Below are 57,671 nucleotides of genomic sequence, written 5' to 3'. Positions count from 1 at the left end.
ACATGGTCGAGGGGCGGGGCGGTGACCATCGGGAGGCGCACAACGTGTACGCGCTGTGCATGGCACGGGCCGGCTACGAGGGTCTGCGCGAACTGCAGCCGCAGGAACGGCCCTTCTTGCTCTCCCGGTCCGGGTGGGTGGGTTTGCAGCGCTACGGAGGGACGTGGTCCGGTGGCATCGCCACCGGGTGGGCCGGCCTTCGTTCCTCGCTCTCGTTGGTGATGGGGCTCGGGTTGTGCGGGGTGCCCTATTCCGGCCCTGATGTGGGTGGGTTCAACGGGAAGCAGTCACCGGAACTGTTCTTGCGCTGGTGCCAGTTGGGCGCCTACATGCCGCTGTTTCGCACGCATTCGGCGCTGGGGGCGGGGCGGCGCGAGCCGTGGGGGTTCGGCGAGGAGGTGCTCGCGCACGCGCGCGTGGCACTGAAGGAGCGGCGTCGCCTCTTTCCGTACTTCATGACCCTCGCGCATCTCGCCCGGCGTACCGGTGCCCCGCTTGTGCGGCCATTGTGGTGGGGTGCTCCGGAGGACCGGGCCTTGCGTGACTGCGAGGACGCCTTCTTGTTGGGCGACTGCCTGTTGGTGGCCCCCGTCCTTGAGCCCGGAGCCGACCGGCGCACCGTTCATCTGCCGCCTGGGCGTTGGTACGACACGGTGACCGGCGAAGGCTTCGAAGGGCCCGGTCGGATCACGGTGGATGCTCCCCTGTCGCGTATTCCGGTGCTCGCGCGTGGCGGGTCGGTGCTTCCTGTGCGCGGTCCGGGCGGGGGCGTCGCCCTGGAGGCGTGGGCGCCTGCACCGGGACGTACGGGCCATGGCTACGTGGCGCGGGACGTCGGGGACGGCTGGGAGGAGCCGGAGATCGAGCGGTTCCGGGTGCGCTGGGGCAAGGGGCGCGTGGTCGTCGAAGCGGACAGGGAGGACGGCGAGGTCGAGTCGCCCTACCCGGTACGTGTGCGCGGCTTGTGAGCGCCTTTCGGCGCAGGGCGCCGCTGGACGCCCGCCGGGACCTGGCTCCTACAGGTAGCGGCCCTCGAACCAGGCCTTCACTGCCAACGTATGGAGGGGAAACGCCAGTTCGGTCGGGCGGCGCAGCAGGTGCCAGCCGTCCGTCTCGTCCGTGGCGACGCTGGTGGGCAGGGATCCCGCTGGGCGTTCGGGCAGGAGGCCGAAGAGCAGGAGGTGGCCGTCCGGGGCGCTCATGGCGTCCACGAGCCGTACCTCGCGTGCCGCAGCGACGATGCCCGTCTCCTCCTGGAGTTCACGGACGACGGCTCGCCGCCAGTCCTCCCGGTCGTCGATGAACCCGCCGGGCAGGGCGGGTTCCCCGCGCGCGGGGGCGATGGTGCGTGTGATCGTGACGAGGGCGGTGCCCACCGTGTCGTACACCGGTTGCAGGGCGATGGCGACAGGGAGTGGGTTGCGATAGGCGACGGAGTCACAGGCCCGGCAGGTGCGGGGCCAGCCGTGCACCTCGGTCCCGTAGGCGGCTCCGCAGCTCGAACAGTGGGAATCCGGAACGGGGTTGACCATGGCGTGGGTTGATTCGGGCACGGCGCGGACTGTATCCGATCACTCGACCGCGGTCTTCCCCGGTGGGCCCGGCTCCTGATAGACGCTGATCCATGACTCGAGCCTCCACCGCTCTGCGGAAACTCGCCGCCCTGACCGCCGCCGCGCTGCTCGGTGTGGCCGCGGCACCGTCGGCTGCCCAGGCGACGCCCGACCCCAAGGCGCCCAAGGATTTCGTGGCACTCCATGACGTGGATTCCACGATCATCCAGGAAATGCGCTACTACACGGAGCACGACTTCATGGGTGAGCCGGTCGACGGCTACAAGAAGCCGATGTGCCTCCTCACGAGACCTGCCGCGCAGGCGCTCCACAAGGCGCAGATCGGCCTCCTGAAGAAGGGCTACTCCCTGAAGGTGTACGACTGTTACCGCCCGCAGCGTGCGGTCGACCACTTCGTCCGCTGGGCGAAGGATCTCGACGACCAGAAGATGAAGGCGGAGTTCTATCCGCGCGTCGACAAGACGCGCCTGTTCGCGGACGGCTACATCGCGGAGAAGTCGGGCCACAGTCGTGGCTCCACCCTGGACCTGACGGTCGTGAAGTTGCCCGCCCGACCCACGCGCCCCTATGTGCCCGGGGAGCAGCTCACGCCCTGCTACGGGCCGAAGGCGGAGCGCTTCCCCGACAACTCGCTGGACATGGGGACCGGGTTCGACTGCTTCGACACGCTCGCGCACACGGACGATCCGCGCGTCCAAGGGGTGCAGCGGGCCAATCGGGACCTGCTGCGGAACGCGCTCGGCGCGCAAGGGTTCGTCAATCTTCCCGAGGAGTGGTGGCACTACACCTACGACCCCGAGCTCTACCCGGACACGTACTTCGACTTCCCGGTCTCCAGGCGTTCTCTGACGGGGCGGTGATGTGGGGGCGCGACCGGAAGCACCCCCGTCGATCCCGGTCGCGCCCTCACCAATCACGGACGCCGGTCGGGCGCGGACGGTTCTGCGGGACCCCTGACGTCATTCGGTTCCCCATGGCACACTTCTGACGTTCCGTCAGATTCATTGCCGGGGAGGAACTGTGGCGCGTACGCGTACACCTGTCGTGGCCGACTGGTTCAGCGGAGAGGGGGACGACTTCCGCCTGTTGGGCACGCGCTGTTCGGCGTGTGCGTCGGTGTTCTTTCCGCGCGAGGACGGGGCGTGCCGCAATCCCACCTGCGCCGGCGGCGAGCTGGTGGAACTGCCCCTGTCGCGGCGCGGGCGCGTCTGGTCGTACACGGACGCCAGGTACCGACCACCGGAACCGTATGTGTCGGACCGGGAACTTCCCTGGGAGCCCTACGCGTTGATCGCTGTGGAGCTGGAGACGGAGCGATTGGTCGTGCTCGGCCAGGGGGCTCCTGGCGTCTCCGTGGCCGATCTCGCGGTCGGCCTGGAGGTGGAGGTCGTGCCGGGCGTGCTCAACGAGGAGGGGGACGACGCGACCGGGACGACATGGACGACGTGGCACTGGCGGCCGACGGGGGTGACGGCATGACGGGGGACGTGGCGGTTCTCGGCGCGGGCATGCACCCCTGGGGGAAGTGGGGGCGCAGCTTCGTCGAGTACGGGGTGGCGGCGGCGCGGGTCGCGCTCGCCGACGCCGGGGTCGACTGGCGTGACGTGGGATCGATCGTCGGCGCGGACACGGTGCGCGGCGGTTACCCCGGCTACGTGGCGGGTGCGACGTTCGCGAAGGCCCTCGGGTGGCAGGGCGCGCGCGTGGCCAGCGTCTACGCGGCCTGCGCTTCGGGGGCCCAGGCGGTCAACACGGCGCGGGCACAGATCCTTTCGGGAATGGCGGACGTCGTGCTCGTGGTGGGCGCCGACGCCGCGCCCAAGGGGTTCTTCAAGCCCGCAGGCGGCGACCGGCCCGACGATCCCGACTGGTTGCGCTTCCGTGCGCTCGGGGCGACCAACCCGACGTACTTCGGCCTGTACGCGCGCCGGCGCATGGCCGTGCACGGGGACACGCTCGAGGACTTCGCCCAGGTCAAGGTGAAGAACGCCGCCTCCGGTGCGCTGAACCCGAACGCGCGCTACCGCAAGACGGTGACGGCCGAGGAGGTCGCCGCCTCCGCCGTGGTCGCCGATCCGCTGCGGCTGCTCGACATCTGCGCCACGTCGGACGGCGGTGCGGCGCTGCTGCTGTCCAGCATGGAGTTCGCGCGCCGGCACGGAGCGGCGGATCCAGTCCGCATACGGGCCGTGTCGACGGTGACGCCGACGTACCCGAACACCGTGCTCGACCTCCCGGACATCGCCACGGACTCGGCCGCAGGGGTCGCCCCCGAAGGTCCCGCGTTCCGCGCCTCGATCGCCCGCGCCGCCTACGAAGAGGCGGGGATCGGTCCCGAGGACCTGTCCCTGGCGGAGGTCTACGACCTGTCCACGGCCTTGGAGTTGCAGTGGTACGAGGACCTCGGGCTGTGCGGCGAGGGTGAGGGTGCCAAGCTTCTGAGGGACGGCGCGACCGCTCCCGGAGGCCGAATACCCGTGAACAGCAGCGGTGGACTCGCCTCCTTCGGAGAGGCGGTTCCGGCGCAGGCGATCGCCCAGGTCTGCGAGTTGACGTGGCAGTTGCGGGGTGCGGCAGGCGACCGTCAGGTGGCCGGGGCCAGGGCCGGGATCACCGCCAACCAGGGCCTGTTCGGCCACGGTTCGTCGGTCGTGGCGGTGCGCTGACCGCCGCGTGCGTACCCTGCGTGGCCGTGCGGGAATGCTGCGTGAACAGCGTGTGAACCGGCCCTGGGGGCGTCCGTGCGACGCCATCATGCTGGCGTGCACACCTGGCCGGACAGCCTCCGCTTCGCCTTCCAGCCCGTGGTCAATCTGGCCACGGGGTCGGCCGCGGCTCTGGAGATACTCGCCCGCCCCGAGTCGGGTGATGTGCTCTCACGAGCGCATCGCGAGCCCGAACTCGACGGCGACCTGGCCGCGTTGGCGATCCGTGATGCCGCACGCCGGGAGACGCTGCTGCCGCTGCACGTGAACGTGTTCGCGGGCACGCTCGCCGACCTCGGCGGTCTTGACGCGCTGCGGCGCGCGGTGCAGGACGCGGGCCGCCTGCCGTGGGAGGTGACCGTCGATGTGGGGCCGCCGTTCACGCACGTGCCGCACCGCGCCCTCCTGGAGGGTGTCGCGGTCCTGCGTAAGGAGGGCTTCCGGATCTGTGCCGACGGCGTGGGTGACGGCGACGTACCGCTGCGGCTGCTCGACGATCTCGCTCCCGACCTGATCAAGCTCGACGCCTCACTGCTGTCGCGCGGTGCGACGGTGCGGGCCATGCGGACGCTGTGCGAGGAGATCCGCGCGCTGCTCGCGGTCGAGGGCGTGGAGACCGAGACCCAGTGCCTGGCGGCCCGGGACGCCGGGGCGCAGCTCGCGCAGGGCAATCTGTTCGCCCCGGCGGCCCGGCTGCCGATCTCCGACGTGTACGTGCCCGAACTGCCCCCGACCGTCGGCTCGTCGCGGCCGGCCGGGCCGCTGGTGCGGGACTTCGTGCGGCCCGCGGCGCTGCTGCCCGATTCGGTGTCCGCGGAGCAGGTGCGGCGCCGGCTCACCGGAGCGGCCGAGGTGACCGGGGTGCTGCTCGTCGACGCCGCCGGGGCACCGGTGCGGTCGGTGCAGCGGGACCGTTTCCTGCTGTCGCTGTCCACGCGCTACGGGCACGCGCTGTACGCCGACCGGCCCGCCGCGCGGCTCGGCGACCGACCGCGCACGGTGGGCGTCACCGCGACCGCCTGGGAGGTGCTCGACGTGGTCGCGGACGGCGAGCACGCCCGCACCGCCGACGACGTCGCCGTGGTGGACGACGACGGGCGCTGCGTCGGCGTCGTACGCCTCACCGACCTCGTACGGGCGCTTGCCGAGAGCCGCGTCGAGGAGGCCGCCGGGCTCAACCCGCTGACGCGGTTGCCGGGTTCGGACACCGTGACGGGCGAGTTGGACCGCTGGGTGGCGCAGGGCCGCGGCTTCGCCCTGAGTTGGCTGGACATCGACGGGTTCAAGCAGGTCAACGACGGTGCGGGGTTCGCGGCGGGCGACGAGCTGATCCGTTCGGTGGGACGGGCCCTCGCGCGCACGGCGTCGGATTCCGTGCGGGTGGGGCACATCGGGGGTGACGACTTCCTGGTCCTGGCCGATCCCGAGCGGCTCGGCCCGCTCGCGGCCGCCGTGCTCGACGCTCCCTGGTCGGCGGGCGGCAGGGCGGTGACGCTGTCGCTGGCCACGGTCGTGTGCCCGCCCGGCAGCGTGCCCGACCACCGGCGGGCCGCGGCGCTGCTCGCCCCGCTCAAGAAGGCCGCGAAGGCGCTCTCCGGGGCGAGTTGGGTCTGCGGCCAGGCGGGGCGCGAAGGTATCGACGTGCGCCGCGGCGCACGAGCCACGACCGCCGCGCGCGACCTGAAGGGAGCGCCGGCCGCCGGTTAACCGTTGCCGTCCACGACCTTGACGCTCCACTACGGCCGGTGAACACTTCCGGATGTCAGTCGGCATCGCCGCAAATCGGCCCACCGCTGCTCGGGGTCCTGGCTGCCCCAGGTGCGCATTCCTGCCGGGTTGCGGCAGGTCAGAGCCGCTCCCCCACGTGTGGTTCCGACTGTGCAGGCACGCTCGTCACGGACGCCGGGCGGGGCGCGGGACTTCCCTGCTTACGGCAGCCGTGGTTCAGAACCAGCCATGGAAACGCACCCTGCACGGAGGACCGGGGAGCACTGCCCCCGGGCGAGGGCCTAGGAGCCGCCATGAGCAACGGAGACATCTTCATCGGTGAGGTCATCGGCACCGGTATTCTGATCCTTTTCGGCGCGGGCGTCTGCGCCGCCGTCACTCTGAAACACTCCAAGGCGAAGGCCTCCGGGTGGGTCGTCATCGCGTTCGGCTGGGGCTTCGGCGTGCTGGCCGGCGCCTATACGGCCGCCCCGCTGTCGGGCGGCCATCTCAACCCCGCGGTCACCATCGGCATCGCGGTCGACACCGGCAAGTGGGACAAGGTCTGGGTCTATCTGCTCGGCCAGATGGTCGGCGCGATGCTGGGCGCCGTCCTCGCCTACCTGGTGTATCTCGCGCAGTTCAACGCCAACGTCGATTCGGGCGAGGAGGCCGCGGAGGACGGTCCGACGCCGACGCTCGGCATCTTCTCGACGATCCCCGAGATCCGGAACGTGGTCGCGAACCTGCTCACCGAGGTCATCGCGACGATCAGCCTGGTTCTGCCCATCCTCGCGTTCGGGCTCACCAAGGGACTCGGCGAGTCCGGCACGCAGGTACTGATCGTCGCGCTCCTGGTCGTCGGCATCGGTCTGTCGCTCGGCGGGCCGACGGGTTACGCGATCAACCCCGCCCGTGACCTGGGCCCGCGCATCGTGCACCAGTTCCTGCCGATCCCCAACAAGGGGACATCCGACTGGGGTTACGCTCTCGTCCCGGTCGTCGGGCCGCTCATCGGCGGCGCGCTGGCGGGGGTCATCTACAACGCAGCGTTCTGAAGCAACGCAGCGTTCTGAAGCGCAGAAACACTCTCGAACGTCTTCTTACGAAGGGGTAGCCATGCCCGACACTTCCGTGAAGTACGTCGCCGCCATCGACCAGGGCACCACCTCGAGCCGCTGCATCATCTTCAATCAGGACGGCGAGATCGTCGCCGTCGACCAGCGCGAACATCGCCAGATCTTCCCGAAGCCAGGCTGGGTGGAGCACGACGCCACCGAGATCTGGTCCAAGGTCCAGGCCGTGGTCGCCGGGGCGATCGCCAAGGCGGGACTGCGCGCGGACCAGCTCAGCGCCCTCGGCATCACCAACCAGCGCGAGACGACGGTCCTTTGGGACCGGGCCACCGGCAAGCCCGTGCACAACGCGATCGTGTGGCAGGACACGCGAACCTCGGCGCTCTGCAACGAGTTGGGCGGCGCCGACGGACAGGACCGATTCCGCGAGACGACCGGCCTGCCCCTGGCGAGCTACTTCTCCGGGCCCAAGGCGGCCTGGCTGCTCGACAACGTGCCGGGCCTGCGGGCCAGGGCCGAGCGCGGGGACCTCGCCTTCGGCACGATCGACTCGTGGCTGATCTGGAACCTCACCGGGGGCACCGACGGCGGCGTGCACGTCACCGATGTCACCAACGCCGGGCGCACCATGCTGATGAGCCTGGAGACCCTCCAGTGGGACCAGTCGATCCTGTCGGCGATGAACGTTCCGGAGTCGCTGCTTCCGGAGATCCGTTCGTCCGCCGAGGTGTACGGCACTGCCGTCGGACAGCTGGCCGGCGTGCCGGTGGCCTCGGCGCTCGGCGACCAGCAGGCGGCCGTGTTCGGGCAGGCCTGCTACGACACCGGTACCGCCAAGAACACCTACGGGACCGGCAGCTTCCTGCTGCTCAACACCGGTAACCGGCCGGTCGCTTCGAAGAACGGCCTGCTCACCACCATGGGGTACAAGATCGGCTCCGAGGCGCCCGTGTACTGCCTCGAAGGGTCGATCGCGATCACGGGTGCCCTGGTGCAGTGGTTCCGCGACCAGCTCGGCATCATCAAGACCGCCGACGAAATCGAGACGCTCGCGGCAAGCGTGGACGACAATGGCGGCGCCTACATCGTGCCCGCCTTCTCCGGTCTGTTCGCGCCCTACTGGCGCTCCGACGCGCGCGGCGTCGTCACCGGCCTCACCAGGTACGTCACCAAGGGCCACCTGGCGCGTGCCGTCCTGGAGGCGACGAGCTGGCAGACCCGTGAGGTCGTCGACGCGATGTACCAGGACTCCGGGGTGCAGATCACGACCCTGAAGGTCGACGGCGGCATGACCAAGAACGACCTGCTGATGCAGCATCAGGCCGACGTCCTGGGCGTTCCGGTGATCCGGCCCAGGGTGTCCGAGACGACGTGCCTGGGCGCCGCGTACGCCGCGGGGCTCGCGACGGGCGTGTGGAACGACCTGGACGAGCTCAAGGCGCACTGGCAGCGCGACGCGGAGTGGACTCCCGCGATGGACGCGGGAGTCCGTGACCGCGAGTACCACAACTGGCGCAAGGCCGTGGAGAAGAGCTTCGGCTGGCACGAGGACTGAGACGGCTCGCAGGCCATGTCCCCGCGCGCGTGGTGACGTACAGCCATCCACGCGCGCGTACGCGGCGGTTCGGACCCCGGTCGGCGGGGGTGCGGGCCGCCGCCGTGCGTACTCAGGTCGCCGCGGGCTGCCTGCGCTCGGCGGCTTCCGCGGCGTGGCCGACGACGGCGATCAGCACGTCCTTCACCGACTCCTTGTCGCGCGCGTCGCACAGGACCACAGGGACGTCCGGGTCGAGGTCGAGCGCCTGTCGGACCGCGTCGGCCGGGTGGTGGGAGGCGCCGTCGAAGCAGTTGACGCCGACGATGAACGGTATGGAACGCCGCTCGAAGTAGTCGACCGCGGCGAAGCAGTCCTCCAGACGGCGGGTGTCCGCGAGGACGACTGCTCCCAGGGCGCCGGTCGCCAACTCGTCCCACAGGAACCAGAAGCGGTTCTGTCCCGGTGTGCCGAAGAGGTAGAGCACGAGGTCGTCGCGGAGCGTGATCCGGCCGAAGTCCATCGCCACCGTAGTGGTGTCCTTGCGCTCCACGCCCGCGGTGTCGTCCACGGGGCGGCCCGCCTCCGTGAGGAATTCCTCCGTGCGCAGCGGCCGGATCTCGCTGACCGCGCCGACCAGCGTCGTCTTGCCCACGCCGAAGCCGCCGGCCACCAGGATCTTGAGCGTCACGGGCTCGACGGGGGCCTTTCGGTGCTCAGAACGCCCGAAGATCATGGCTGTGTCTCTCCTGCCTCGCTGGTGTCGTTGTCTCGGGTACTGCTGCTCGCCCCGGGCGGCCCGTAGCCGCCACCTCCGGGCGTTTCGACGACCAGTACGTCGCCGGGGGCCACGTCGGCCGTATCGCTGCCGTCGAGGCGGGTGACGGTGCCGTCCACGCGCTCCACGGAGTTGGCGCCGAGCGCTCCGGGGACGCCACCCGCCATCCCGTAGGGCGGCACCCTGCGGTGCTGGGTCAGCGTGGAGACGGTCATCGGCTCGCGGAAGCGGATGCGCCGCACGGCGCCGTCACCGCCCGGCCAGCGGCCCGCTCCCCCGCTGCCTCGCCGGACCGCGAACTCCTCCAGGAGGACGGGCAGCCGCCACTCGAGGACCTCGGGGTCGGTGAGCCGCGAGTTGGTCATGTGGGTCTGTACGACGGGCGCCCCGGGGAAGCCGTCCCCGGCGCCGGAGCCGGAGGCCACCGTCTCGTAGTACTGGTGGCGCGCGTTCCCGAAGGTGATGTTGTTCATCGTGCCGGAGCCCTCGGCCTGCACGCCAAGGGCGCCGTAGAGGGCTCCGGTGATGGCTTGTGACGTCTCCACGTTGCCCGCGACGACCGCGGCGGGCGGCTGGGGCGAGAGGAAGGAGCCGGGCGGCACGACGATGTTCAGGGGGCGCAGGCAGCCGTCGTTGAGCGGGATGTCGTCGTCCACGAGCGTCCGGAAGACGTACAGGACGGCGGCGTTGACGACCGCGAACGGGGCGTTGAAGTTCGTGGTGAGCTGGTCGGAGGTGCCGGTGAAGTCGACGGTGGCGCAACGCTGTGCGCGGTCCACGCTCACGCGCACACGGATGACCGCGCCCGAGTCGGTCTCGTAGCTGAACTCGCCGCCTTCCAGGGCGTCGATGACGCGTCGTACGGAGTCCTCGGCGTTGTCCTGTACGTGCTTCATGTAGGCGAGCACGACGTCAAGGCCGAAGTTCTCGATCATGCGGGCGACTTCGTCGACGCCCTTCTGGTTGGCCGCGATCTGGGCGCGCAGATCGGCGAGGTTCGTCCGCGGGTTGCGGGAGGGATGGGGTGCCTCGGTCAACAGGCGCAGCGTCTCCTCCTCACGGAACCGGCCGGCCTCCACGAGCAGCCAGTTGTCGAAGAGCACGCCTTCTTCGTCGATGCTGCGGCTGTTCGCGGGCATGGAGCCGGGGGCGATGCCGCCGATCTCCGCATGGTGGCCGCGCGAGGCGACGTAGAACAGGATCCGGTCACCGTCCGTGTCGAAGACCGGAGTGATCACGGTGACATCGGGCAGGTGCGTGCCGCCGTGGTACGGGTCATTGACGGCGTAGGTGTCGCCGGGCCGCATCGTCGAGCCGCGGCGGTGAATGACCTCTTTGACGCTGGTGCCCATCGAGCCCAAGTGCACGGGAATGTGCGGGGCGTTGGCGACCAGGCTGCCGTCGGGGTCGAAGAGCGCGCAGGAGAAGTCCAGACGTTCCTTGATGTTGACGGACTGCGAGGTCGACTCGAGGCGGGCGCCCATCTGTTCGGCGATCGACATGAAGAGGTTGTTGAAGACCTCGAGCATGACCGGATCGGGTTCTTCCGCGAATTCTGTGCCCGGATCGGAACTCTCTGTAATCGCCGACCGTTCCATGATCAGGTGACCGTCGTCCGCGAGGGCCGCCTGCCATCCGTCGTCGACGACGGTCGTCGATCCGTCCTCGGCGATGATCGCCGGCCCCTCGACGGGGTCGCCGGGCGGAAGTTCAGCCCGGTGATGGAGGGGTACGTCCCGCCAGGTCCCCCCGGTGTGCAGGCGGACGGTGAAGGAGGCTGCGGGGGCGGTGGCGTGGAGAGCGAGATGCGAAAGATCGGGGGGATCGGTCAGGCCAGTGGCTTCTACGGAGAGTGATTCGACGACGAGCGGTCGGTCCAGGGTGAAGGAGTAGTGAGCGCGATGACGTTCTTCGAAGACGCGGGTCATGGCGTCGGGTTCGGCGAGTTCCACGGTGAGCGCGGTGTCCGTGCCGTCATAGCGGAGCTGGGCCCTGCGCACGACCCGCATGCGCTCCTCCGGGACGTCCTCGGCGCGCAGCTCGTCGCGTGCGGCACTCTCCAGATCGTCCGCCGTCTTGAGGATGTGCGGCATCGAGCAGGCGTCGACGGTGGCCTCGACGGACTGTTCCCGCATCGCCGTGGTGTCCGCCAGGCCGATACCGAGCGCGGAGAGGACGCCGGCCATGGGCGGCACGAGGACCGTCCGGATGCCGAGTTCGTCGGCGACCTTGCACGCGTGCTGGCCACCGGCGCCACCGAAGGTGGTGAGGGCGTAGCGGGTGACGTCGTGGCCCTTCTGCACCGAGATGCGCTTCACGGCGTTGGCGATGTTCGCCACGGCGACCTGGAGGTAGCCCTCGGCCACCTGCTCCGGGGTGCGCGCGTCCCCGGTCGTTGCGCGGATCTCGGCGGCGAGGGCCGCGAAGCGCTCGCGTACGAGGCCGTCGTCGAGCGGCTGGTCACCTTCGGGGCCGAACACGTGGGGGAAGTAGGCGGGTTGGACGCGGCCGAGGGCGACGTTGGCATCGGTGACGGTGAGCGGGCCGCCGCCCCGGTAGCAGGCCGGTCCCGGCACCGCGCCGGCCGAGTCGGGTCCGACCCGGTAGCGGCTGCCGTCGAAGTGCAGCACGGAGCCGCCGCCCGCCGCGACGGTGTGGATGTCGAGCATGGGCGCGCGCAGCCGCACTCCGGCGATCTGCGTGGTGAGCACCCGCTCGTATTCGCCGGCGAAGTGCGAGACGTCCGTGGAGGTGCCGCCCATGTCAAAGCCGATGACGCGGTCGAAGCCCGCGCGCCCGGACATCCGGGCCATGCCCACGATGCCGCCCGCGGGCCCGGACAGGATGGCGTCCTTGCCACGGAACTGCCCGGCCTCGGCAAGCCCTCCGTTGGACTGCATGAACATCAGCGGTACGTCGGGGAGTTGCTCGGCGACCTGGCGCACGTAGCGGCGCAGGACGGGCGACAGGTAGGCGTCGACGACGGCGGTGTCGCCCCGTGGCACCACCTTCATGAGCGGACTGACCTCGCTGGACAGCGAGATCTGCGGGAAGCCGATGCGCTCGGCGAGGGCGCCGATCTCTCGCTCGTGATCCGGGTGGAGGTGACTGTGCAGGCAGACGACGGCCACCGCTCGAATGCCTTCTTCGTAGGCCCGGCGCAGCGAGCCTTCGAGGGCGCCGAGGTCGAGCGGGGTGATCACCTCGCCCTGGGCGTCCACCCGTTCGTCCACCTCGATGACGCGCTCGTGGAGCAGTTCGGGCAGCTCGATGCGGCGGGCGAAGATGCGGGGCCGGTTCTGGTAGGCGATCCGCAGGGCATCGCGGAACCCGCGCGTGATGACGAGGGCGGTCGGCTCACCGCGGCGTTCCAGGAGGGCGTTGGTGGCGACGGTGGTGCCCATGCGGACGGAGTCGACGCGGTCGCCGGGCCTGTCCTCGGGCGCCGCCTCAGCGCCCGCGTTCTCGCCCTCGTCCTCGCCGAGGAGTTCGCGGATCGCGAAGACGGCCGGGTCGGCGTAGCGCGACGGATGGTCGGACAGCAGCTTGTGCGTGAGCAGGCGGCCGTCGGGCCGCCGGGCCACGACATCCGTGAAGGTGCCGCCTCGGTCGATCCAGAACTGCCAGCCTGCCACGTGTGTCTCCCGCCGTCCGCCCCGTTCCTGTGCCCCGCAGGCTCCGCTGTCGGATCAGAGCGCTCTGAGGCCGTCGATCACGTCGCGGAGAATACTCGCGTCGGGCAGCTCCGCCGGTGGCACCGGCCGTGTCACGTGGACCAGTTCGTCGTCGACGAGATCCCCTATGAGGACGCGCACCACCCCTATCGGGAGATCGAGCTCGGCGGCCAGTTCGGCCACGGACTGCGGGGCGTCCTGGCAGAGCTCGACGATGTCGACGTGTTCCGGCGACATCGTCTGGTCCGTCGCCGCGCCGCCTTCATGCTGTTCGGCGACGACGACCGCGATCAGGTCGAGCCGGTGGCGGCCCGCGCTGGTGGTGCGGCCGCGCGTCATGGCGTACGGGCGCACGACGGGGCCCGCGTCGTCGTCGAACCAGTGATGCGTCTCCTGACCGTCTGGTCTCATACCGACCCACTACCCTCCGGCGGGCAGGTCCGTGCGCCGGGCCGTCCCCAGGTGCACCCCGACGCGCTTGACCAGCAGGGTCATCTCGTAGGCGACGAGGCCGACGTCGGAGTCCGCGTCGGACAGCACCGCGAGGCAGCTGCCGTCCCCCGCCGCGGTGACGAACAGGAAGGCCTCGTCGAGCTCGACGACCGTCTGCCGCACCCCGCCCGCGTCGAAGTGCCGACCCACCCCCTTGGCGAGGCTGTGGAATCCGGAAGCAACGGCGGCGAGGTGTTCGCTGTCCTCGCGACTGAGCCCCTCGGAGACGCCCGTGGGCAGCCCGTCGCCGGAGAGCACCATCGCCTTCCGGATGCCGGCGACGCGCTCGACCAGGTCGTCCAGGAGCCAGTTCAGCTCGCCGACAACCCCATTGGTGGTCTGCGCATTGGCCTTCGGCGCGGTCATCGACCGTCCCCCTCAGAGTTCGTTCCTCGTGCTGTCCCGTCGGTGCGCTCATCGCCCGCGGTGTTCTCCGCGCGTCCACGCCGCCAGCCGCGCTGGAGCGAGGCCATACGGCTGCGCACCTCGTCGGCGTCCCGGTCGGCGGGCAGTTCGGAGGGAGTCCTGTCTTCGGCCAGTGCCGCGCTGTCGCCGCGCAGGTCCGGGCCGTCCTTCAACTGCGGGGCCAGGTTGGCTTGTCGCACGCGGCGGGGCAGGCCGCCAGTAGTGGTGCCGGACGTGCCGGGCCGCTGGGCGTCCGCCGCGGGCTCGGGGGCCTCGCGCGGGGCCGCGGCCTCCTCCACCGCACGGGTGCGACGTCTCGGGAAGCCGTCCGGGGTGTGACCCTGCCCGTCGCCGTTGCCCCGGTCGTGCCGCTCGCCCGGTTCGGGCCCGGCGCGGTCGTCCGCGCCGGGCCGGCTGTGGGTCACGGGCCTGCCGTGCGAGCTGACGAGCTTGGGCACGCGCCGTCGCGGGAGCGGCAGTGGCCCCTCAGGGCCGGCCGCCGGATCCTGCGCGTCACGGTCCCCGGAACGACGCGGGCCGCCCGTGTGGCGGGAGGTGTCCGTGTGGCGGGAGGTGTTCGTGCCGTCGCTCCCGGCGCGGTCGTCCTCGGCCTGCTGGTGCTGTTCACCGGGAGGCCCGGACACGGCACGGCGAGGGCGGAACAGGCCGCCGCGCTCGCTGTCCTCGTCGCCCAGGGCTCCGGGGAACCGGGTCATGTCGGAGGTCGTCAGCGGGGCCTCCAGCTCGACCGGCCCGTTGAGCACGGAGGCCGGCAGACCGGGCAGCCCGGCCACGGAGCCCGGCTTCGATCGGGTCGCCGACGGGGCCGTGCGGCGCAGCGCGTTGGGCCGGTCGAGACGGAAGCCGGCGCCCTCGGTGTCGGGGGCGTCCGTGAGCAGGGAGTCCGGAATGAAGACCACCGCGGTGGTGCCGCCGTAGGGCGACGGCTGGAGGGAGACGCGGATGTTCTGCCGCTGGGCGAGGCGGCTGACCACGAACAGGCCGAGCCGGTCGGTGTCGGAGAGTTCGAACTCCGGTGTCTCGGCGAGGCGCAGGTTGGCGTCGAGCAGCGCGTCGGGGGCCATTCCGAGGCCGCGGTCGTGGATCTCCAGGGTGAAGCCGTTCGCGACGCGCTCACCGACCACCTGCACGGCGGTGTGCGGCGGCGAGAACACCGTGGCGTTCTCCAGGAGTTCGGCCACGAGGTGGGTGAGGTCGGCGACGGCCGGCCCCGTCACGGCGATCCGCGGCAGCCGCCGTACCTCGACGCGTTCGTAGTCCTCCACCTCGGCGACGGCGGCGCGCACGATGTCCATGAGCTGGACGGGTCTGCGCCACTGCCGGGACGGGGCGGCGCCGGAAAGGATCACCAGGCCCTCCGCGTGGCGGCGCATCCGGGTGGTGAGGTGGTCGAGGCGGAACAGGTCGGCGAGTTCGTCGGTGTCCTCGGTCCTGCGCTCCATCGTGTCGAGCAAGGTCAGCTGCTTGTGCAGCAGGACCTGGCTGCGCCGGGCGAGGTTGACGAACACCTCGGAGACGCCTCGGCGCAGCTCGGACTGCTTGACGGCGGCTTCGACCGCGGATCGCTGCAGGGTGTTGAGCGCCTGGCCGACCTGTCCGATCTCGTCCCTGTCGTATTCGAGACGCGGCGCCTCGGTCTCCACATCGACCTCGTCCCCGGCGGCCAGCCGGCGCATCACACCGGGGAGCCGCACACCGGAGGCCTCGTGCGCTTCGAGACGGAGCCGGCGCAGATCGCGGATGAGCCCGCGGCCGATGCGTACGGAGAGGTACAGGGAGACGAGCAGGGCGAGCAGACCGAGCACTCCGGCGACCCCGGCCCGCACCAGGACGTCGATGGCCTCCGGGCGGGCGCGGTCCTGGTAGCGCTCGGTCGCGGCGGTGTCCCGGTCGACGAGTTCGTCGAGCACCGACTGCGAGGCCTTGTCCCAACTCCGCGCGGTGACGCCCCGGGGAGTCCCGGGAGAGCCGTTCACGACCGCTTCCTCGGCGGCGCGCAGCGGGTTGGTTTCCGGGCTCTTCCAGTACCGCTGGTAGCGGGAGCGCTCGGAGTCGGGCAGGAGCGCGAGATTGCTCTCGTAGAGGAGGGAACGCTGGGCGACGAGGTCGGAGACCTGCCGCAGCTCCTGCTGGTTGAACCGGCGTGCGACGAGACCCGAGCCGACCAGGGCGTCCTCCTGGGACAGGAGTTCGCGTGCCTTGAGTACGCCGACGAGGGCACGCGCCTGGCGTTCCACCTTCGCGTCGTCGAGGGCCGTGAGGTCGAGCAGGAAGTCGTATGTCGGCGCGATGAGGCGGTTGTAGAACTCGAGGGCCTGGGCGCGGGTCACGGTGCCTTCGTCGACGTTCCGACGGAGCGACTCGATGCCTTCCAGGCCCTCGACGGCGGTATCGAGGGAGACCCGGGCGTCGCCGTCCAGGTCGTCGCGGATGTCGCCGTCCCGCACCTTCTCCTTGATCCGCGTGATCGACTCGTCGGCCGTGGTCCGCTCGGCCCGCAGCGCCGACTGGGCGTCGGAGGCGCGGGGGTCGGCGAGATAGACGAGTGTCTGGCGGCGCTCCGCCTGCAGGGAACGGCTCGTGGCGATCAACGGGTAGGCGACCGAGTCGACCGCCTGGCCCGCGGAGATCAGCTGGACGGCGGCGCGTCCCGTGATCACCGTGGCGAAGGCCCAGATGGCCGTCAGGGACAGCAACGGCACCAGCAACAGCGCCACGATCTTCCTGCGGATGGACTTCCCGCGAAAGCGCACGGCCTCCCCCAGATCGACCCCTCTGCCTTCAGGGGCACACATGTGCGTCAACAAACGGCGCGAGCCTACTACTGAGACAGGAGCAACTCGAAGACCTGTCCGGATGATGTCCGAGTGAACCGTGGTGCTGACATCACGAGTTGTCCGGCATTGCGGGAGATTCCCTCCGCTCGAGACCCTCTTCGACAGTGGTCACAACCGGCCCTGCCTGTCGAAGAGTTGGCCGGAATCCTCCGCACCGCCCGCCCGGAACAGGCGAGTTCGCCAAAACGGGAATCTTCCCGGCGCGCCGTTCGTCCTCAAGAAGGGAGGGGGCGCCTCGACGGCGTAAAGCACGGCAATTCGGGCAGTCACTGTGCAGTGCCGATGCGGGGGCATCGGCTTGAGGGCCGTTGAGGGCCCACGAGCGGTGGGGAGTGACGTGGCGATGGGCACGGCAGAGCGGAGCGGGCTGTGGATCGAGGAGCCGGCGCGTCGACGCCGGATGCCCGATCCCGTACGGACGTCAGCGGTACGGGCCGTCCTCATAGTCGCGCTCACCCTGATCCAGGCCATGATCGCAGTGTTGTGCACGCTGACCGACTCCTGGCTGGCCTTCCCCATGGTGCTCAGCAGCGTGGCCAGCACGGTCGCGGCCACGTGGGGTGTCCTCGACGTCTGGGTGACGCGTCAGGTGTGGAACCAGCGGCACGGCGTCGTCTCGGTCCCGGCCAGCACGGCCCGGCAGTTGCGCAAGGAGCGCCGCCAGGCCCGCCGTGCCGCGAGGTCGCGACGCGGCGTCCCGCGGCCCGACTCGGTCAACATACGCAGGCGCGGCAGGGCCGGGCAGCTGACCCACTCCTGACCCGCCCCCGCCGCGCGCCCAGAAAGCGGCAGCAGACATCAGGCATCAGGCATCAGGCGTCAGCAGGTCGCTTGTACATCCTCGTGGCCGTGATCTCGCCGTGCACCGTCTCGCCCTCGGGGTCCTGCTGCGGCAGCCCCGGACGCAGGTGCTCCTCCACGCTGATGTACTTCAGGCCGGCCCGGAGATCCGCGTCATTGCGCATCCGGATCACGAGCGGGAACTCGGCGAGCGCCGTCGTGTCGAACAGGCCGGTGGTGTAGAGGAGTTGCACGCCGAGCGCGTCGGAGACCGCACGCTGCAGTTCGAGCAGGTACGTGGCGTTGGCACGGCCGATCGGGTTGTCGAGGAACAGCGTGCCCGCGTGGCGGTGCTTGTCGCGGCCCCGGTCGTTGGAGCGCAGCGCGGCCATCGTGCAGTACAGGGCGATGGCCGCGGTGAGCAGCTGACCGCCGGAGAAGACGTCGCCCATCTGTCCGACGGGGACGCGCTCGGCACGCAGCACCGCGTCCGGCTTGAGGATCTCGACGGCGATGCCCTTGGGCTGGAGTGCCGCACCGACACCGCGCAGCAGCAGCGACATGCCGTCGCGGCGCAGGTCGGAGTTCTTCTTCACGGCCGCACTGGTCGCCTCGTCGATCACCTCGCCGAGCCGCTCGATCAGCGTGGCCTGGTCGGGCTCCTCGAAGCGGATCCGCAGGAACTCCTGTCCGGACCACTCGCCGAGCCCCTCGGGCAGCCGGGACAGGCGCTGGGCGGAGCGGAGGGTGGCGAGCGAGGACTCCACGAGGCCGCGCAGCCGGTCCACGATCGAGTCGCGGTTGCGCTCCAACTGGGCCAGCTCGTCGGTGAGGACGCGCAGTCGGGGTGCGAACGCGTCGGCCCACTTCTGCGCGTGCTCGGGGAGGGCGGACGCTGGCAGTTCGCGGATCTGCTGACGGGCGGGCGTGCGCACCTGCTCGTACCGCGTGGAGTTCGCGTGCCGCACGAGGATGTCGCTCGCCTCGCGGACCGCCGCCTCGGCCGTGGACAGGTCGGCGGCGCAGCCGCGCAGCGAGCGCCGGGCCTCGGCCGCCGTCTGGCGGGCCTCCTCCAGGGCGCCGGGATAGGGCTCCGGCTCGTCCTGCTCCTCCGACGGGTCCGCGTGGTCGCGCAACAGATCGCGCAGGAGCGCCGCGGTCTCGTCGAAGCCCCCGGCCCCGTCCTCGGCGGCACGGTGTGCGTCGAGGAGTTCGGCGTGGGCGGCGCGGGCGCTGCTCAACGCGTCGGTGCGGACGGCGAGTTCGGTGGTGGCCGTGCGCAGCAGGGTCTGCGCGTGCTCGGTGCCGGACGGGACGAGGTCCTCGGGCAGCTCCGTGTGCGCGTCGCCGTCCTCGGGCGCGTGCCGTTCGGCCTCGCCGCGCAGCCGGCCGAGCTGCTCGCTCGCCGTGGAGCCGCGGGTCTCCAGGAGCTGGACGAGTTCCTCGGCGCGGGCGGCGGCGGCCTGCCGCGAGGGGCCGTCGGCGCCCTCGGAGGTTTCCAGCAGGGTGGCGGCGCGGGTGCGCACCTTGTTGGTGAGCCGGTCCAGGTCGGCGAGCGCCGCGGACTCGTCGGACTCGGCGCGGGCCTGCTCGGCTCGCAGGTCGGCGCCGACGCCCACCTTTTCGTAGACCTGGGACGCGGCCCGGTACGCCTCGCGCAACGCGGGCAGTGACGCCTGGGGCGCCGCTCCCTCCGGTACGTCGTCGGGGGCGCCGGCGATCTCGGCGCGCTCGGCGCGCAGGGCGCGGGCGGTGCGGCGGGCGTCGTCGGCGGAGCGCTGGGCGGCCCGGCGGTCCTCGTCGGCCGAACGCGCGTGCTCCAGGCAGAAATGGGCCCGGGCCTCCGACTCGACGGCCTCGTCGGCGAGTTCGCGGACCTTCGCCTGCCAGCGGGCGCGCTCGCGCAGGCGGAACGCGAGCCCGGCGAGCGCGTCGGCGGCGCGGCGGGCCTTCTGCGCCGCCTCCTGCCGCTCGTCGCGCACGCGGGTCGCCTCGGCGGCGGACTCGTCGGCCTCGGCGCGCAGCGTGCGGGCCTCGGCGAGCTCGGCCTCGGACTCCTCGGCGAACGTACGGGCCGCACCGGCCGCGGCGGCGAGTTCGGCGAGGCGGCCCGTGGGGCAGCCGGAACGCCAGGAGGTGAGGCGTGCCGCCAGTTCGCGGTCCTTGGCGAGGCGCCCGGCAAGTGTGCGGATTTCCTCGTCACGCCGAGCCGCGCGCTCGCGGAGCGCCTGCCGCTCCTCGTCGGCGGCGTGCTCGTCGTGCATGGCCGGGTTCGGCGGTACGAGGAAGACGTTCGCGTCCGACGCGTTCTCGGCCGGGGTCGGGGCGAGCAGCGCGGCGGCGGTGCCGACGGCGACAGCGGAGCGGGGCAGCAGGGCCGCACCGGCGAGCGCCTCCCGGGCCCGCCCATGGGCCGCCGGGTCGGTGATCACGACGCCGTCGACCAGCTCGGGCCGGGCGGCGAGTACGCGCGCGTGGTCGGCCGGATCGACGGACTGGGCGAGGTAGCGCCAGCCCGGCAGGGCCGGGATGCCGTGCTCACCGAGGAACTCGACGGTGGCCAGCACGTCGGGGCCCGGCGGGAGCAGGCCGCCGTCGCCCAGGGCGCCCAGGATCCGGGAGTCGTCGGCGGCGGCCGTACGGAGCTCGAACAGCTGCCGCTCGGCAGCGGTCACGGTGTCGTCGAGGAGCGCCTTCAGGTCGTCGGCGGAGCGGTCCAGGTCTTCGGCGGTGAGGGTGCCCTCGGAGGCGTCCTGCGCATCCGCGTCGGATTCCGCGGCCCCGGAGGCTGCGAACGGCCCGCCCACACCGAGGAGTTCGGCCAGTCGCTCCTCCCCCGCGAGGGAGGCCGCCGCCTGCTCCTCCGCCTGGTGGGCCTGCTCCGCGGCGCTCGCGGCATCGGCGGCACGGGCCGCCGTCAGCTCGGCGCGGGCATCGACGGCCGCGGCCTCGCGCGCGTGCTCGGAGGCCCGGCGAGCGGCTTCGCGTGCGGTGTCCCACGCGGCGACGGTCGTCTTCTCCGCGTCGGCCGCGGCAAGCGCGGCGCGGGCCGGGTCGGCGTCGGGCACGCTGTCGTCGATCCACCCGGCGCGCACGGCCTCGGTGGTTTCCTGCTCGACCTCGGTCAGCCGCTGGCGCAGGTGCCCGAGTTCACTGCGGGCACGCTGGGCCTCGGTGGCCGCGGCCGTGGCATCGCGGTGCGCGGTCTCGCCCGCGTCCTGGAGGACGGCGGAGCGCTCCTCCTCCTCGTTCGCGTGCGTTTCGGCCTGCTCGGCGGCGCCGTGCAGCGACCGGACGAGTTCGGACGCGGCCTTGGCGCGGGCCGCGAGCGCGGGGGCGGCGTCGCGCTCGGCCTCGCGGATGGCGACGGCCACGCGCGCGGAGCGGTCGGCGGCGGCGCGGTGGCGCAGGACGGCCTCGGCGGCCTGCCACGCGGAGTGGAGGCCCCGCGCGTCGGCCAGCTCGCGCTTCTGCGCGGCGGCGGCCTTCTCGGCTCCGGCGAGCGCCAGGGAGGCGTGACGGTAGGCGAGTTCGGCGGCGATCAGGGAGCTGCGCTCGCGCGCCGAGTCCGCTTCGGTGACGGTGTGCGCGGCGGCGGTGACCTGCTGGGCCAGCTCCCCGGTACGGCCGCGCTCGACGGCGGCGCGGGCGGACAGCCGGCGCGCCAGCGTGCGCGTGCGGCGCTCGGCGGCAGCGTGCACGTCACGCGCGCGTCCCCGCGTGTCGGCGGCCTCCACGATGCGGGTGAGCAGGTCGACGGAGCCCGCCGTGAAGTCGCGCTCGGCGATCAGCTCGGCGCGCCGTCCCAGCTTGTTCCCGAACCCGCTCACCAGGTCGGCGAGGCCGTCCGTGTCCCGGGTGTCGGTCACGGCGCGCAGCAGCAGATCGGTGAAGTCGGAGTCCTTCTTGACGGCGAAGAGGCCCGCGGCCTCGCCCTCGTCCGCGTTCATCTCCCGCTGGTAGCGGAAGAGTTCGGGGTCGAGGCCGAGGTCACCGAGGTGTTCGTTCCACCGGTCGTGGATGTCTTCCCAGTGCACCTCCAGGTGCGGGTACGCCTTGCCCGCCTCCGTGAGCGCGTCACGGAAGCCCTTCATGGTGCGGCGCCGCCCCTGCGCGCCCGAGGCGCCCTCGGCGGCGCGTACGGCGCTGGACTCGGCGACCGGCAGCGAGTCGAGGCTCAGTCCGGGGCCCGGCCTGAACGAGTACCAGGCCTCGGCGAACTTCCGCGGGTCGTTGGAGACCTGCCGCCCGCGCCACTCGCTCACCTTGCCGACGACGACGCACTCGCCGGTGAGCGTGTGCTGCCACTCCAGGGCGACATGTCCGCAGTCGTCGGCGAGGAGGAACTTGCGCAGCACGCCGGAGCTGGCGCCGCCCAGGGTGTTCCGGTGACCGGGCAGCATGACCGAGAAGATGAGCTTGAGCAGGACCGACTTGCCGCCGCCGTTCTCCAGGAAGAGCACGCCGGCCGGCGCGGGGCGGCGCGGCGGGCCGACGGGCTCGTCCTCGAAGAACTCCGCCTGGGCGGGTGCGGGGTCGGGCACGGGCTCGCCGACGCCCCGCAGGTCGAGCACGGTGTCGGCGTAGCGCGCACCGGCGGGCCCAATGGAGTAGAGGCGAACCCGGGACAGCTCGTACATGGCGGACTCTCGTGGTAGGTACGGAAGTTCAGAAGGTCAGGAGTGGAACGGCAGGCCCGCGTCGGCGGCGAGCTCGGCCGCGTCCTCGTCCATCGGCGGCACCAGACTCGCGGACCCGTCGGTCACGGGGACGACCCCGAGGTCGAGAAGCTCGGCCATGGCGGCCGTGCCGGCCATGTCGCGGACCTGGAGCTGGTAGCGGGCGGTGGTGCGGTACGTGCCGCCCGAGTCGTCGCCGGTTCTCTGCAGGAAGCCGGAGTCGGTGAGGAACGCGGCGGCCTTGCCGACGATGCCGGTCGTCGAACTGGCGAGGCGGCGCGTGTCCTTGGTGGCTCCCGTGGAGCTGCGCCGCGCCCAGATCCGCCAGGCGGCTTCGAGGCCGGGAGCCTCGGTGGCCGGGTCGGTGTTCTCGCCCGTCTCCTCGGCCCGCTCCTCCAGCTTGCGGCAGGCCTGCCGGACGAAAGCGTCCACCCCGTTGACACTCACGCGGCCGATGTAGCCGTCGTCGGCGAGGTCCTCCGGGCGCGGGAAGGCGAGCGCGGCGACCGCGAGATGGGCGAGGCCGTGCAGGAAACGGTCGGTGGAGTCGGCGGTCGCCTTGCGCGCGTAGTCGCCCATGCGCACCGCGAACACGGAGTCCTCCGCGGCGGTCACGGCCATCCCCGCGCGCGGGGACACCTCCAGGACGACGAGGCCGAGCCCGGTGGCCACGGCGTCGGCGAGCCGGGCGAAGGGCGGGTCCTCGCGGTAGCGGCGCAGCAGCTCGCCGTACTCCTGGTCACGGGAGGGCTGCAGCTTCGGCTGGAGACCGAAGGAGACGAGCCGTGCCGCGTCGGCGGCATCGGCCGGGGTGACGGGCGCCTGGGCGGCCCTGACCGAGCCCGGAGCTTCGGGCTCGCCCCATTCGGCGTGCTCTTCGGCGTACTCGGTCACGGGTGGTGCTCCTTCATGGGTGTTGCATGTCCTACGGGGACGTGGGTCGGCATCACGCGGCCTCCGTCCGGTCCGCGGCCATCCCGACCGCGTCGAGCAGGGCCGTGCCCACGATGAGGTCGGCGCCGCCGAACTCCGGGTCGTCGAGCTCGGTGCCGTCATCCACGGCGAACAGCAGCTTCTCCTCGCCCTGGCGGTAGGCGGTGCCGACCGGCGGGCTCGCGGCGTGGACCGCCAACAGGGCCACCAAGTAAGGCAGTTCGGTATCGCGCTTGCGGGCGTCGGCGAGCAGTCCTGACAGCCGGCGCGGCGCGTCCGACGGCAGGTCGAGCAGCTCCATGGCGCCCGCGAGCTGCTCCTCGCTGAACCGGCTGTCGTTCGGCGTCGCGATGAGGTCCGGCTCGGGCATCTCCGCACCGAGGTGCTCGCGCTCCATGGGGGGCGTGAGCAGTATGTCGACCAGGTCGCCCACGCGGACGGACACGGGCGTACGGAGCCCTGTGCCGTGCGCGAAGAACGCGTCGGTCGCCTTGGCCGCGCTCTCCACCGGGAGCGGCAGCAGCGGCGCGAGGAGCTGCCCGTACAGGTCGAGGCCCGCGCGCGCGGAGGGCGCCGTGAAGGCCTGCCGGTCCTGCTCGGCGCGGAACAGTGGCCCTGCCTCCAGGAGGCGCGACTGCAGCTGCGTGTGGCGGCGGATGCAGTCCTTGACGATGTCGACGAGCTCGGCGGCGCGGCGCTTGTGCTCCTGGTCCTCCGCCTCGTCGCGGGCCTTGCGGATGTTCGTCAGGATCGCGTTCTCGTGCCGGTAGCGGTCCGCGACGTGGTCGAGCGCCTCGGCGATCATGTCGGGCACGGCCTGCAGCCAGTCGACGGCGCGCACATTGCGCCGCGTCGCGTCCAGCGCCTTGCGGAGCGTCTCCGAGTACTGCACGGTCCGGTATCTGGCCTGCTCGGCGGCGAGCTGCGCGTCGGCGAGCCGGCCGCGGCTGATCAGCACCTCGAGCTTGACCTCGGCGGCGATCTGCGCGCTGGTGACGTCCGTGTCGAGGGCGCCGACCAGTACGTTCACCGCCTCGTCCGTCGTGCGGAGGTAGACGCTGCCCCCGTAGCCGGGGACTTCCTCGATCAGCTTGAAGTCGTAATCACGCCGTACGTAGGAGCCGTCCGGCGCGAACGTGCCGTACACGGCGCGGAAACCGCGGTCCACGCTGCCGACGTTGATCAGGTTCTCCAGGACCCAGCGGGCCACCCGCTCGTGCTCGGCGGCGGGCCGCTGCGGGGTCTGTGCCGCGATGCGGGGCACGAGCCTGGCCACTATCTGCTCGTGGTCGGCGCCCGTGTCGAAGTCCATGTTCAGCGTGACGAGGTCGATGGCGGACAGCGCCACCTCCGCCATCCCGTACGTCGAGTACTCGCCCGCGAGATTGGCCTTGCGCACGTCCAGATCGTGCAGCGGCGCGGTGCACGCGAGCGCGCGAAGGCGGCGCGCCAGCCCCTCGTCGGCGGCCGGGCCCGGTGCGGGGCGCGGCCCCGCGCTGAGCTGGGGCGGAACGGATTCCGTGCTGGCAGGCGAAGTCACGGAGCACAGGGTATGCGCTGGGTCTGACAACGGTCGAAACGGCGCAGATGCGACGGCTTTCGGGCCCGCCCGTGACGAGCCGCGAAAGGCCGCTACCCGTCCTTCGGCATCCGCTGCCGATACGCCTCGACGAGCCCGTCGCGGGAGTCGTCGAGGTACTCCCCGAGCAGGGTCTCAGCCGTGTCCCTGCGTCCCTCGCGCAGCATCTCCACGAGTTCCAGATTGCGTGCCAGGTACGGCTCGTGGAGGCGCTGCGGATCATCGACGACGTGGAACGCGAGCCGTAGCTCGGCCAGGACGCTGCGCATCAGTTCGTCGGTGCGCTCGCTGCGTGCCAGGGCGACGAGTTCGCGGTGGAAGTGGATGTTGGCGGTCGAGACGCTCTTCCACTCGCGCCGCTCGGCCCCGCGGTGACCGTCGGCGACGGCTGCGGCGACCCCGTCGAGCGCGTACGGGGGGTCGCCCAGGGACCGTACGACGGCGCACTCGACCATGCGCCGGGTCCGGTAGATGTCCTCGACGTCGTCGACGCTCAGGACGCGCACGAAGACCCCGCGGTTCAGCCGGTGTTCGAGCAGCCGCTCGTGCGTGAGCAGCCGGAACGACTCACGGAGCGTGTTGCGCGACACTCCGAGGGCGCCTCCGATGCTGTCCTCCGACAGGCGTGTGCCGGGCGGGAAGTAGCCTTCCGCGATCCGGCTGCGCAGGATGTCCGCGACGCGCTCCGCGGTGCTGGTGCGCCCCAGCAGCGCGCGGTCGTCCGCGAGGTCGTTGAGTTCGTCCATGGCCACGGCCGAATTCAAGCGCAGTTCCGGGAACGGGACAACGTTGGTATCGACGGATCGTTCAACGACGCCGCGAACTCCTCAGGAAACGACGCCTCACGCGTCTCAGGACACGACCGCCTCCAGCGCCTCGAGCAGCCGCTCCACGTCCTCCGCGCTGCTGTAGGGGGCGAGGCCCACCCGGACGCCGCCGGCGTCCCCGAGGCCGAGCCGCCGCGAGGCCTCCACGGCGTAGAAGGACCCGGCGGGGGCGTCGATGCCGTGGGCGGCCAGGTGCCGGGAGATCTCTGCCGGACTCCGGCCCTCGACCGTGAACAGGAGGGTCGGGGTGCGCAGTTCCGCGCGCGAGTACCGCGTGATGTCGCCGAGGTCCGCTAGGCCTGCCTCCATGCGCTGTCGCAGCGCGTCCTCGTGCTCCTCCAGGGCCGCGAAGGAGGCGACGAGGCGCTCCCTGCGGCTGCCGGGGGCGCCCACGCTCAGGCCCGCGAGAAAGTCCACGGCGGCGCTCGCCCCGGCCAGCAACTCATAGGGCAGGGTGCCGAGTTCGAAGCGCTCCGGTACGGCGTCGCTGGACGGCTGCAGCTTGTCGGGGCGCAGCGACTCGAGCACCTCGGCGCGGCCGGTGAGCACGCCCAGGTGCGGGCCGAGGAACTTGTAGGGCGAGCAGACCAGCGTGTCCGCGCCGAGTGCCGCCAGGTCGACCGCGGCATGCGAGGCGTAGTGCACCGCGTCCACGTGGAAGAGAGCGCCCACTTCGTGAGTGAGGGCGGCCAGGGCCGGCAGGTCGGGACGCGTGCCTATCAGGTTGGACGCGGCGGTGATGGCCACCAGGCGGGTACGTTCCGAGAGCACCGCTTCAAGGTGCTCGGGCCGCAGCTCGCCCGTCTCCGGGTCGAAGTCGACCCACCGTACGGTGGCGCCCGCCGCTTCGGCCGCCTGCACCCACGGACGGATGTTGGAATCGTGGTCGAGCCGGGTGACGACCACCTCGTCGCCCGGCCGCCAGGTCTTGGCGAGCGTCCGGGAGAGGTCGTAGACGAGCTGCGTGGCACTGCGCCCGAACGCGACGGTCCCCGGCGTGGTGCCGAGCAGATCGGCCAGCGCCGCACGGGCCTCGACGACGATCCCGTCGGCACGGCGTTCGCCCTCCGTCGTCTGCCCCCGGTTCGCCAGCGGCCCGGCCAGTGCGGCGGCGACGGCGTCGATCACCCGCGCGGGGGTCTGGGTGCCGCCGGGCGCGTCGAAGCGGGCCGTGCCGGACTTCAGGGCGGGTATCTGTGCCCGGATGGCGGCGATGTCGAGGGCCATGGCTCAACTCCTATGGTGCGTAGGCGATGCGGGGCCTTCTCCTGGTCAGGGGCAGACCTCGCACGGCTGGCTCGTACCGGGAGCCGCTCCCGCGACCCCCGCCACATGATCGCAAGCCCGGAACGGCACCCCCAGCCCCGGGGCCGGGCGGGCGCCCGAAGTCCGCAGGTGAATCACGAGAAGGTGGCCCCTCGCCGAAGGACCACCTCCCGGAAATCAGCGCGTCACAACGCGGGGGCGTCGGGCCCGATCCTGCTGCGGACCGCGGTCTGCACCTCGTCCTCCTCGGCCGGATCGGCGGCGAGGCGGCGCAGTTGATCGACGACGCGGGCGTCGCCCGTCTCGGCGTGCCGCGCGGCGACCTCCCGGGTGCTCTCCTCGCAGTCCCACAGGCACTCGACGGCGAACCCGGCGGCGAAGGAGGGATCGGTGGCGGCGAGCGCGCAGGCGGCGCGCCCGCGCAGATGTGAGGACGCCGTCTCCCGGTAGATGTGCCGCAGCACGGGAGCGGCACTGACGATGCCGAGCCGTCCGGCCCCGTCGACGAGCGGCCAGAGGGTGGGGGCGTCGGGACCGTCACCGCGTACTGCCTCCCGTAGGGAGGTGAGGACGAGTTCGCCGTCCCGTGCGCCGCCCCTACAGGCGAGCATGCGGCCCGCGGCGGCGCCGAGCGCGTCCGGCCGGGGCGCCCACTGCCGGGCCCGCTGTACGACGGCGACGCTGCGCATCCGCTCGAAGGCGTCCAGCGCGGCGTCCACGACCGCGCGGGACGGCGCCTCCACCGCGGCCTCGATGAGTTCGAGTACGGCCGGATCATGCATGTCGGCGAGGTAGCGCAGCGCGGTGCAGCGCGCCCCGTCGGTCCCGTCCTGCGCGGCGCGCAGGATCTCGGCGTGGTCCTGCGGACCCGCCACGGCGGTCAGGCAGCGGGCGGCGGGCACGTACAGGACGGCGCCCCGCTCGAAGCCCTCCTGCGCCCAGTCGAAGACGGCCTGCACGCTCCACTCGGGGCGCGGTCCCGCCGGCCGCATCTGCCGCTGCCAGCGGTCGAAGGAGCCGGTTTCCTGCGCGGCACGCACGCGTGCCCCCACATGCGGGCGCGGGTCCTCGGCCCACAGGCGCCAGGGTCGCGGTTCGAAGGCGTCGCGCACGACGACGGCGAGTTCGGCCTCGGCGTCAGCCGGGAAGCGGGCGAGGACGGGCTCGGCGAGCGCGCGCAGTCCCGCGTCGTCGTCGCGCAGGGCCAGCTCGTCGAGCGCCCAGGCCCAGTTGCCGCCCAAGGCGGCGTACCTGCGCAGCAGCTCGAGGGCGTCCTGCCTGCCGTAGGAGGCGAGGTGGCCGAGGACCGCGAGCGCCAGGCCCGTACGCGACTCCTCGGTGTCGAGGAGGTCCTCGGGGTCGAAGAGGTGCCGCTCGATCTCGTCGAGCTCGCCATGGAGATCGACGTAGAGGCGGGCGTAGTACAGCGAGCGGTTCTCCACCTGCCAGTCGTGGCGGGGGTCGCTCAGCACACAGTGATTGAGAGCCGCGAGGGCCTCGGCACGCGGCGCCGTCAGCGCGTGCAGCGTGCCGTCGCCGCGGCCCCTCTGCAGCAGGCCGAGCAGCGTACCGCTGGGTCCTATGACCGGTTCGAACATGGGAAACAGCCTCACATCAAGCGTCGACGCAACCGGGACGATCACCTACCTGGCCACGTGACAACACGTCGGAGCGCCCGCCGTCTCTTGCTTGCTGCTACCCATTTCTCTGCCTCTCGTCCAAGGCCCGGAACCGGGCCGTTCACGGCCCGCTCTGCGCGTGGGCACCACCTGCCCCGGCCTCGCGTCCGTAAATCACGCCGTCATCATGACCCAGCGGTTCAACCCACCGCGACCACATTTCTCGCACCCCCGTTTTGCCTGGTCAGAGTCGGTGTGTCAGGAGGTGCCGAAGAGGTCGACGAGCTCCGTCTTGCCGAACATCCGGGCCGTGTCGACCGCCGAAGGGGTCCCCGCGGCCGGATCGGCGCCCCCGTCGAGCAGCGCGCCGATCACGTCGTCGGCGCCCTTGAAGACGGCGCCCGCGAGCGGGGTCTGGCCCTTGTCGTTGGCGCGGTTCGCGTCGGCGCCGCGCTCCAGGAGGGCGCGCACCGCCTCCGCGTGCCCGTGATAGGCGGCGAGCATGACGAGCGTGTCGCCCCGGTCGTTCGTGAGGTTCGCCGGCACCCCGGCGTCCACGTAGCCCATGAGAGCCTCCGTCTCGCCGCTTCGCGCGAGGTCGAAGATCTTGGTGGCCAGCTCCACGACCTCCGGGTCGGGGGCTTCGCTCATCGGGCGGACCGCCTTTCTCCTACGTGCAGGTACGGCCGTGCAGCCGTACGAGTGAATCGACAGGGTACTGCCCGGTCCGGCACATGACCCGATCCCGCCGAGGCAAAGATCACGAACGGTGCGGACGAGTGTCCGGCAGCACGCTCGAGCAGCTCAGCAGCAGCCGGTCAATTGGGTGAAAGCCTGGCTTTTCCACCCATTTGCACCTTTTGTCGTATAGATACATGCTGTGAGCCTGGAAGAACTCATGGTGACTGTCCCCATCAACCAGGAGAACCCTCATGATCCTGTCCATCTCGGGTGTCGTGCTGCTCGGCATCATCGTCTTCCTGTTCTTCCGCAAGGACGGCCTGAAGGCCTCGCACGCGCTGGTCTGCGCCCTCTTCGGCTTCTACTTGGCGGGCACGGCCATCGCCCCGAGCATCAAGGCGGGCGGCCAGAGCCTCGCCAGCCTGCTCGGCGGGATCAAGTTCTGACGGACCACTCACCCGCACACACCACCAGGAGAACGACGTGGCCAGGCGCCCACTCCCCCGCATTCTGAGCAACGGCAGCGCCACGATCGCCCGGAGCCGGGACATGGCTCGGACGGCCGCCGACGGTGCCACCGACGTACTCCACCCCCTCATCACGGTCAGCCGTGGACTGCGTCGCCTGGCCGGTGCCGGGCGGCAGAAGTGGGCGAACACCCCCAAGGAGCGGCGCGGACCGCTGCTCTTCCTGGTGGCCGCCGTCGTCCTGGTCGTGGTGTTCATTCCGTACGGTCCGCTGCTGGCGCTCATCACCCTGATGGCGGCGGCCGGATGGAAGGGGCGCGATCCGAAGCCGCCGGAGCAGACCGGCCCCGACGATTCGCAGGTACAGCGCCTCTCGTCGCTCTACGAGGCGCTCGTACCGTACTTCTCCGTAGCCGACGACCCGAGCCCGCTGTACGCCCACGGGGGCGACTGGGAGCAGGCCTTCGAGACGTTCGACTTCGACGGCGACGGCCGTGTCGACCGGATCGACATCCGCTACCCCGCCTACTTCACGGACGGGGAAGCGGCGTCGCGGGCCCGGATCGAGCAACTGCTGCACGCCAAGCTCGGCCGGGGCCGCGAGTACCACTTCGCGTGGGACGAGGAGGGCAACCACCTGACGGTGAACGTGCTCGACCCACTGCCCACGGACATCGCCGCCCAGCACTTCGTGACCTCGCCCGGCGAGACCGTGCTCGGCTTCACCGACGGGACCGGCGTCCAGCGCACCCTGCCGGTGCTGGCGGGCGAGGAGGAGCGGGACGAACCGCCCGTCGTGTGGCGCACCGGCGTCCGCTCCACCGAGCCGCACCTGCTGATCGCGGGGCAGCCGGGCAGCGGCACGACGTCCCTGCTGCGTTCCGTGGCACTGCAGGCGCTGCGCCACGGTGACGTACTGATCGTCGAGGGCAGCGGGACGGGCGACTACGCGTCCCTGGTCGGCCGCCCCGGGGTGCTCGCCGTGGAGTGCGGTCTTGCCGGCGCGCTGACCAGCCTCGAATGGGCCGCACACGAGACGGAGCGGCGGCTGATCGCCGCGAACCGGGCGCGACAGGCCGGGCACCCCACCCCGGACGACATCAAGCGCCCGCTGTGGATCCTGCTGGACCGCCCAGGCGCCCTGGGCCACCTCGCGGCCGCGGACGGCCGCAAGGACCCGCAGACGCTGCTCCAGGTGCCTCTCAGGCACGGCCGCGCGGCCGGCGTGACGGTCGTCGTGGCCGAGCAGTTCGACAGCCTCGACGCCCTGATCGACCCGGTCCGGCAGCACACCCGCGCGCGCGTGGTGCTCGGCCCGGCCGCTCCGGAGGAGCTGCGGGACGTGCTCGGCGTCCTGCCGCAGACGACACCCACCGCCGACATCCCGGCGGGCCGCGGCTACGCCCGCCTGGGCACGGGCCCTGTCCACCGCCTTCAGGTCCCGGCGACCCCGGACCCGTACGACGACGCGACGAGCGAGACCCACCGGCAGGCGGTCACGGCCCTCCTCCCGGAGCGCAGCACGCCGGGCGACGCGACCATCGAGACCCCGGTCGAGGCGGTGCCCGACGAGGCCGAGGCGCTGGCCGAGCGCTGAGGAACAGGGATCGGCCCGTAAGCAGCGGCTCTCTTCACAAGGACGCGAGCCGGTTACGCGATCAGGGTGCGCGGCACGTCCCCGCCCGCGCCCTGACCGTCCCGGACCAGCTGCGCCGCCGCCGCGAGCCGCGCCGCCGCCTCGTCGGCCACGGCACCGCCCACGGTGAACGGCAGCCGTACGTACCCCTCGAAGGCCCCGTCGACGCCGAAGCGGGGCCCCGAGGGGACACGTACCCCGACCCGCTCGCCGAGCTCGGCGAGGCGCGAGCCCGACAGGCCGCCGGCCTTGACCCACAGGGTGAGGCCCCCGTTCGGCACGTCGAACTCCCAGTCGGGCAGCTCCCGCCGCACGGCGGCCACCAGCGCGTCACGGTTCCCGCGCGCCTGTCCGCGCCGCAGCGCGACGGCCTCTTCCCAACCGCCGGTGTTCAGCAGCCAGTTCACCGCCAGCTGCTCCACGACCGGGGTGCCGAGGTCCGCGTACGCGCGCGCGGCCACCAGGCTGCGGATGACGTCGGGTGCGGCCCGCACCCAGCCGATGCGCATGCCCGCCCAGAACGCCTTGCTGGCCGAGCCGACCGTGATCACCGTGGAGCCCGCGGGGTCGAACGCGCAGACCCGGCGCGGCATCGCCGCGGCTCCGCCGTCCTCGTCGAAGTACAGCTCGGTCATGGTCTCGTCGACCACCAGCACGGTGCCCGCCGCGCGCGCGGAGTCGACCAGCGAGCGGCGCTGCTCCTCGTCGGCGAGCGCGCCCGTCGGATTGTGGAAATCGGCGACTACGTAGGCGAGTCGGGGCGCCGCCTCGCGCAGGACCTGGCGCCAACGGTCGAGATCCCACCCCCGGAGCCCGTCGGCCATGGCGACGGGCACGAGCCTGAGGCCCGCCTCGCGCATCAGCTGAAGAATGTTCGCGTACGAGGGCGACTCCACGGCCACACGCTCGCCGCGGCCCGCGAAGAGGTGGCAGATCGCGTCGATGGCGCCCATCGCGCCGGTCGTGACCATGATCTGTTCGGGCATGGTCGGGATGCCGTGCGTGGTGTACCGCTCGGCGATCATGGTGCGCAGCGCGGGCAGCCCCGCCGGGTAGTCGCCGTGGGTGTGGGCGTACGGCGGCAGCTCTTCCAGGGCGCCCTGCACGGCGCGGGTCAGCCACGGTTCGGGGGCGGGCAGCGCCGCCGTGCCGAGGTCGATCATGGAGCCGAGGGCCTCGGGCGGCAGCGGCTCAAGGCCGCGCGCGGGGAGCGGATTCCCGGCGGGCACGGCGGTCCAACTGCCCGCTCCCCTGCGGGACTCCAGGAACCCTTCGCCGCGCAGCGCCTCGTAGGCGGCCGCGACCGTGGTGCGACTCACGGAGAATGCCTGGGCGAGTTCGCGCTCGGCAGGAAGCCGCGTGGCCACCGGGACGCGGCCCTCCAGGACGAGGAGGCGGATGCCGTCGGCGAGGGCGCGGTAGGCGGGCGGGCGGCGGGTGCCGGGGCCCGCGGGGCGCGGCTGCTGCGAGGTGAGCAGCCGGGCGAGCTGGGTCGAGCCGATCGCCGAAGTCCACTGGGCCATGCGAGCCAGTCCACCTTCCTCGAATTGGCCATGGTTGGCATCCGATTCCACGCCACAGAGTGTCATGTGCCAGGCCACTACCACCACAGAGGGGCTCACCTTGTCCGCGTCACCGTCCGTTCCGTCGCCCGGCGGCCCGCTCGTCCGCCGCCTCGTGCAGCTCTACGTAGGTCTCGCGTTGTACGGCGCCAGTTCGGCGCTCCTCGTGGAGGCGGGGCTCGGCCTGGAGCCCTGGGGCGTGCTGCATCAAGGGCTCGCCGAGCTGACGGGCATCTCCATCGGTGTCGTGTCGATCATCGCGGGCGCGATCGTGCTGCTCCTGTGGATCCCGCTGCGGCAGCGGCCCGGCCTCGGCACCGTCTCGAACGTCTTCGTGGTGGGCCTCGCGATCGACGGCACGCTCGCGGTCGTGCCGGACCCGCACTCCTACGGAGTGCGCATCCCGTTGATGCTGGCGGGCATCGTGCTCAACGGGGCCGCGACCGGCCTCTACATTGCGGCGAAGTTCGGCCCCGGCCCGCGCGACGGCCTGATGACCGGGCTCCACCAGCGCACCGGCCGCTCGATCCGCCTGATGCGCACGGTCATCGAGATCGTCGTCGTGGCGAGCGGCTTCCTGCTCGGCGGCACGATCGGCGTCGGCACGGTCCTGTACGCCCTGGCGATCGGCCCGCTGGCGCAGTTCTTCCTGCGCGTCTTCGCCGTCCCCGCGTCGCCCGCCGGCTCCACCGCGATCGCCGGCGGCACACCTCGACGGGCCATACTGCGACGGTGACCTCGCGCGTACGCCACCCCTACCTCGACCACCCGGGTCCGCTCGCGCTCGCCCACCGGGGCGGGGCGGCGGACGGCCTGGAGAACACCGTCGCCGCGTTCCGCCGCGCCGTGGACCTCGGCTACCGCTATATCGAGACCGATGTGCACGCGACCTCCGACGGGCGCCTGGTCGCCTTCCACGACAGCACGCTGGACCGGGTCACGGACGACGGCGGCCGGATCGCCGACCTCCCGTGGCCCACGGTCCGCCACGCACGCGTGGCGGGCACCGAACCGGTGCCACTCTTCGAGGAGTTGCTGGAGTCGTTCCCGGATGTGCGCTGGAACGTGGACGTCAAGGCGGAACCCGCCCTCGTCCCCCTCCTCGATCTGCTGCGCCGCACGCGCGCGTGGGACCGCGTCTGCGTCGGCTCCTTCTCCGAGACACGTGTCGCCCGCGCGCAGGCGCTCGCGGGTCCCCGCCTCGCCACCTCGTACGGCACCGGTGGAGTGCTGGGCCTGCGCCTTCGCTCGTACGGGATTCCGGCGACGCTGCGCCGCTCCGCCGTCTGCGCCCAGGTACCGGTGACACACGGGCGGGTCCGGGTGGTCGACCACCGCTTCGTGCGGGCCGCCCACGCGCGCGGCCTGCAGGTCCACGTGTGGACGGTGAACGACGAGAAGGAGATGCGGCGACTTCTCGACCTCGGGGTCGATGGCATAGTTTCCGATCACATCGAGACGCTGCGGGACGTCCTCAAGGACCGGGGGGCGTGGGTCTGACCGCCACCCCGCGGCGCCGGACGCCGGGGACGGCGAGGGGACGGGGACACGGGTGGGCACCGAGATCGCGCGGGAGACGGCGCAGGGGGCGTCCGCGCTCGCGGAGCGCAAGCGCGAGCAGCGCGGCTGGTACTTCTACGACTGGGCGTGCTCGGTCTATTCGACCAGCGTCCTGACGGTGTTCCTGGGGCCGTATCTGACCTCGGTCGCGAAGGCCGCGGCGGACGCGGACGGCTTTGTGCACCCCTTGGGCATCCCGGTCCGCGCGGGCTCGTTCTTCGCGTACTCGGTCTCCCTGTCGGTGATCCTTTCGATCTTCGTGATGCCCCTCGCTGGTGCGGCAGCGGACCGCACGGGCCGCAAGAAGCCGCTGCTCGCACTGTGCGCCTACATAGGCGCGGCGGCGACGGCCGGGATGTTCTTCCTGGACGGTGACCGCTACCTAATGGGCGGCCTGCTGCTCGTGGTCGCGAATTCCTCGCTCGCCGTCTCGATGGTGCTCTACAACTCGTACCTGCCGCAGATCGCGCCCCCGGAGGAGCGCGACGCGGTCTCCTCGCGCGGCTGGGCCTTCGGTTACGCCTCGGGCGCCCTCGTCCTTCTGGCGAACCTGGTGCTGTACACGGCACACGACACCTTCGGTGTCTCCGAGTCGACAGCGGTACGCATCTGCCTGGCGTCGGCGGGTGTCTGGTGGGGCGCGTTCACCGTGGTGCCGCTGCGCCGCCTGCGCGACCGGCGCACAGAGCCCACGCCGGGAGGCAAGACCTCCGGCCCTCGGCAACTGCTGGCCACGGTGAAGGACATGCGCCGCCACCCGCTGACGCTCTCCTTCCTCCTCGCCTACCTGGTCTACAACGACGGCGTGCAGACGGTGATCTCGCAGGCCTCCATCTACGGCTCCGAGGAGCTCGGACTCGACCAGTCGACGCTCATCGTGGCGGTACTCCTCGTGCAGCTCCTGGCGGTGGCCGGGGCGCTCGCGATGGGCCGCCTCGCCCGTACGTACGGCGCCAAGCGCACGATCCTCGGTTCTCTCGTGGCGTGGACGGTGACGATCGGGGCCGGCTACTTCCTGCCGGCCGGGGCGCCCACGTGGTTCTTCGTCCTCGCCGCCGGTATCGGGCTCGTCCTGGGCGGCACCCAAGCACTGTCCCGCTCACTGTTCTCGCACCTCGTACCGGTCGGCAAGGAGGCCGAGTACTTCTCCGCGTACGAGATGAGCGACCGCGGCATGAGCTGGCTGGGGCCCCTGGTGTTCGGGCTCGCCTACCAGCTGACCGGGAGCTATCGCGACGCGATCGTTTCCCTTGTCGCCTTCTTCGTGATCGGTTTTGTCCTGCTCGCGAGGGTTCCGGTCCACCGGGCGGTACGCGATGCCGGCAATTCCATACCGGCCCGGATTTAGCACCTGAAGGCAAATCCCGGTAGTGTACGCGGTTGGCCTGCCAGGCGTACCGTTACTGCACGTCTAGATCGCAAAACGCTGGGTGACATCCTGCGTCAGATGTGACAAACCGGTCACGGGTGGGTACAACAAGGGGCGGCTACGACGGCGACGCATGACCCGGGAACCGGGAATCTTTACCGCCGACCGGACGTTGACCGGATGACGACGACAGCGACACCTGTCCTGTGGGCGACAAGCCCGGGAGGCACGATTCATGAGTGAGCGAGCTCTTCGCGGCACACGCCTCGTAGTGACCAGCTACGAGACGGACCGCGGCATCGACCTGGCTCCGCGCCAGGCCGTGGAGTACGCATGCGAGAAGGGACATCGTTTTGAGATGCCCTTCTCGGTGGAGGCCGAGATTCCGCCGGAGTGGGAGTGCAAGGTCTGCGGGGCCCAGGCACTTCTCGTTGACGGTGACGGCCCTGAGGAGAAGAAGGGGAAGCCGGCTCGTACGCACTGGGACATGCTGATGGAGCGGCGCACCCGTGAGGAGCTCGAAGAGGTCCTCGAGGAGCGTCTGGCAGTTCTGCGTTCGGGCGCGATGAACATCGCGGTGCACCCGCGGGACAACAGCGGCCGCAAGTCCGCCTGACTCCCAGAAGCACACCGCACAACGGCCGGGGCCGGACACACACCGTGTGTCCGGCCCCGGCCGTTCGTCATGGCACAGCTTCTCAGGGGGTGAGCGGCGGCCGCGGGCCCTCGTCGTCTCCGCGCGGGCCCGGACGCTCGTCGTCCCGGATCACCTCACCCGGGATCACGGTGCCGCCGGACTGCCGCATCCGCGCCTGCTGGAACGCGTCACCGAGCGGCCCCTGGCCCGCCGCGGCGCCCATCTTCCGCTCGACCTTGCGCTCCGTGTACCGGCTCAGCGCCGTGCGCAGCGGCGGAATGAGCAGCAGCAGGCCGAGAACGTCCGAGATCAGCCCAGGAATCATCAGGAGGAGCCCGGCGAGCATCAGCAGCCCGTTGCCCTGCGAGCGCTGCTCAGGGGGCCTGGAGGCCTCGGGAGAGCCGCTCTGCTGGCGCTGCAGCGTCTCGGTGAGGTTCTGGAACGCGCGGCGCCCCGCGGACTTCATCACCACGGATCCGAACACGATGCCGGCCACCAGCAGAATGCCGAGCGTGAAGCCGCCGACCGCGCCCGCCACCACCGTGAGCAGCCAGATCTCCAGGACCATCCAGGCCGCGACGGCGAGCGGCAGGTACCTGCGGAGCCGGGAGCGCCGGGCGCCGGTGGACGGGTTACGAGGCGGAGTGCCAGTGGTCATGTACCCAGTCTGCCTGGGGCCGGATGCGATTGGCGTAAGCGGGGGATCAAGATCGCTCTCAGCGATCGCCGGGCTTGCGGCCCAGGACCTTGTCCACCCGCGCCCCCACACCCCACGTGGTGACCCGCCACAGGGCCTCCACGACGATGTCCTTGCTCATCTTGGAGTCCCCGCGCTCGCGCTCGACGAAGGTGATGGGGACCTCCACCACGTGATAGCCCTGCCGCACCGCCCGCCGGGCCAGGTCGACCTGGAAGCAGTAGCCCTGCGAGGCGACCTCGTCGAGACCGAGGCCCTCCAGGGTCTCGCGGCGGAAGGCACGGTAGCCGCCGGTGACGTCGCGGATCGGGACGTCCAGGAGGAGACGCGAGTACGTGGAGCCGCCGCGGGAGATGAACTGGCGGGACTTGGGCCAGTTGACGATGCGCCCGCCGGGCACCCAGCGCGAGCCCAGGACCAGGTCGGCGCCCTTCAGCGCGGTCAGCAGGCGGGGCAGCTCCTCCGGCTGGTGGGAACCGTCGGCGTCCATCTCGACCAGGACTCCGTAGCCGTGCTCCATGCCCCAGGCGAAGCCCGCGAGGTAGGCGGCGCCCAGGCCCTCCTTGCCGGTGCGGTGCAGGACGTGCACCTGCTCGTCGTCGGCGACCAGCTCGTCGGCGAGTTTGCCCGTGCCGTCGGGACTGTTGTCGTCGGCGATCAGGACGTGCGCCGCGGGCACGGACTCCCGGACACGGCCCACTACGGACTTGATGTTCTCCACCTCGTTGTAGGTCGGGATGATCACCAAGGTCGTACCCAGAGGGCCGAACTTCCGCCCGCCGCCGTCGCTCACAGCTTCCCCTTAAAACTTCCGTCCACAGGGGGACCACCATAGCGAGCACCCCAGTTCACGCCGATAAGGCGCCCTGGATGGGCCGGTGAGGGCCGGAAACGAGGCCGATCACTGCGGATCGACGAATACTGCGGATCGGGGCCGGGCGTCCTTCGGGCCGACCTGGGGCCCGCTGGCTGCGGGTCGACCTAAAGCCGTTGTCTACTGAACGCCCGGGCCCCACCCGGGTCGCACCTGGCCGACCGGCCGGAACGTTCCAGCGCCCCGTGGCGCGGGCGCTGGGCCTGGCTCCCAGTGGTGGTACGCCGGTGCGGCGCACCACCCCCTGACCCAGCTGCGTTCTACGACTGCCTGGACTTCCCCGGTCGAACCTGGAGGTGGTGGACCCGGCCGAACCTACCCGTCGACAGCCGCGCCTTGTCAACAGGCGTTCGACCTGCGGCTCTCTACGAACTGCCCTGGTCAGCGCGGAGGATTCGCAGGTCGTACGGGACCGTTCTGCGGCAAGATCGAAGTCGTGGCGCCCCGGTTATCACTCGTCCGGCCCTACGAAGACCGTCTGACCGAAGACCACCGTCCGCAGGCAGACCGGGAGTTGGACTCCCGGGGAGAGGTCCGGGAGGCCGGGCGTTCCGGAGCGCGGATCGGTCGACCAGCGGGCCACACGGTCGTCCGGCGCCTGCACGACCAGCTCGTCCGTGCGCCAGACGGCGTAGTCGGCGGGAGCACCCGGGACGAGGATGCCCGCGTCGTCGCGGCCGACGGCACGCCAGCCGCCGCGCGTGTGGGCGGTGAACGCGGCGCGTACGGAGACGCGGTGACCGGGCGTCCGGTGGAAGGCGGCGGCGCGGATCGTGCCCCACGGGTCGAGCGGGGTGACCGGGCTGTCGGAACCGAAGGCGAGCGGGACGCCGGCCTTCAGCAGGGCCGCGTACGGGTTGAGGGTGCGCGCCCGCTCGGCGCCGAGGCGGTCGGCGTACATGCCGTCCTCGCCGCCCCACAGGGCGTCGAAGGCGGGCTGCACGGAGGCGGTGAGGCCGAACTCCGCGAAGCCGGCGACGGTTTCGGGGGTGAGCATCTCCGCGTGCTCCACGCGGTGCCTGGTCGCGCGTACGCGCGCGAGGCCGACCTTTTCGGCGGCGCCGCGCATACCGTCGACCACGGCGGTGACGGCGGCGTCGCCGATGGCGTGGAAGCCTGCCTGGAGGCCGGCTTCCGTGCAGGCGACTACGTGGGCGGCGATTTCTTCGGCCGACATGTAGGCGGTGCCGTTGTGCGGCGCATCTACGTAGGGCTCGTGCAAGCACGCCGTGTGGGAGCCGAGGGCGCCGTCGACGAACAGGTCGCCCGCGGCGCCCAGCGCGCCGAGCGCGCGGGCGCGCTCGATGTCGCGGTCCGCCCAGTAGCCGGCCACGCGCGGTCCCGGCTCGGAGCGGGCGAGGTCGAGCAGCCCGGTGAAGTCGTCCTCGGAGGAGATGTCGGGCCCGGCGCACTCGTGGACGGACCCGATGCCGAGCGACGCGGCGTGCTGGAGGGCGGCTCGCTGGGCCTCCGTGCGCTGCTGGGGGCCCACGGCGGCGAGCGCGGCGGCACGGACGGCGTGGTGGGCGTCGCGGGTGAGAGGGCCCTCAGGGGCGAATCCGGGGCGGTCCGTGATGCCCGGGACGAGGTCGAGGAGGGCGGTGCTGACGGCGGCCGAGTGGACGTCGATGCGGGAGAGGTAGACGGGGCGGCCTGCCGTGGCCTCGTCGAGTTCGGCGCGGGTGAGGGGGGCGCGGTCGGGCCAGCGGGCGGCGTCCCAGCCGTGGCCGAGGAGGACACGGTCGGTGGGGTTGGCCGCGGCGTGTTCCCGTACGAGGGTCAGGGCTTCGGCGCGGGTGCGGGCGGCCGTGAGGTCGAGGCCGGTGAGGGCGAGGCCGGTCGACGTGGTGTGGACGTGGGCGTCGGTGAACGCGGGGGTCACCAGGGCGCCGTCGAGGTCGATCACCTCGTCCACGCCGTCCGTGAACGCGTCCGCCGCGCCCTCCGAGCCGACCCAGGCGACGTGGCCCGCCTCCACGACCATGGCGGTGGCGAAGGGGTCGGCCGGGCTGTGGATCTCGCCTCGACGCAGAAGAACGGTGCGGGGGCTGGGGGGCGTGCTCATGGTGACAGTTTCCCGTGTCCGCGGGGGTGGGGGTGCGGCGGGGTCGACACTTCCAAGCCACTGCGGCGGGGACGAAACTTTCAAGCCCCTGCGGCGTTTGAGCAGCAGGGTCCGGGGCGGAGCCCCGAGGCGCAGGAGCGGGTGGGCGTCACCGGACCGGGGCCCCGCCGCCAGACCCGCCCACTAGATCCGCGGAGGCCTCGCCTCGTACGGCGTCGACAGGACCACTGTCGTACGCGTGGAGACGCCGGCCAGGGAGCGGACGCGGGCCAGGAGGTTCTCCAGTTCGTGGGGCGTCTCGACCCGGACCTTGAGGATGTAGTTCTCGTCGCCGGCCACGCTGTGGCACGCCTCGATCTCGGGGACGCCCGCGAGGCGCTCCGCGATGTCGTCGGGGGCGCTCGGGTCGAACGGCTTCACCGAGATGAACGCGGTGAGCGGCAGGCCGACGGACTCGGGGTCGACGACCGCGGCGTACCCACGGATCACGCCGCGCTGTTCGAGGCGGCGGACCCGCTGGTGCACCGCGGACGTGGACAGGCCGGTGGCCTTGCCCAGGTCGGTGTAGCTCATCCGCCCGTCCTTGACGAGCAGCTGCACGATCTGTCGGTCGAGCTCCTCCATGCCGCTGAACCTACCGGTCCCTTGATCCTCACGGATACCTGAAGGAACGAGATGGGCGATACGTCTACCGCTCGAAGGGCCGACTCATTCGACATGTGACGAACACCACAGGACTGGGGCCGTGTCCATCGGCATGGGGTGATTACCTCGACGAGCAGGCGGGAAATGCTTGCTGTGGCCGAGGCCGCCACTCATGGACATCAGCGGCCGGCCCACCCGAGGGGGAGAATCCCATGCAGAGTGTGAAGCGTTCCGGACGTCCTGGCGCGCGCGGCCGCCAGCAGGCGATCGCAGAGCCCCAGCCGGAGGGCGTCGAACCCGACGCCTTCGACATGGACGGGGACGATGGGGACGGGTACGAGACGTTTGAGATGTACCGCGTGGCCTGCCCCGACTGCGGCAAGGCCATCGCCCTCCTCGCGGAGGAGGACGTGCTGCCGGAGCACGCCCATGTGACGTCACCCTGGGACCCGTTCGGGCTCACCGTCTGCGTCGGCAGCGGCAGGACCGTCACGGAGGCCCTGCCCACGGACGACCTGGTGGGCGCTCAAGAGCAGGACGCCGCCCTCCTGTTGACGCTCCCTCAGGGACTCGACTGGCGCACCCAGCCCTTCTCGCACGCCGGCGGCTCCGGGGCACGCCCCATCCGCGTGCCGGACCAGCCCTACCGCCAGGCCGCCGCCTGATCCGAGCGACGGAACCTACGGCCTGTCGGTCCAGTAACTGCCCCGCACCATGGCCCGCAAGCTGTCGTGGTGCAGGATCAGTGTGTCCGGGTCCGCGGGCTCGGTGGCCTCGCCGAAATGGATCTGCCGGTAGGCGACGCGGAGCATCACGGCGGCGTGCCGCAGGGCCGCGTAGAGCGTGTAGAACTCCATGTCGCGCGGGGTGTGGCCGGTGAGGCGTGCGTAGCGGGCCTCCACCCGCTCACGGCGCAGGAAGTCCGGCAGCCCTCGCTGCCCGAAGGCCTCGGTCAGGTCCTGGAAGAAGCGGTGCAGATACACCGTCCAACCGAGGTCGACCTCGCGCGGGGCCAGCGAGGCCATCTCCCAGTCGAGGACGGCGGCGGGTGCGACTCCGTCCTGTTCATAGATGATGTTGCCGATGCGGGCGTCGCCCCAGTTGAGGACCGCGGGGCCAGCATCCCGCGGCCACAGCTCCTCCAGGCGTGCGAAGGCGCTCTCGATGAGGGGCGAGGGGCTGCGGCCGTCCACCACCCATGCGTAGTAGGCGCGTTGGGCGTCCACGTGCCGGCGCAGCGGGTCCCCCTCGCCGGGCAGTTCCAGGAAGGACGCCTCGGCCGCCGGCACGCCGTCGTGCAACCGCGCCAGCACCCGGATGCTCGCGTCCTCCAGGCGCTCCCGCTCGTCGTCGCTCGCCTCGTGCAGCCAATTCCCCTCGTACGTATAGGGCATGACGTCGGGCGGCACGCGGCCCGCCACCCGTTCCATGACGAAGAACGGGGCTCCGAGCGGGCCCGCGTCCTCCTCCAGCCACAGCACGCGCGGCACCGGAAGCCCGGTGCGCTCGGCCGCGAGGCGCATCGTCCGGTACTGGCGCGGCATGTCGTACACCGGGAAGATCGTGTACGCCGACGGGTCCGCAGCGAGCCGCAACGCGCAGGCGCGTACGGGTGGTTCGGGGTGCTCGATGTCGAAGAGCAGGGTCTCGCTCGACATGCCGTTGGACTCGGGGACGGTGACGTTCACCGCCTTCGCCCCGGGCAGCCGGCGGCCGAGCCACGCGGTCAGGCGCCGGGCGATCTCCTCGGGTTCGCGGGTGGACGTGCGGGGCCTGGGCTGTCGCGGTGCTGTCGCCATCGCCGAACTCCCTGTCCGTGAAGGCCGTTGGGGGATGTCACGCGTCGTGCGAGCCGGTCAGGGCCGGTCCGGGGCCACCGAGTCGAAGCCCGTGAAGCCGCTCGGGTCGTGGCGGCCGAAGGAGCCGTGCTCGAAGATGCCGTACCCGACCTGCCCGTCGAGGGTGAAGCGGGCCGCATGGTCGATGACCCCGTACGCGGCCCTGGGGTGCGCCGCCGGGTCCGCGAGGTCGTACGTCCGCCGGTCGCACCAGTCGTGGCCCTGCCAGGTCCCGTGCTGCCAGTCGTCGGCCGGCGGGTAGCCCGCGCCGACGGCGAGCGGGGAGGAGGCGAGGATCTCCACGCCCACGTCGAGCGGTTTGCGGTCGGCCGGGTCCATGAGGTGGATGACCGCGTGCTCGGGGTGGCGGGTGCCGGGGCGGTAGGTGATGTCGGTTGCCGGCCAGCCGAGTTGGCGGTCGCGGTGGCCCTCGCGGACGACCGTGGCGTCGTTCAGGGTGCGGTAGCCGTCTGCGTCCTCCTGGGTGATCACCATGAGGAAGCGGTCGTCGAAGCGGATCGGCGCCCAGATCCAGTGGAAGCCCTCGGTGGGGTACTCCTGCGCGAGCCGGCCGCCCTCCTCCCCCGGCACCGGCCGCACGCCCCAACTCCGGTCCCGGGTAGCGGTCCAGCCGTCAAGGCGGATCTCCCGGCCCCCGATCCGCAGCCACCCGTCGCACCGCCCGGCCTGCACGAACCGCTTGCCCTCCAGGGTGAGCCGCACGCCCTTGCGCTGCGTGTGGTGCGGCTCCCACAGGGCCGGGAAGTCGGCGCTCCAGTTGATCTCGTACGAGAGCCCCTCGGGGTCGTCCGGGTCGGCGGCGCAGGAGAGGATGAAGCCCTTGAGCGGGCGTTCGACCAGGATCTTCAACGGGCCGACCCGCATGTCCATCCGCGTCTCGTCACTCAGGGCGTCGGACGCGCGGACCGCGTGCAGGGTGTCGCCGACGCGGAGGGTGGCGTAGGCATCGATCACACCCAGGTTCGGATAGACGCCGAGGCCGAGGATGAGCAGGAACCGGCCCTCGGGGTCGAAGAGATGGAAGATGCAGCGGTCGTAGGCGTTGCGATCGCTGGTGGCGACGTGCTTCATCGACAGCGGGACCTGATGGACGGGCCACTCGTCGAAGGCGACGGGGCGGTCGGCGGTCTCGTCTGCGGCCACGGCAAACCTCCCTGGAAGCGCGGCGGTTGGCGTCCGCCCGGAGGGGTGCGGCCTGCCCGGCGGCGGAGTTGACGGTACGTCAGCTCGGCGTCGCTGGCCAGATGTTCGACCAGCCCATGCCACACGTACGGGGATGGTGTGAACTGACGCTCGAATTCGTCAACCAGTCACCTCGCCGATCCCTCTTTCGTTGAACCGGCATGACCTCGACGCAGACCTCGGCACCTGCGCCCACGGGACGACGCAGGCGCATCCTCGTGCCGGTTACCGCAGAATCGGTTCACCAGAGCCGACAGTCCCCCACGTCCCATCCGCTTCCCCAGGGCCACCAGGTGCCACAGGAGCATCAGCCCCAGCACACGCCGCAGGTTCAGGGCACCCTCCAGGCCGCACTGTCCCCGCGGCCCTCCACACCCCCGGCCACCCCCTTGGCCGCACCGGCCCCGCAGCCACCCGCGCTCCGGCCCGCGGGACCGCAGCCGCTCCCCCGGCCACAGCAGGCCCGGCCGCCGCACCCACAGCCACCCCAGCCGCGCCCGCACAACCCCCCGATCTACCAGGCGATGATGACGGCCTGGACCGAGCGCGGCAGGACCCTGCCGGGGCGCGACGACCCGGAGTGGACGCGGCTGATCGCGCCCACCGTACGCACCGGTCAGTTCAGCGCGATGCAGAGCACCCGCCAGTAGGTCACGCGGCGTCGCGGGGCTGGGTGCGCACCTTCCACCGCGCCACCTACTGCCGGCCGCTCTCAGGACCGGCGAGGTGACGGGCGATGACCATGCGCTGGATCTGATTGGTGCCCTCGACGATCTGGAGCACCTTCGCCTCGCGCATCAGGCGCTCCACGGGGAAGTCGGCCGTGTAGCCGTACCCCCCGAGGACCTGCACCGCGTCCGTGGTGACCTTCATCGCGGCGTCCGTGCACAGCAGCTTCGCCATGGCGGCCTGCTTGGAGAAGGGCCTGCCCGCGTCCCGCAGCCGGGCCGCCGACAGATACAGGGCGCGGCCCGCCTCTATCTGCGTGGCCATGTCCGCGAGCATGAAGCGCAGGCCCTGGAAGTCCGCGATGGGCCGGCCGAACTGGGCGCGCCCCTTCGCGTACTCCACCGCCGCGTCGAGCGCGGCCTGCGCGACGCCGACCGCGCAGGCCGCGATTCCGAGGCGGCCCGAGTCGAGCGCCGAGAGGGCGATCTGGAAGCCCTGCCCCTCGTCCCCGAGGCGGCGCTCGTCGCTCACCCGCACCCCGTCCAGGTGCACCTGGGCGGTGGGCGAGCCCTTCATGCCCATCTTCCGCTCGGGCACCGCCGCGCTCAGCCCCGCCGCGTCACCGGGCAGCAGGAACGCCGTGATGCCGTGCGCGCCCTCACTTCCGGTGCGGGCCAGGACCGTGTAGAAGTCGGCCACGCCGCCGTGGGTGATCCAGGCCTTCGTCCCCGTGAGCACCCACTCGTCGCCCTCGCGGATCGCCTTGGTGTGCAGGGACGCCGCGTCGGAACCGGAGGACGGCTCCGACAGGCAGTAGGCGCCGAGCAGGCCGCCGCCCAGCATCGCGGGCAGGTGCTCGGCACGCTGCTGCTTCGTCCCGAAGTTCGCGAGGGCGTGGCAGGACAGTGAGTGCACGCTGACGCCGAGGCCCACCGTGAGGCGGGCGGCCGCCAGCTCCTCCAGGACCTGGAGATAGACCTCGTACGGTTGCTCGCCGCCGCCGAACTCGGCGTCGTAGGGCAGCCCGAGCAGTCCCGACTCGGAGAGGATCCGGAAAGTCTCGCGCGGGAAGCGGCCCGCCTCCTCGTCCTCGGCCGCGCGCGGGGCGATCTCCCGCTGCGCGATGTCGCGGACGAGCCGCATCAGATCCTGAGCTTCGTCCGTCGGCAACTGGCGCTCGACTCCTGGCTCCGGCATGGCGACGCTCTCCTCCCTGGGCGGGCACTGCGGCGGCGACCGCCGGGTGGGCGGGCGTCGCCGGATGGTCACTGCCGGGCCGATGCTGCCCTTCCGGATCACGGAAAGCGCAGACCAAGAGGGCGCGGCGTGTTGAGTATTCCCGATCCGGAGCGCCCCGTCACTGGTTAACGACCGCTTACTCAAAGTTTTTCCGCGGCGGCGGAATTGGTTCGTACCATTGACCCCACTGGTCTAGTCCTTCTAATGTGCGGCGCGCAGGTCCACGGCACCAACCCCACGCTCCCCTCCCCCCACGAGGAGACACGATGCTCAGACCGCACCTCCCCCGCAGAGGCCTCAAGGCCCTCTTCTCCGCCGCGTGTTGCGCCGCCCTCGGCGCAGGACTGCTCGCCGGCGCGGGCGGCGCCTCCGCACAGCAGCAGAGCGACACCGAGCCGAAAGCGGCCGGTTCGAAGGTCGTCGGATACTTCACCGAGTGGGGTGTCTACGACCGGAACTACCACGTCAAGAACATCGAGACGTCGGGCTCCGCCGACAGGCTCACGCACATCAACTACTCGTTCGGCAACGTCCAGGGCGGCAAGTGCGCGATGGGCGACTCCTACGCCGCGACCGACAAGGCGTACACCGCGGACCAGTCCGTGGACGGCGCCGCCGACACCTGGGACCAGCCGCTGCGCGGCAACTTCAACCAGCTCCTGAAGCTGAAGAAGAAGCACCCGGACCTCAAGATCCTTTGGTCCTTCGGTGGTTGGACCTGGTCCGGTGGCTTCGGCGAGGCGGCCAAGGACCCGGCCGCGTTCGCCCAGTCCTGCTACGACCTGGTCGAGAACTCCAAGTGGGCCGATGTCTTCGACGGCATCGACATCGACTGGGAGTACCCGAACGCCTGCGGCCTCACCTGTGACACCAGCGGGCGCGACGCCTACAAGAACCTGATGTCGGCGCTGCGTTCGAAGTTCGGCAGCGACTACCTGGTCACCTCGGCCATCCCGGCCGACGCCTCGGAGGGCGGCAAGCTGGACGCCGCCGACTACGCGGGCGCCGCCCAGTACGTCGACTGGTACAACCCGATGACGTACGACTTCTTCGGCGCCTGGGACGCGAAGGGGCCCACCGCCCCGCACTCGCCTCTGACCTCGTACGACGGGATCCCGAAGGCGGATTGGCACAGCTCTGCCACCGTCGCGAAGCTCAAGGAGATGGGTGTGCCCGCCTCCAAGCTGCTGCTCGGGATCGGGTTCTACGGGCGCGGCTGGACCGGCGTCACACAGGACGCTCCCGGTGGCACGGCGACAGGGCCCGCGGCCGGCAAGTACGAGCAGGGCATCGACGACTACAAGGAGCTGAAGAGCAAGTGCCCGGCCACCGGCACGGTCGGCGGCACGGCGTACGCGCACTGCGGGAACGACTGGTGGAGCTACGACACCCCGGCGACCATCGCCGGAAAGATGGACTACAAGAGCGAGCAGGGCCTGGGCGGCACCTTCCTCTGGGAGCTGTCCGGTGACACCTCGGACGGTGAGCTGATCAAGGCGATCAACTAGCCCTACAGGTAAGGCGATGTGCTCCCCTGGCCGTACGCGCGCGTGCGGTCAGGGGAGCACTGGCGCGGGGTACGAGGGTTCGAACTCCTCGATCACCCGCAGGGTTTCGCCGAGTGTGCGCACCAACAGGGCGCGCACCGTGTCCCGTTCGAGCTCGTGGTGGCCGATCCAGTCGAGCGTGATGCCCTCGACGCTGCACAGCCAGCCAAGCAGCGCCGTCCGCGCGAGCCGCGGTACGCGCGAAGTCCCGTACGCGGCGCGGGCGATGGTGGCGATCAGCGCGTCGCGCACCTCGTCCCTGATGGCCTGCACCTGGGCGTCGAAGCCCACGCCGCCCGTGACGATCGTGCGGTACGCCGCCTGGTTCCGCTCCGCGTAGCGCAGATAACCCTCGACCGTGCGGTGCACCCGCTCGACGGGGGCCAGGTCACCGACGCTGCTGGCGCCGTCGACGAGTTCGCCGACGGACTCCTCGATGATCGCGAGGTAGTAGCCGCGCTTGGACTCGAAGTAGTAGTAGATCAACCCCTTGGCCACGCCCGCGTGCTGCGCTATGTCGTCCATGGACAGCGCGTCGTAGGACGTGTCGGCGAACAACTTCCGTCCGATGGCGATGAGTTCGGCGCGGCGAGTGGCGGAGCGTTCGGTGCCGCGCACCCGCTGGTGGCTAGTCTTCAATTCCGGCCCTGGTCTCGGACTCCTTGCGAATGCCGCAGTATGGCACTTTCCGAGGCGCCCGCACGCCTGCCCGGCGGTGGCCGTGATGGCGAACGTCACGTCGCGGTGGGCGACGGACCGGTCACATCAGGCCGAGCTGTGTGACGAGCATCGCGAGGACCACGACGAAGGTCCAGCCCAGGACGTGTTCGAGGATCTTCGGCCCGTTGTCGTCGGGCCCGCCGGTGCGAGCGCGCGCGGCGGGCGTGGCGGGCGTGGAAGCGGCGGCGGAATGTGCGGTCATGGGTGTCTCGCTCGGGTCGCGGTGATGGGCCTGACTCCCCCGGCTGCGCCCATGCCCCCTGTGGCGCCTTCTCCACCTTGCCATCGGATCGGCGGCGCGCCGCCGAGACCTTGGTCACGTACAACCGGGCCGCCGCGTCGCGCGTCCCACACAGCGACGCGTTCCGTCCGACCGGAAGGTTCCCGATGAGTGCGTACCGGATTCCACGCCGCAGAACCCGTCTCGCCCTCGCCGCGGCGATCACCGTCACCGCGGCGCTGACCGGCCCGGCGGCCGTCTCCCGGGCGGCCACCGACAGCCCGGCGCCGGGCGCCGCGGGCCTCGGCGACCCGATGTTCCCGCTCGACGGGAACGGGGGTTACACCGTGCGCCACTACACGCTCGACTTCGACTGGCAGGCGCCGAGGACCCCGTTCGCCGCCGCCACCACCGTCAGGGCCACGGCGACGCAGGCGCTGTCCCGCTTCGACCTCGACTTCGCCGGCAACGAACTCCACTCGGTGACCGTGAACGGCCGCGCCGCGCAGACCCGCCGCGAGGGCGACGAGCTGATCGTCACGCCCGCCTCACCGATCCCCAGGGGCAGCGCCTTCACCGTCAAGGTCCGGTACACCGCCGACCCGACGCAGGTGCGCCACCGCGACGACGCGATCGAGGACTACGGCTGGATCCCGACGCCCGACGGGACGGTCCTGTACCCGCAGCCCAACGGCGCCAAGATGATCTTCCCGGCCAACGACCACCCGAGCCGACGCGCCCCCGTCACGTTCCACGTGACCACCCCGGCCGACCGCACGGCCGTCGCGAACGGGCGCCTCGTGGACCGCACCGAGCGGAGCGACGGGCGGGTCCGCTGGACGTACGACTCCGAGCAGCCGATCGCGACGCAGCTGGTCCAACTGGCCGTCGGAAAGTTCACGTTGATCGACAGCAAGGGCCCTGGCGGGCTGCCGCTGCGCGATGTCGTTCCGGACGCGCTCGTGGCGCCGACCAAGCAGTACCGCGACCTGACACCCGTTCATCTGGCGTGGCTGCGGGAGAAGTTGGGCCCCTATCCCTTCAACCGGTACGGCGTCCTCGTCGGCGACACGGACCTCGGGGTGGCCCTGGAGACGCAGACGCTGTCCCTCGTGCCGAAGGCGGATCTGCTCGGTACGAAGGTCGACGCCGAGCGCAATCTCGTCCACGAGCTGACCCACCAGTGGCTCGGCGACAGCGTCGGGATCGCCACCTGGTCCGACCTGTGGCTGAGCGAGGGCCACGCCCGTTTCTACGAGCGCTGGTACTCCGAGGAGCACGGCGGCGACAGCTTCGAGGCCGCGATGAAAACGGCCTACGAGAACCACGACCAGTGGCGCCACGACTACGGCGCCCCGGCCGAGCCCACGGAGCCGAACCTCTTCAAGCGGATGCGCTACGACGGCTCGGCGCTCGTCCTGTACGCGCTGCGCGAGCGGGTCGGTGCGGAGGCCTTCGCCAGGATCGAACGGGCGTGGGGCACCCAGTACCGGGGGCGGACCGCGTCGACGGCCGACTTCATTGCGCTCGCCTCGAAGGCCGCCGGCAAGGACCTGGCCGGTTTCCTGCGGCCGTGGTTGTACGGGTCCCGGACGCCGCCGATGCCGGGCCACCCCGACTGGGCGGTGCTACCCGTCACGGGGTGACGCGGGCTATTTGTATGCCCCGCCCCGCCCCTTCCCGAAAGTCCTGCCGGACGGGCCTGCTCAATCGCCGCAGGGGCTGAAAGATCGCCTCATCGCCGGCGGGGTCCGGGGCGGAGCCCCGATCTTTCAGCGCACGCCCACCGCGGCCAGCGCCTTGCGTTGCTTGTCGGTCGGGGTGGCCGGGAAGTACAGGTAGCAGACGCCGCCGGTGCCGGAGACGACCTTGCCGGTGGCGTCGTACCGCTTGGTCCGCAGCCAGATATTTTCCCACTCACGCCTCTTGTAGACGCGGCGGACCGCCGCATCGCTGGGTGAGGCCGGGTCGTTGGCGATCACGTCGCCGTCGGCGGTGAAGCCGATGACCGTCATCAGGTGTCCCGAGGTGCCGTAGCCCGCGCCGGTCAGCTCCTCCTTGAGGAACGACTGGGAGGTGATGGCCGGGATGCCGGCCGCGATCAGCTTCTCCAGGTCGGCGAGCGAGGAGAGGCGGGTGACGACACCTTGCAGGTCCTTGTACGTCGCCGCGTACGCCGCGTTGAACGGCCAGTTGCCGCAGCCCTCGTACTGGTAGTCATACGTATGACGGGCCGCATGGCAGACCTGCGGATCGGCGTACGAGGGGTCCACCCAGGCGAGCTGTTCGGGCGTCGGCCTCCGGCCCCAGTACTCGATGATCATCTGCGAGGAGGTGGGGCTGCACCAGGCCTCTCCCCCGTTGTCGTACTCGGGGTACTGGCCGACGTGGATGTTCTGCGAGTAGCGCGGGACCTTCAGCTCCTTGGCGAGGCCCGGCGTGGACGCGGGGACCGTGAAGCGGTCCGGGACGTCCGAGCCCATCGCGCCCAGGCGCCACACCGTCGGCGCCGCCTTCGAGCCCGGCGCGCGCAGCAGCCTGAGGCGCAGCCGGTACGAGGCGAGGCGCAGGCCCGAGGCCGCGTCGTCGATGGAGAACGTGTCCGTCCAGATGCTCGACTTACCGTCCGACTGGTCGTCCACGGACGTGCGGCGGATGTCCGCGTCCTTGTCGTCGCCCGCGGTCCAGCGGCCCATCACGTACCAGGGGGTCGCGGCGCCGTCTGTGTAGGTGCCCTGGAGTTCGATCTGGATCCAGGTGCCCTTCGGGGTGTGCGCGTTCCAGGACGCGACGACCTCGGTGGCGGGGACCGAGAGCGCGTGGACCGGGGAGAGCCACTCGGCGTACTCCCACTCGGCCGTCTTGTTCAGGTGCGGATCCTTGTACGTCGTCGTGCCGGCGGGCGCGGCGATCGTCACGCCGGGGCGCGCGCCGCCCACGACGCGCGTGCCGTGCGCGGTGCCGGAGCGCCAGTCGACGGACGTCGTCCAGGTGCGGTTGTCCACGGGGCGGTTCACGGCTTTCCGTGCGGTCCCTGCGGACTGCTGCGCGGGCGTGGCGGCGCGCGCGGGGCCCGTCGCGGCCGTCGTGGCGAGCGCGACGCCCGCGGCCGCCGCGAGGACGGTTCTCCTGGAGAGCGGGGACGGGGTTTCGGGTCGGGTCATCGGCTGATCCCTCGGTCGTCGGTTCTGGCGGTCGTCGGTTCTGACGGAGGTGACGGAGACTGACGTGACAGGGTGCGCCAACTATGGCCGTCGGGGCGGGATTTCCACCAGCGTTTCGCAGCGGGGCACCGGCACAAATATTGGTCTTCACCACTGGCATGACCTGCGGCGGCGCGTACGAAACCGATCCGGGCGGCGTCGTACCCTTGCGGCCGTGAGCTACCACCATGTGCCCCTCGCCGACTGCGCCGACCGGATCCGCCGACTGCCGCCGTCCTGCGGCCCCGTGCGGCTCGTCGGCATCGACGGGCACGCGGGTTCCGGCAAGTCGACACTCGCGGTGCGGCTCGCGGAGGCGCTCGGCGGGGCGCCCGTCCTGCGGCTCGACGACCTCGCGAGCCACGACGCGCTCTTCGCGTGGACCGAGCGCCTGCGCACCCAGATCCTCGACCCGCTCTCCCGCGGCGCGTCCGCGCACTACGAGACGTACGACTGGCACGCCCGCCGCTACACCGCCAGGTGCGAGCTTCCGGCGGCCGACGTCGTCCTGATCGAGGGCGTAGGGGCGGGGCGGAGCGAACTTCGGCCGGAACTCGCGATGTTGATGTGGCTCGACATGCCCCGTGAGGCCGCGTGGGCGCGGGGGCGGGCGCGGGACGGAGAGGCGCAGCGAGAGTTCTGGGACGGCTGGATCCCAGCGGAGCGGGAGCACTTCCAAGTGAACCCGTCCCTCCCCTTCGCACACCTTTTGGTACGCGAGTGTCCAGAGGGATATGAGGTGCGCGAAGGGCCTGGCGGGATCCCACCCTTGAAGGGGTTCGTCACTTACGGTGACGGACCGCCAGCGGTGCGGTGAACCTGTGGAAACGGCCTTCCGTCACTTTCCGCGAGAGCCTCAACTCTGCTTGACCGAGGGGCCGTACAGGACTTACGTTCTCAATGTGCGGCCTTTCGGGACCGCCTACAGACGCGAGGCCCCCGGTTGTTCCCCCGTGATCGGGGGCTTCGTTCTGCCCACAACACCCCTTCGTGGCTGCGCCGAGGCGCGCTTCGCTCACCCTGGGTGACCATCCCGCACGGCGCTCACCTGCACCGAATCCCCCCGCTCGTGCCCCTATCCGACCGGGTCGCGCCCTACGGCCGAGCTCGCCCCCGCGGGTACGATGCCCTCGGTGCGGTCTACGGACGGCTCGCTGTCCGCATCGTGACAACTCCCGTCCATGACAGAGCGGTTCATCGGGGGCACGGTTTGTGGGGGACGTGATGGACTTCGGCACCGGTGCACAGGCCGGCCCGGCCGACCTCGCCTGGCTGCGAGGCGTCGACGCCTACACCATGGGCGCCTATCCGCAGGCGGAGGACGAATTCCGCACGGCGGTACGGATGGACCCGGGGATGGCCGACGGCTGGCTCGGGCTGCACGCCCTGCGCGTCGACACGACGACGGCGCTGCTGCGCATGTTCCGGCACCGCGACCGGTTCGGGGAGCAGCGCGTGCGCCACCGACGCACACTCAACTCCTGGTACTGGCTGGGCTGGTGGGTGCAGCCGGTCCTTGAACATCCGCGCGATCTGCTGCTCGCGCACGCCTCGCACTGGCTGGACGGGCGCCATGTCCCGGACCTGGACCGGGCGCTGGCGACCCTGCCGCCGTTCGACGCGGACCCGCAGGTGCGGTTCCTGCACGCCTGCCGCTCGTACCTGGTGAAGGACTGGGACCAACTGGTCCGGCACACCGACCCGTTGACCGACGACCCGATGCTCGGCATCGAGGCCGGACTCTTCGGGGGCATGGCCCGGGTGCGCCTGGAGATGTACGGGCAGGCGGAGCCGCTGCTCTCGTCGGCCCTGATGCGCTGTCGCAGCGAGCAGCCGCAGCGCAAGGAGCTGCGCTACTGGCTGGCCAGGGCCCATGAGGGCACCGGGCGTTCGGCGGCAGCGCTCCCCCTGTACCGGGCGGTGCACCGGGTCGACCCCGCCTTCATGGACACCTCCGCGCGGCTCGCGGCGATCGCCGAGGGGGACGGGTACGGGGACTTCGGCGACGGAACCGATCTGACGCCGCTGTCCATGACGGGGTATCAGGACGGGTTCGACGGTGACCCGGGCGATCCGTTGTACGAGAGCGACGGGCGCGACCTGAAGGTGACCGACCCCGACCTGCCGCCTCCCGGCGCCGCGGCCGCCGACGACGCCGACATGGTGCGGGAGAAGGCCGTGGTGCCGGTGCCCGCACCGCCACCGGCCAGCAGCACGGATCCGGCGCTCCTGGAGGAGGCGCTCAGCGAGCTGGAGCGGATGGTGGGCCTGGAGCCCGTGAAGCGCCAAGTGAAGGCGCTGTCCGCCCAGTTGAACATGGCGCGGCTCCGCTCCGGGCAGGGACTTCCGGTCCAGCCCCCGAAGCGGCACTTCGTCTTCTCCGGGCCCTCGGGTACGGGCAAGACGACCGTGGCGCGGATTCTCGGGCGGGTCTTCTACGCCCTCGGGCTGCTCGGCGGGGACCACCTCGTGGAGGCGCAGCGGGCGGACCTGGTGGGCGAGTACTTGGGGCAGACCGCGGTCAAGGCGAACGAGCTGATCGACTCCGCGTTGGGTGGGGTGCTGTTCGTCGACGAGGCGTACGCGCTGTCCAACTCCGGTTACGGGAAGGGCGACGCGTACGGCGACGAGGCGCTTCAGGTGCTGCTGAAGCGGGCGGAGGACAACCGGGACCACCTCGTGGTGATCCTCGCCGGGTATCCGGAGGGGATGGACCGGCTGCTCGCCGCCAACCCCGGGCTGTCCTCGCGGTTCACGTCGCGGGTCGACTTTCCGTCGTACCGGCCGCTCGAACTCACTTCCATCGGGGAGGTGTTGGCGGCGGACAACGGGGATGTGTGGGACGAGGAGGCGTTGGACGAGTTGCGGTCCATCGCCGGGCATGTCGTCGATCAGGGGTGGATCGACGAGCTCGGGAACGGGAGGTTTCTGCGGACGCTGTACGAGAAGTCGTGTGCGTATCGCGATCTGCGGCTTACCGGGTATGTGGTGGAGCCCACGAGGGATGATCTGGCGACGTTGAGGTTGCCGGATCTGATGCAGGCGTATGGCGAGGTGTTGTCCGGGCGGGGGCCGTCCGGCGGTTGATCCGTCGGACGGCCCGCCCCGTTCAGCGCAACGGGGTTGACGCCTCGGGGCTCCGCCCCGGACCCCGCGCCTCAAACGCCGGCGGGGCTGGAAAGATCGGGGCTCTGCCCCGTACCCCGCTGCTCAATCGCCGCAGGGGCTTGATTGGCTCACCCGTCGCCGGGGCTTGAGCAGATCACCCGTCGGGGGGTGGGGGCTTGAGTTGCTCAGCCGTGGCGGGGGGTGATCTATCAAGCCCCGCCGGCGATTGAGGCGATCCTTCCAGCCCCGCCGCCGTTTGAAGCGATCTTTCCAGCCCCGCCAGCGTTTGAAGCGATCTTTCCACCACCGCCGGCGATTGAGGCGATGCTTCCAGCCCCGCCGGCGTTTGAGGCGCGGGGTTCGGGGCGGAGCCCCGAGGCCGGGGGGGGGAGCCCCGAGGCCGGGGGGGGCGATGGGGCGGCTGTTCGATCGGCGCAGGGACCTGGAGGGGTTACGCGAGGGCCTCCTCGCGGGTGCGGGCCGGGGGGATGTGGGGGGGGTCCGATTCGCGGTGGGCCGGGTCGCGGACCTCGCCGACGAGGAGTTCCAGGACGTCCTCCAGGGCGACGAGGCCGAGTACCCGGCCGGAGGCGTCCGCCGCCTGGGCCAGGTGGGTGGCAGCGCGGCGCATCACCGTGAGGGCGTCGTCCAGGGGAAGTTCCGAGCGAAGGGTCGCCATGGGACGCCAGAGCTGCTGCGGAACCGCGCGGTCCACATCGGGGCCGTCGATCAGGTCGAGGACGTCCTTGACGTGGAGGTAGCCCATGAAGGCGCCGTCGTCGGAGCAGACGGGAAAGCGGGAGTAGCCCGTGCGCCCCGTCAGCCCGATGATCTCGGCCGGGGTGACCGCGGGGCCGACCGTCACCAGGGAGGCACGGTCCAGCAGTACGTCCGTCACCGGGCGGGAGCCCAGTTCCAGGGCGTCACCCAGACGCTCCTGCTCCTCCGGGGCCAGCAGTCCCGCCTGGCCGGAGTCCTCCACGAGACGGCCCAGCTGCACGCTGGTGAAAACCGCGTCCACCTCGTCCTTGGGCTCGACCCGGAACAGCTTGAGGATCAGCCGGGCACAGGCGCCGAGGGCGATCGTGACCGGCTTGCAGAGACGGGCGAAGGCGACGAGGCCGGGGCTGAACCACAGCGCCGTCCGCTCCGGGGCCGCCATCGCGAGGTTCTTCGGGACCATCTCGCCGATGACGAGGTGGAAGAAGACCACGGCCACGAGCGCGAGCGCGTACCCCAGGGGGTGGATCATGCCGTGCGGGACGTGGGCCGCTTCGAAGACGGGTTCCAGGAGGTGGGCCACGGTCGGTTCGGCCACCGCGCCCAGGGTCAGCGAGCAGACGGTGATGCCGAACTGGGCCGCCGCCATCATCTGCGGCAGGTGCTCCAGGCCGTACAGGACCTGCTTGGCCCGCTTGCCGGGGATGGGTTCGATCTGGCTTCGGCGGACCGAGACCAGAGCGAATTCGGCTCCTACGAAGAAGCCGTTCGCGAGGACCAACAGGGCCGCGAAGACGAGTTGCAGCGCGCTCATCGGGCCGCCTCCAGGAGCGCCGGCTTCGGGGTGTCCGACGTACGTACGATGCGGACGCGTTCCGCCCGGTAGTGGTCGACGGCGCGTACGGAGAGGCGCCAGCCGGGAAGTTCGGCCTTGTCGCCGGGGGCCGGGATACGGCCCAGGAGGTCGGCGACGAGCCCCGCCACCGTCTCGTACGGGCCCTCGGGGACGTCGAGGTCGATGCGGCGCAGGATGTCGACGCGGCAGCCGCCGTCGACGTCCCAGGCGGGGCGGCCGTCCTCGGGCGGCGCGACCGCCAGCTCCGGCAGGTCGAGACCGTCGTGCTCGTCGCGGACCTCGCCGACGAGCTCCTCCACGATGTCCTCCAGGGTGACGACCCCGGCCGTGCCGCCGTACTCGTCGACGACGACGGCGATCGGCTGCTCGCTGCGCAGCCGGGCCAGCAGAGGCTGTACGGGGAGGGTCTCGGGGACGAGCAACGGTGCCTGCGCGATGCGGCCGACCGGCGTGCGCAGCCGTTCGTGCGCGGGCATCGCGAGGGCGTCCTTGAGGTGGACCATGCCGATGATCTCGTCGATCCGCTCCCGGTAGACCGGGAAGCGGGACAGGCCCGTGGCACGGGTCAGGTTGACCACGTCCTCGGCGGTCGCGGACGCCTGCAGCGCGCTGACCTTCACGCGCGGCGTCATGACGTGCTGCGCGGTCAGCCCGGCGAGGGAGAGGGTGCGGACGAACAGGTCGGCCGTGTCCTGTTCCAGGGCGCCCGCCTGCGCGGAGTGCCTGGCCAGGGAGACCAGTTCGCCCGGGGTGCGGGCGGAGGCGAGTTCGACAGCGGGCTCGACGCCGAGCGCGCGGACGACTCGGTTCGCCACCGCGTTGAGCAGGGCGATGACCGGGCGGAACAGGCGGGAGAAGGCGTGCTGCGGGCCGGCCACGAAGCGGGCGACCTGCAACGGCTTCGCCACCGCCCAGTTCTTCGGCACGAGTTCGCCGATCACCATCTGCACGGCGGACGCGAGCAGCATGCCGATGACGACGGAGAGGCCGCCGACGGCGCCCTCGGGCAGACCGATGGCGGTCAAGGGACCGCGCAGCAGCTCGGCGAGGGCCGGTTCGGCGAGCATGCCGACGACCAGTGAGGTGATGGTGATGCCGAGCTGGGTGCCGGAGAGCTGGAAGGACAGCTGCTTGAGGGCGTCGACGACGGTGCGGGCGCGCTTGTCGCCCGCGGCCGCGGCCTTTTCGGCGTCGGGGCGTTCCACGGTGACGAGGCCGAATTCGGCCGCCACGAAGAAGCCGTTGGCGAGGATCAGGAGGAAGGCGGCCGCGAGGAGCAGCAACGGGATGGTCATGCCGCCGCCTCCGGGGACGTCAGCGCGCGGGGCGCGTGGTGTCGGGAGGGGGCGGCGCAGGTACTACCGGACGATCCGTCCATCGCTGGAGGGAGTCACTCCTTGGTGAGCAGGAGCCCTTGGCTCCGCCTTGGGGGCGGGGTGGGGGCGGGGCGGCGCTTGTGGCCGCCCCGGGACCAGATTAATCAAGCCGGGGCCCGAAGTGTCAGGGGCTACACCCTCCGGAGTCCCCGGCACCGTGACTCAATCGCCGGCGGGGCTTGATTTTCAAGCCCCTGCGGCGATTGAGCAGACGGCCCACCGGCCCGACGCCTCGGGGCTCCGCCCCGGACCCCGCTGGCGCCGGGGTGGCCGCCCCCGAACGGCGTGAAGCC

Annotated in this window: 45 protein-coding genes and 1 pseudogene (1 of these 46 running past the window's edge); 20 read left to right on the top strand and 26 right to left on the bottom strand. The window is 71.5% G+C overall.

The genetic code is table 11. The annotated features are described in order from the left end of the window. A protein-coding gene (locus tag ACWD2L_RS36370) for a glycoside hydrolase family 31 protein (RefSeq protein WP_351339457.1) crosses the window boundary here: on the top strand, positions 1–968 show its 3' end. The gene continues 1,390 nt to the left of window position 1, outside the view; only the last 968 of its 2,358 coding nucleotides appear in the window; the start codon falls outside the window, past its left edge; its stop codon occupies positions 966–968. A 48-nt stretch (positions 969–1,016) separates the two neighbouring features. Here the strand turns inward: ACWD2L_RS36370 and ACWD2L_RS36365 are convergent, their stop codons facing one another. Beyond that, complete coding sequence (locus ACWD2L_RS36365) at positions 1,017–1,532, bottom strand: NUDIX domain-containing protein (protein ID WP_351339515.1); 516 nt, start codon at positions 1,530–1,532, stop codon at positions 1,017–1,019. Between the two features lie 92 nt (positions 1,533–1,624). Here ACWD2L_RS36365 and ACWD2L_RS36360 point away from each other — a divergent pair, with 92 nt between their 5' ends. From ACWD2L_RS36360 to glpK, 6 genes are all read left to right on the top strand, one after another. Beyond that, the gene (locus ACWD2L_RS36360; RefSeq protein ID WP_351339460.1) at positions 1,625–2,434 is read left to right on the top strand and encodes a M15 family metallopeptidase; all 810 of its coding nucleotides are present in this window, start codon (positions 1,625–1,627) and stop codon (positions 2,432–2,434) included. 160 nt (positions 2,435–2,594) lie between these two features. After that, a complete protein-coding gene (locus ACWD2L_RS36355) occupies positions 2,595–3,053 on the top strand; it encodes a Zn-ribbon domain-containing OB-fold protein (RefSeq protein ID WP_351339463.1) in 459 nt (152 codons plus the stop codon). Beyond that, positions 3,050–4,240 carry a lipid-transfer protein gene (locus ACWD2L_RS36350; protein WP_351339518.1) on the top strand — a complete coding sequence of 397 codons (1,191 nt, stop codon included), beginning with the start codon at positions 3,050–3,052 and terminating at the stop codon, positions 4,238–4,240. The genes ACWD2L_RS36355 and ACWD2L_RS36350 overlap by 4 nt, the downstream gene beginning before the upstream one ends. 96 nt (positions 4,241–4,336) lie before the next feature. Further along, on the top strand, positions 4,337–5,986 hold the full coding sequence (locus ACWD2L_RS36345) for a GGDEF domain-containing protein (protein WP_351339465.1): 1,650 nt from the start codon (positions 4,337–4,339) through the stop codon (positions 5,984–5,986). 314 nt (positions 5,987–6,300) lie between these two features. Further along, positions 6,301–7,044, top strand: coding sequence for an MIP/aquaporin family protein (locus tag ACWD2L_RS36340; RefSeq protein ID WP_351339467.1), 744 nt, complete (start codon positions 6,301–6,303; stop codon positions 7,042–7,044). 61 nt (positions 7,045–7,105) lie between these two features. Beyond that, on the top strand, positions 7,106–8,617 hold the full coding sequence (glpK, locus tag ACWD2L_RS36335; protein WP_351339469.1) for a glycerol kinase GlpK: 1,512 nt from the start codon (positions 7,106–7,108) through the stop codon (positions 8,615–8,617). Between the two features lie 112 nt (positions 8,618–8,729). Here glpK and ACWD2L_RS36330 read toward each other — a convergent pair whose 3' ends face one another. The 5 genes and pseudogenes from ACWD2L_RS36330 to ACWD2L_RS36310 form a co-directional block, all read right to left on the bottom strand. Next, positions 8,730–9,332: a GTP-binding protein gene (locus ACWD2L_RS36330; RefSeq protein WP_351339472.1), complete on the bottom strand. Its 603-nt coding sequence runs from the start codon at positions 9,330–9,332 to the stop codon at positions 8,730–8,732. Next, positions 9,313–13,009, bottom strand: a pseudogene (locus ACWD2L_RS36325) (hydantoinase B/oxoprolinase family protein). Before ACWD2L_RS36325 ends, ACWD2L_RS36330 begins: the two are co-directional and overlap by 20 nt. Positions 13,010–13,063: 54 nt before the next feature. Next, a complete protein-coding gene (locus ACWD2L_RS36320; RefSeq protein ID WP_351339478.1) occupies positions 13,064–13,459 on the bottom strand; it encodes a DUF742 domain-containing protein in 396 nt (131 codons plus the stop codon). Between the two features lie 9 nt (positions 13,460–13,468). Next, positions 13,469–13,906 (bottom strand): roadblock/LC7 domain-containing protein, encoded by a 438-nt coding sequence (locus tag ACWD2L_RS36315; protein WP_351339480.1) that lies wholly within the window; start codon positions 13,904–13,906, stop codon positions 13,469–13,471. Beyond that, positions 13,903–16,719: a sensor histidine kinase gene (locus ACWD2L_RS36310; protein ID WP_351339482.1), complete on the bottom strand. Its 2,817-nt coding sequence runs from the start codon at positions 16,717–16,719 to the stop codon at positions 13,903–13,905. The genes ACWD2L_RS36315 and ACWD2L_RS36310 overlap by 4 nt, the downstream gene beginning before the upstream one ends. A 427-nt stretch (positions 16,720–17,146) precedes the next feature. Between ACWD2L_RS36310 and ACWD2L_RS36305 the strand changes: the two genes are divergently transcribed. Then, complete coding sequence (locus ACWD2L_RS36305; protein WP_351339485.1) at positions 17,147–17,563, top strand: hypothetical protein; 417 nt, start codon at positions 17,147–17,149, stop codon at positions 17,561–17,563. A gap of 52 nt (positions 17,564–17,615) precedes the next feature. On the opposite strand, the gene ACWD2L_RS36300 is transcribed toward ACWD2L_RS36305, so the two are convergent. From ACWD2L_RS36300 to ACWD2L_RS36270, 7 genes are all read right to left on the bottom strand, one after another. Then, entirely contained in the window at positions 17,616–22,223 is a 4,608-nt protein-coding gene (locus ACWD2L_RS36300; protein WP_351339487.1) for a coiled-coil domain-containing protein, read from the bottom strand. A gap of 36 nt (positions 22,224–22,259) precedes the next feature. Beyond that, positions 22,260–23,156, bottom strand: coding sequence for a hypothetical protein (locus ACWD2L_RS36295; protein ID WP_351339490.1), 897 nt, complete (start codon positions 23,154–23,156; stop codon positions 22,260–22,262). 52 nt (positions 23,157–23,208) lie between these two features. Further along, the gene (locus ACWD2L_RS36290; protein ID WP_351339491.1) at positions 23,209–24,735 is read right to left on the bottom strand and encodes a hypothetical protein; all 1,527 of its coding nucleotides are present in this window, start codon (positions 24,733–24,735) and stop codon (positions 23,209–23,211) included. Positions 24,736–24,827: 92 nt separating this feature from the next. Beyond that, complete coding sequence (locus ACWD2L_RS36285) at positions 24,828–25,520, bottom strand: GntR family transcriptional regulator (protein ID WP_351339521.1); 693 nt, start codon at positions 25,518–25,520, stop codon at positions 24,828–24,830. A 105-nt stretch (positions 25,521–25,625) separates the two neighbouring features. Beyond that, the gene (locus ACWD2L_RS36280; RefSeq protein ID WP_351339493.1) at positions 25,626–26,828 is read right to left on the bottom strand and encodes a cysteine desulfurase-like protein; all 1,203 of its coding nucleotides are present in this window, start codon (positions 26,826–26,828) and stop codon (positions 25,626–25,628) included. A gap of 224 nt (positions 26,829–27,052) precedes the next feature. Further along, complete coding sequence (locus tag ACWD2L_RS36275; RefSeq protein ID WP_351339496.1) at positions 27,053–28,465, bottom strand: HEAT repeat domain-containing protein; 1,413 nt, start codon at positions 28,463–28,465, stop codon at positions 27,053–27,055. Positions 28,466–28,744: 279 nt separating this feature from the next. Further along, positions 28,745–29,137: an ankyrin repeat domain-containing protein gene (locus ACWD2L_RS36270; RefSeq protein WP_351339499.1), complete on the bottom strand. Its 393-nt coding sequence runs from the start codon at positions 29,135–29,137 to the stop codon at positions 28,745–28,747. Between the two features lie 281 nt (positions 29,138–29,418). On the opposite strand from ACWD2L_RS36270, the gene ACWD2L_RS36265 reads away from it, so the two are divergent. Together ACWD2L_RS36265 and ACWD2L_RS36260 are read left to right on the top strand one after the other, a co-directional pair. Further along, entirely contained in the window at positions 29,419–29,613 is a 195-nt protein-coding gene (locus ACWD2L_RS36265; protein ID WP_266598445.1) for a hypothetical protein, read from the top strand. Between the two features lie 37 nt (positions 29,614–29,650). Next, positions 29,651–31,231: a hypothetical protein gene (locus tag ACWD2L_RS36260; protein WP_351339502.1), complete on the top strand. Its 1,581-nt coding sequence runs from the start codon at positions 29,651–29,653 to the stop codon at positions 31,229–31,231. A gap of 53 nt (positions 31,232–31,284) precedes the next feature. Here ACWD2L_RS36260 and ACWD2L_RS36255 read toward each other — a convergent pair whose 3' ends face one another. Then, positions 31,285–32,793: an SCO1417 family MocR-like transcription factor gene (locus ACWD2L_RS36255; RefSeq protein WP_351339505.1), complete on the bottom strand. Its 1,509-nt coding sequence runs from the start codon at positions 32,791–32,793 to the stop codon at positions 31,285–31,287. A 64-nt stretch (positions 32,794–32,857) separates the two neighbouring features. Between ACWD2L_RS36255 and yczE the strand changes: the two genes are divergently transcribed. From yczE to ACWD2L_RS36235, 4 genes are all read left to right on the top strand, one after another. Further along, entirely contained in the window at positions 32,858–33,568 is a 711-nt protein-coding gene (gene yczE / locus ACWD2L_RS36250) for a membrane protein YczE (RefSeq protein WP_351339507.1), read from the top strand. Next, positions 33,565–34,332, top strand: a complete 768-nt coding sequence (locus ACWD2L_RS36245; protein WP_351339509.1) for a glycerophosphodiester phosphodiesterase — start codon at positions 33,565–33,567, stop codon at positions 34,330–34,332. The genes yczE and ACWD2L_RS36245 overlap by 4 nt, the downstream gene beginning before the upstream one ends. Positions 34,333–34,384: 52 nt before the next feature. Further along, positions 34,385–35,740: an MFS transporter gene (locus ACWD2L_RS36240; protein ID WP_351339512.1), complete on the top strand. Its 1,356-nt coding sequence runs from the start codon at positions 34,385–34,387 to the stop codon at positions 35,738–35,740. A 256-nt stretch (positions 35,741–35,996) separates the two neighbouring features. Further along, entirely contained in the window at positions 35,997–36,377 is a 381-nt protein-coding gene (locus tag ACWD2L_RS36235; RefSeq protein ID WP_266721963.1) for an RNA polymerase-binding protein RbpA, read from the top strand. Positions 36,378–36,459: 82 nt separating this feature from the next. Here the strand turns inward: ACWD2L_RS36235 and fxsA are convergent, their stop codons facing one another. From fxsA to ACWD2L_RS36215, 4 genes are all read right to left on the bottom strand, one after another. Continuing rightward, positions 36,460–37,056, bottom strand: coding sequence for an FxsA family membrane protein (gene fxsA, locus ACWD2L_RS36230; RefSeq protein ID WP_351343570.1), 597 nt, complete (start codon positions 37,054–37,056; stop codon positions 36,460–36,462). A 58-nt stretch (positions 37,057–37,114) separates the two neighbouring features. After that, on the bottom strand, positions 37,115–37,888 hold the full coding sequence (locus tag ACWD2L_RS36225) for a polyprenol monophosphomannose synthase (protein ID WP_351343567.1): 774 nt from the start codon (positions 37,886–37,888) through the stop codon (positions 37,115–37,117). Between the two features lie 532 nt (positions 37,889–38,420). Continuing rightward, on the bottom strand, positions 38,421–40,034 hold the full coding sequence (locus ACWD2L_RS36220; protein WP_351343564.1) for an amidohydrolase: 1,614 nt from the start codon (positions 40,032–40,034) through the stop codon (positions 38,421–38,423). Between the two features lie 183 nt (positions 40,035–40,217). Beyond that, a complete protein-coding gene (locus tag ACWD2L_RS36215; protein WP_161306038.1) occupies positions 40,218–40,658 on the bottom strand; it encodes an Lrp/AsnC family transcriptional regulator in 441 nt (146 codons plus the stop codon). 233 nt (positions 40,659–40,891) lie between these two features. Between ACWD2L_RS36215 and ACWD2L_RS36210 the strand changes: the two genes are divergently transcribed. Next, positions 40,892–41,344, top strand: coding sequence for a hypothetical protein (locus tag ACWD2L_RS36210; protein WP_351343560.1), 453 nt, complete (start codon positions 40,892–40,894; stop codon positions 41,342–41,344). A 15-nt stretch (positions 41,345–41,359) separates the two neighbouring features. Here the strand turns inward: ACWD2L_RS36210 and ACWD2L_RS36205 are convergent, their stop codons facing one another. Both ACWD2L_RS36205 and ACWD2L_RS36200 read right to left on the bottom strand, forming a co-directional pair. Next, positions 41,360–42,478 (bottom strand): phosphotransferase family protein, encoded by a 1,119-nt coding sequence (locus ACWD2L_RS36205; RefSeq protein ID WP_351343557.1) that lies wholly within the window; start codon positions 42,476–42,478, stop codon positions 41,360–41,362. Positions 42,479–42,535: 57 nt separating this feature from the next. Continuing rightward, positions 42,536–43,609: a hypothetical protein gene (locus tag ACWD2L_RS36200; protein ID WP_351343573.1), complete on the bottom strand. Its 1,074-nt coding sequence runs from the start codon at positions 43,607–43,609 to the stop codon at positions 42,536–42,538. A 404-nt stretch (positions 43,610–44,013) separates the two neighbouring features. On the opposite strand from ACWD2L_RS36200, the gene ACWD2L_RS36195 reads away from it, so the two are divergent. Then, positions 44,014–44,370 (top strand): hypothetical protein, encoded by a 357-nt coding sequence (locus ACWD2L_RS36195; RefSeq protein ID WP_351343554.1) that lies wholly within the window; start codon positions 44,014–44,016, stop codon positions 44,368–44,370. A gap of 46 nt (positions 44,371–44,416) precedes the next feature. Here ACWD2L_RS36195 and ACWD2L_RS36190 read toward each other — a convergent pair whose 3' ends face one another. After that, a complete protein-coding gene (locus ACWD2L_RS36190; protein ID WP_351343551.1) occupies positions 44,417–45,586 on the bottom strand; it encodes an acyl-CoA dehydrogenase family protein in 1,170 nt (389 codons plus the stop codon). A 308-nt stretch (positions 45,587–45,894) separates the two neighbouring features. On the opposite strand from ACWD2L_RS36190, the gene ACWD2L_RS36185 reads away from it, so the two are divergent. Further along, positions 45,895–47,136, top strand: coding sequence for a glycoside hydrolase family 18 protein (locus ACWD2L_RS36185; protein WP_351343548.1), 1,242 nt, complete (start codon positions 45,895–45,897; stop codon positions 47,134–47,136). Positions 47,137–47,184: 48 nt separating this feature from the next. Here ACWD2L_RS36185 and ACWD2L_RS36180 read toward each other — a convergent pair whose 3' ends face one another. Further along, positions 47,185–47,793 (bottom strand): TetR/AcrR family transcriptional regulator, encoded by a 609-nt coding sequence (locus ACWD2L_RS36180; protein ID WP_351343545.1) that lies wholly within the window; start codon positions 47,791–47,793, stop codon positions 47,185–47,187. 142 nt (positions 47,794–47,935) lie between these two features. After that, entirely contained in the window at positions 47,936–48,097 is a 162-nt protein-coding gene (locus tag ACWD2L_RS36175) for an SCO1431 family membrane protein (protein ID WP_351343542.1), read from the bottom strand. A gap of 185 nt (positions 48,098–48,282) precedes the next feature. Here ACWD2L_RS36175 and ACWD2L_RS36170 point away from each other — a divergent pair, with 185 nt between their 5' ends. Continuing rightward, a complete protein-coding gene (locus ACWD2L_RS36170; protein WP_351343539.1) occupies positions 48,283–49,761 on the top strand; it encodes a M1 family metallopeptidase in 1,479 nt (492 codons plus the stop codon). 126 nt (positions 49,762–49,887) lie between these two features. On the opposite strand, the gene ACWD2L_RS36165 is transcribed toward ACWD2L_RS36170, so the two are convergent. After that, positions 49,888–51,279 carry a peptidase C39 family protein gene (locus ACWD2L_RS36165; protein WP_351343536.1) on the bottom strand — a complete coding sequence of 464 codons (1,392 nt, stop codon included), beginning with the start codon at positions 51,277–51,279 and terminating at the stop codon, positions 49,888–49,890. A 214-nt stretch (positions 51,280–51,493) separates the two neighbouring features. Between ACWD2L_RS36165 and ACWD2L_RS36160 the strand changes: the two genes are divergently transcribed. Then, positions 51,494–52,135 (top strand): uridine kinase family protein, encoded by a 642-nt coding sequence (locus ACWD2L_RS36160; protein WP_351343533.1) that lies wholly within the window; start codon positions 51,494–51,496, stop codon positions 52,133–52,135. A gap of 407 nt (positions 52,136–52,542) precedes the next feature. Beyond that, positions 52,543–54,405, top strand: coding sequence for an AAA family ATPase (locus ACWD2L_RS36155; RefSeq protein ID WP_351343530.1), 1,863 nt, complete (start codon positions 52,543–52,545; stop codon positions 54,403–54,405). Positions 54,406–54,877: 472 nt separating this feature from the next. On the opposite strand, the gene ACWD2L_RS36150 is transcribed toward ACWD2L_RS36155, so the two are convergent. Both ACWD2L_RS36150 and ACWD2L_RS36145 read right to left on the bottom strand, forming a co-directional pair. Further along, positions 54,878–55,960, bottom strand: a complete 1,083-nt coding sequence (locus ACWD2L_RS36150; protein WP_351346074.1) for a hemolysin family protein — start codon at positions 55,958–55,960, stop codon at positions 54,878–54,880. Further along, a complete protein-coding gene (locus tag ACWD2L_RS36145) occupies positions 55,957–57,297 on the bottom strand; it encodes a hemolysin family protein (RefSeq protein ID WP_351346077.1) in 1,341 nt (446 codons plus the stop codon). Before ACWD2L_RS36145 ends, ACWD2L_RS36150 begins: the two co-directional genes overlap by 4 nt. Between the last annotated feature and the right edge of the window lie 374 nt (positions 57,298–57,671).

It is taken from the genome of Streptomyces sp. NPDC002754, assembly GCF_053592315.1.
The sequence above is the reverse complement of the archived record's forward strand: the minus strand, read 5'-3'. Positions and strand labels throughout refer to the sequence as shown.

Excerpts from the sequence above, each read along its gene's own strand:
- ACWD2L_RS36350 (WP_351339518.1), top strand. The coding sequence starts at position 3,050 with ATGACGGGGGACGTGGCGGTTCTCGGCGCGGGCATGCACCCCTGGGGG.
- ACWD2L_RS36275 (WP_351339496.1), bottom strand. The coding sequence starts at position 28,465 with ATGTTCGAACCGGTCATAGGACCCAGCGGTACGCTGCTCGGCCTGCTG.
- ACWD2L_RS36175 (WP_351343542.1), bottom strand. The coding sequence starts at position 48,097 with ATGACCGCACATTCCGCCGCCGCTTCCACGCCCGCCACGCCCGCCGCG.
- ACWD2L_RS36255 (WP_351339505.1), bottom strand. The coding sequence starts at position 32,793 with ATGGCCCAGTGGACTTCGGCGATCGGCTCGACCCAGCTCGCCCGGCTG.
- ACWD2L_RS36360 (WP_351339460.1), top strand. The coding sequence starts at position 1,625 with ATGACTCGAGCCTCCACCGCTCTGCGGAAACTCGCCGCCCTGACCGCC.
- ACWD2L_RS36285 (WP_351339521.1), bottom strand. The coding sequence starts at position 25,520 with ATGGACGAACTCAACGACCTCGCGGACGACCGCGCGCTGCTGGGGCGC.
- ACWD2L_RS36205 (WP_351343557.1), bottom strand. The coding sequence starts at position 42,478 with ATGGCGACAGCACCGCGACAGCCCAGGCCCCGCACGTCCACCCGCGAA.
- ACWD2L_RS36150 (WP_351346074.1), bottom strand. The coding sequence starts at position 55,960 with ATGAGCGCGCTGCAACTCGTCTTCGCGGCCCTGTTGGTCCTCGCGAAC.
- ACWD2L_RS36270 (WP_351339499.1), bottom strand. The coding sequence starts at position 29,137 with ATGAGCGAAGCCCCCGACCCGGAGGTCGTGGAGCTGGCCACCAAGATC.
- ACWD2L_RS36300 (WP_351339487.1), bottom strand. The coding sequence starts at position 22,223 with ATGTACGAGCTGTCCCGGGTTCGCCTCTACTCCATTGGGCCCGCCGGT.
- ACWD2L_RS36215 (WP_161306038.1), bottom strand. The coding sequence starts at position 40,658 with ATGGAGGAGCTCGACCGACAGATCGTGCAGCTGCTCGTCAAGGACGGG.
- ACWD2L_RS36145 (WP_351346077.1), bottom strand. The coding sequence starts at position 57,297 with ATGACCATCCCGTTGCTGCTCCTCGCGGCCGCCTTCCTCCTGATCCTC.
- ACWD2L_RS36365 (WP_351339515.1), bottom strand. The coding sequence starts at position 1,532 with ATGGTCAACCCCGTTCCGGATTCCCACTGTTCGAGCTGCGGAGCCGCC.
- ACWD2L_RS36330 (WP_351339472.1), bottom strand. The coding sequence starts at position 9,332 with ATGATCTTCGGGCGTTCTGAGCACCGAAAGGCCCCCGTCGAGCCCGTG.
- ACWD2L_RS36235 (WP_266721963.1), top strand. The coding sequence starts at position 35,997 with ATGAGTGAGCGAGCTCTTCGCGGCACACGCCTCGTAGTGACCAGCTAC.
- ACWD2L_RS36190 (WP_351343551.1), bottom strand. The coding sequence starts at position 45,586 with ATGCCGGAGCCAGGAGTCGAGCGCCAGTTGCCGACGGACGAAGCTCAG.
- ACWD2L_RS36185 (WP_351343548.1), top strand. The coding sequence starts at position 45,895 with ATGCTCAGACCGCACCTCCCCCGCAGAGGCCTCAAGGCCCTCTTCTCC.
- ACWD2L_RS36220 (WP_351343564.1), bottom strand. The coding sequence starts at position 40,034 with ATGAGCACGCCCCCCAGCCCCCGCACCGTTCTTCTGCGTCGAGGCGAG.
- ACWD2L_RS36155 (WP_351343530.1), top strand. The coding sequence starts at position 52,543 with ATGGACTTCGGCACCGGTGCACAGGCCGGCCCGGCCGACCTCGCCTGG.
- ACWD2L_RS36200 (WP_351343573.1), bottom strand. The coding sequence starts at position 43,609 with ATGAAGCACGTCGCCACCAGCGATCGCAACGCCTACGACCGCTGCATC.
- glpK (WP_351339469.1), top strand. The coding sequence starts at position 7,106 with ATGCCCGACACTTCCGTGAAGTACGTCGCCGCCATCGACCAGGGCACC.
- ACWD2L_RS36315 (WP_351339480.1), bottom strand. The coding sequence starts at position 13,906 with ATGACCGCGCCGAAGGCCAATGCGCAGACCACCAATGGGGTTGTCGGC.
- yczE (WP_351339507.1), top strand. The coding sequence starts at position 32,858 with ATGTGCCAGGCCACTACCACCACAGAGGGGCTCACCTTGTCCGCGTCA.
- ACWD2L_RS36320 (WP_351339478.1), bottom strand. The coding sequence starts at position 13,459 with ATGAGACCAGACGGTCAGGAGACGCATCACTGGTTCGACGACGACGCG.
- ACWD2L_RS36265 (WP_266598445.1), top strand. The coding sequence starts at position 29,419 with ATGATCCTGTCCATCTCGGGTGTCGTGCTGCTCGGCATCATCGTCTTC.
- ACWD2L_RS36170 (WP_351343539.1), top strand. The coding sequence starts at position 48,283 with ATGAGTGCGTACCGGATTCCACGCCGCAGAACCCGTCTCGCCCTCGCC.
- fxsA (WP_351343570.1), bottom strand. The coding sequence starts at position 37,056 with ATGACCACTGGCACTCCGCCTCGTAACCCGTCCACCGGCGCCCGGCGC.
- ACWD2L_RS36165 (WP_351343536.1), bottom strand. The coding sequence starts at position 51,279 with ATGACCCGACCCGAAACCCCGTCCCCGCTCTCCAGGAGAACCGTCCTC.
- ACWD2L_RS36210 (WP_351343560.1), top strand. The coding sequence starts at position 40,892 with ATGCAGAGTGTGAAGCGTTCCGGACGTCCTGGCGCGCGCGGCCGCCAG.
- ACWD2L_RS36340 (WP_351339467.1), top strand. The coding sequence starts at position 6,301 with ATGAGCAACGGAGACATCTTCATCGGTGAGGTCATCGGCACCGGTATT.
- ACWD2L_RS36305 (WP_351339485.1), top strand. The coding sequence starts at position 17,147 with ATGGGCACGGCAGAGCGGAGCGGGCTGTGGATCGAGGAGCCGGCGCGT.
- ACWD2L_RS36280 (WP_351339493.1), bottom strand. The coding sequence starts at position 26,828 with ATGGCCCTCGACATCGCCGCCATCCGGGCACAGATACCCGCCCTGAAG.